Genomic DNA, 57,671 nt, shown 5'->3' on the forward strand with positions numbered 1-57,671 from the left:
GGGCGCTTCGCCGAGCTGCTGACACAGCTGCCAACCGACAAGGAGGTGCCCGGCCTGCTGGAGGATATCTCCGATATCGGTCGCGGTGCCGGACTCAGCATCAACAGCATCGCGCTGCAGGCCGAACGCAAGAGCAAGTTCTATGTCGAGCTGCCGATCAACATCAATGTGGTCGGGAGTTACCACGAACTGGGTCAGTTCGTCAGCGGTGTCGCGGCGATCAAGCGCATCGTGACACTGCACGACTACAGCATTCGGCCGGGCGGAGACCGGCTGTCGATGACAATCCAGGCGAAGACGTACCGCTATGACGACACCAAGTAAGCGTATCGCGGCAATCGGCGGCGGCAGGATCGCGGCGCTGGCTTTGCTGGCGGCTGCGAGCAGCGGCTGCATCTGGGTCGATGACACTTCCGATCTGCGGATGTACGTGCAGCAGACCCAGGCCCGCCCGCCGGGCAAGATCAAGCCTCTGCCCGAGTTCAAACCCTACGAGGCCTTCGTGTATCAGGGCGCGAGCCTGCGGGATCCCTTCCAGGCGCTGATCGAACTGGCGGTGGAGGAAGAGGAAGAGGCCCCGCCGCCGTCGGACCTCAAGCCGGACACCAGCCGGCCCAAAACCTACCTGGAAAGCTTTCCGGTCGATCGGCTGCAGATGGTCGGTACCATCACAGCGCTCGATGGTGGCAACCTCTGGGCGCTGCTCAAGGACCCCAACGGCGAGGTGCACAGGGTGACCAACGGCGATTACCTGGGACTCGACTACGGGCAGGTGGAAGCCGTCTCTGAACAGGGAATCGAACTGGTGGAAATCATTGAAAATGGACGCGGCGGCTGGATGGAGCGCCCGCGCATGATCGCCTTGCCGGAAAAAGAATGATCAAAGGACAGCTCGCGATATGAATACTTACAGCAACTGCAGGGAACACTCCCGTTCATGGAGTCTTGGGTGGCAGCTGATGCTGATGCTGGTCGTAGCATGCTGTCTTGTCACGGTGCAGGCGCAGGCGCAGAACGCGATGCTGAAGGACTCCTCCTTCGTCGCGCTGCCGGGCCACAAGCTCGAGGTGCGGCTGGATTTCGATATGCCGCCGCCGTCGCCGCGCGCCTACTCCATCGACAGTCCGCCGCGCCTGGTGCTGGATCTGTTCGGGGCCAGCAACGATATCGGTCGCCGGCAGCTCGATATCCGTACTGGGGCGGTGGAGAGCCTGAGTCTGGCCGAAACCGAAGGGCGGCTGCGTGTCGTTGCCAATCTCAATGAAATGGTTGGCTACGACGCCTACGCCGAGGGCAACTCGCTGTTCCTGGTCTTCGGCGGCGCGCCGGGCCTGCCGGCGGTCTCCTCCTCTGCACCGGCCAGGGCCGCGCCTGCTCCTGCGCCTGCGGCGCCGGCTCCTGCCGCCGCAAGTACATACGGAACCGGCATGCCGGCCATCCAGGGCACCCGGGTGCAGGGGATCGACTTCGAGCGCCTCGATGGCGGTCACGGTCGGGTGCTGATCAGCATGTCCGATGACAAGGCCGGTCTCGATATCGTCGAGGAAGGCAACAATGTCGTCGTTAACCTGCAGGGCGCAACGCTCTCCGGCTCGCTGAATCAGCGCGTCGATGTTCAGGACTTCGCCACTCCGGTGATGTTCATCGACTCGATGAGCAGCGGCCGCAACACCACCATACTGGTCAAGCCGGGTGCGGCTCCCTACGACTACATGGCCTACCAGACCGGCAATCAGCTGGTGCTGGACTTCAAGCCGATCACCTACGCCGAAGAAGAGCGACGCAAGCAGGACCGCTTCCCCTACACCGGCGAGAAAATCGACCTCAACTTCCAGGATGTCGAAATCCGTTCGGTACTGCAGATCATCGCCGAGGTCGCGGAGATGAACCTGGTGGTTGGCGATGAGGTCGGCGGCAACATCACCCTGCGCCTGAAAAACGTGCCCTGGGATCAGGCGCTCGATCTGGTGCTCAAGACCAACGGGCTGGCCAAGCGCGAAGTGGGCAACGTGATGCTGATCGGTTCCGCCCAGACTATCGCCGAACGTGAGCGCGCCGAACTCGAAGCGCAGAAACAGGTGAAGGAGCTGGCACCGCTGCTGACCGAGTTCATCCAGGTGGACTTCCGCAAGGCCAGTGAAATGAAGGGCCGGGTCGAAGAGGCCAAGCTGGTTTCGGAGCGCGGCTTCATCATGGCCGACGATGAAACCAATGTGCTGATGGTGCGCGAAACCGCCGCTCAGATCGAGGAAATCCGTGATACACTGCGGCGTTTCGACGTAGAAGTGGCTCAGGTCCTGATTGAGGCGCGTATCGTGTCGGCGTCGGCGGACTTCCAGAAGGATCTCGGTATCCGCTGGGGCATGGCCGGTATCGACGAGCGCAAGAACAGCTCCTTCGTGATCGATGGCGGCTCGCCGAGCAACACGCCGCAGTTTGTGCAAGGTTTTCCGGATACCGGCAACTCGAACCTGATGGTCGACCTGGGTGTAACGCCGCAGTCGTCCTTCGTGTTCAGCTACATCCGTGACAACTTCCTGCTGTCGGCCGAACTGTCGGCGCTGCAGACCGAAGGCAAGGCGGAGATCGTGTCGCAGCCGAAGGTGATCACCACCAACGGCAAGCCGGGTCTGATCGAGTCCGGCGTGCAGATCCCGTACCAGACTGTGGAAGATGGCGAGGTCAATATCGAGTTCGAGGATGCGACCCTGAAGCTGGAGGTGACGCCCCAGCTGAACCCGGGCGACCGCATCACCCTGGACCTGGACATCACCCAGGACTCGGTGGGCGCGGTACTGCCCAACGGTGAGGTCAGCATCAACACGAACCAGCTGCAGACCACGGTCAACGTGGCGGATGGCGATACGGTGGTGCTGGGCGGGGTGTTCCGCAATGAGTCGGTCAACAACCTCAGCAAGACACCGTTCTTTGGCGATATTCCGGTAATCAAGAACTTCTTCCGGAAGCGCGAGACCTCGAATACCAAGACGGAGCTGCTGATCTTCATTACGCCGAAACTGATCAGGGAGTCACTGGCGGTTCAGTAATCGGGGTTTGGCACAATTTGAACATCTTTCTTATTGGCCCTATGGGAGCTGGAAAAAGCACCATAGGGCGTCTTCTTTCTCAGGAACTGCATCTGGAGTTTGTCGACAGCGACCGGGAGATCGAATCCCGGGCCGGCGCCAATATCCCCTGGATCTTCGACGTCGAGGGCGAATCCGGCTTCCGGGACCGGGAGCAGAACGTGATCGCCGAGCTTTCCGCGCGCAACAACATCGTGATGGCGACGGGTGGCGGCGCTGTCATTCGGGAAGCCAACCGCAAGGCTCTCCAGAGTAACGGGCTGGTCGTCTACCTTCATACCACAGTCGATCAGCAGCTGGAGCGCACCTCCCGCGACAAGAACCGGCCCTTGCTGCAGACCGAAAACCCCGGCGAAATCCTGCAACAGTTGATGAGTCAGCGCGACCCGCTGTATCGTCAGACCTGCGATATCGTTCTGCACACCGATCGTCGCCACCCCCGGGCAGTGGTAACGGAAATCGTGCGTCAGCTGACACGACGAGGGCTCATCAACTGAGCGCCGGGCCGGTCGCCGGCAGTTTATTTTAAAGAGGAGCAAAGGTCCGATGCGGACGCTGAATGTCGAGCTGGGCGATCGTGCCTACCCCATCCACATTGGTGACGGCCTGTTGCGGCAGTCGCTGCTGCAGCCCTGCATCCGTGGCCGCCAGGTCTGTATCGTCACCAACGAAACGGTGGCCCCGCTGTACCTGGATGCTGTGGAAAGCTGTCTGCACGGCTTCGAGGTGGAGAGGGTGGTGCTGCCGGACGGCGAGCAGTTCAAGACCCTGGATACCGTCAACCGTATTTTCGACCGTCTGCTCGAAACACGGCAAAACCGCACTACGACCCTGATCGCGCTCGGGGGCGGGGTTATCGGTGACATGACCGGCTTTGCCGCTGCCTGCTATCAGCGCGGTGTCGACTTCATCCAGGTGCCGACGACGCTGTTGTCCCAGGTCGACTCTTCGGTGGGTGGCAAGACCGGTGTCAATCATCCCCTGGGCAAGAACATGATCGGTGCCTTCTATCAGCCCCGCTGCGTGCTGGCCGATACCGGGGTGCTAAAGACGCTGCCGCCGCGGGAACTTTCCGCCGGCATCGCCGAGGTGATCAAGTACGGTCTGATCTATGACAGCGACTTCTTCGACTGGCTCGAAGCTCATATCGACAGCCTCGTTGCCGGTGATGATGAAGCTCTGAGCCGGGCCATCTACCGTTCCTGCGAGATCAAGGCCGAGGTCGTGGCGCAGGACGAGAAGGAGTCCGGTATCCGCGCGCTGCTGAATCTCGGGCATACCTTCGGGCACGCGATCGAGGCCCATCAGGGCTACGGTCGCTGGTTGCACGGCGAAGCCGTGGCGGCCGGCACCCTGCTGGCGGCGGATCTGTCCCGCCGCCTGGGCTGGCTTACCGACGAGCAGATGGCTCGCATCGAGGCCATTCACCGCGCGGCGAAACTGCCGGTGCTGCCGCCGCCGGAGATGACGGTCGAGGACTTCCGCTCCCTGATGGCGGTCGACAAAAAGGTGCTGGATGGCCGGATCAGGCTGGTGCTGCTTCGCGGCATCGGCTCGGCGCTGGTGACCTCCGACTTCCCCGCCGAGCTCCTGGACGAAACCCTCGAGACGCGCCTGGGTCTGGCGCGGGCGGGCTAAGCCGATGGGGGCACAGCAGCCGGCGGTGCAGGACGCAACCTCCCGTTCGCCCTTCGTGGCGGATGCCCGGGCGGGCTATTTCGAGCCGCCGTCCCGGCTGCAGTTGCTGGAAAAACTCCAGCATCTCATTCGCTATTCCGATTTTCTGCTGCTGATCGAGGGCGGCAAGGGCAGCGGCAAGAGTACGTTGCTGAAGCAGCTGCGTCTCGAGGGCGAGGGCCGCTGCGCGCGCCTGGCGCTGACGGCCCGTACCGACAGCGCCGAGCTGCTGCGGCAGATCGCCGGGGCATCGGGTCTCGAGCCCGTCGAGGAGGACAGCGCCCGGCTTGAACAACTGCACGCAGAATCCCGCCTGCTGGAGGATACCGGGCAGCGCTGGCTGGTGCTGATCGACGACGCCGACCGTCTGAGCGACGAAGCTCTGCAGCTGCTGATCAATTTTCAGTGCTCCGCATCGCGCACGCTGCGCCTGGTGCTGGCGGCGCCGCGGCTGTCGCCGCGGCTGGATAGCCTGGGTCTGGATGATGTGCTCGATGGCCACAGGCATTGCGAGACATTGCAGCCCTTTACCCGTGAAGAGGCGGAAGAGTATCTGCAGCGGCGCTACCCGGCGCTCGAGGTGCTCGACAGCCGTCGCTTCGACAAGCTGGTGGGGCAGAGCGACCGTCTTCCCGGCAGCCTCGAGGCTCTGGCTGCCAGGGCGCTGCGCCTGGACCGCACAGAACTGCCGACAAGGCGCAGGGCGCCTATGCAGGTGCCGGCGTTGCTGCCCTTCGGCGTTGCCGGGCTGGTGCTGCTGACGCTGGTATCGATGGCCGGCTGGATCTGGTGGCAGCCGCAGGCGGAGGTGGTCCCCGGCGAACGGGTCTCGGTGCCGCTGGCGATGCCGGTACTGCCGGCCACGACCACAGAGCCCGTGGCGGAAATCGAATTGCAGTCGACGCCGCAGGCGTTCGAGGCGGGCCCGCAGATCGCGGACGACCCGCTGGCGCGGGCGGTATTCGCAGCGCCTGCCGCTACCCGGGTGGTGCCGGATGTCGCGGAGGTTACCGAGCCGCCGGCTGTATTCGGGACGGACGTTGTGACGGAAACTGTTGCGCAGCCGCAGCCGCAGCCGCAGCCGCAGCCGCAGCCGCAGCCGCAGCCGCAGCCGCAGCCGCAGCCGCAGCCGCAGCCGCAGCCGCAGCGCGCGCCGGTGCCGCCCGTGGAAGCGCCGGCAGCCGAGGCGCCGGTCGCCTCGGTGCTGGATGTCGCCGCGCCTGATACGGCTGCGATGCCATTGTCATCACAGCCGCCGGCACCGGAAGTGGCTGCCGATGGCGAGGATGCACTGCTACAATGGTCCGACAAGGGGTATACCTTGCAGATGCTGGGCGCCCGTCAGGCCGCCACGGCGAACAAGTTCATCGCCGCTCAGGCCGACCCGGATGCATTCCACTATTTTTCCACCCTGTACAAGGGTGAGCCGTGGCACGTGGTGATCTATGGTCGCTACGACAGCAGGCAGGCGGCGCTGACGGCGGTCTCTCAGTTGCCGCCGGATCTGCGGGATCTCAAGCCCTGGGCGCGCAGTATTCAGAGCGTAAAGGCGGACATTCGCAAGAAAGGCCCCTGACTTCCTATAACAGCCACGTTTCAGTGGCGTCCAATATCGACGGACGGATTCGCGGCGAACCCGCAGGCCGCGTCCTGTGGGCTTTACGGTCGTGTTACCGGCGCGTCGAAAGACCACCCTGGCAGCGATTCGGTGCCGCGTATTGATGTGGGCAAAATTTGTACCATGCCGGGGGCGTGTGTAGAATGGTCGTCCCATTTTTTCAGTATAGTGCGTCTGCGGTATCGAGGTTAGTGGTAACGCATTGATATAAAAGAACATTTTTGTTGAGAGAGATTGGCTATGAGTAAAGGTCTCTATCGTCCTGGCGAGTTCAAGGATAACTGCGGCTTCGGGCTTATGGCCCAGATGCAGGGCAATCCGAGCCATGACCTGCTTGAGAAGGCCATTGAAGCCCTGGCGTGTATGACCCATCGCGGCGGTATCGCTGCCGATGGCAAGACAGGTGACGGTTGCGGCCTGCTGATGCAAAAGCCGGATTCCTTTCTGCGTGCGGTGGCGCGCGAGGAACTGGGTCTGGAGCTGGATGAGCAATATGCGGTCGGTATGGTGTTTTTGCCCCGTACCGCCGCTGAGGCTCAGGCGGCACGCGACATCCTGAACCGCGAGCTCGAAGCCGAGGGCCTCGGCGTGGCCGGTTGGCGTGTGGTGCCGACCGACGAGAGCTGCCTCGGTCCCATCGCCCGGGATACGCTGCCGCTGATCGAGCAGGTGCTGGTGAACGGCAAGGGCAAGAGCGAGCGCGAGCTGGCCATCAGCCTCTTCGTGGCGCGTCGCAAGGCCGAAATTCAGCTGGCCGATGACGAAGACTTCTACATCTGCAGCCTTTCCGACAAGGTCCTCTCTTACAAGGGGCTGACCATGCCGGTCGATCTGCCGGTGTTCTACAAGGACCTGGCTGATCCGCGTCTGGAAACCGCGGTCTGCACCTATCACCAGCGTTTCTCGACCAATACCGCGCCGCGCTGGCAGCTGGCGCAGCCGTTCCGTTTTCTTGCCCACAACGGCGAGATCAACACCATCGAAGGCAACCGCAACTGGGCCCGCGCGCGCGCGCCGAAGTTCGTCACCGAACAGTTGCCGAACCTCGAGGAACTGCAGCCGATCGTCAACACCACCGGTTCCGACTCGTCCAGCATGGACAACATGCTGGAGTTCCTGATGATCGGTGGCATGGACATCTACCGCGCCGTGCGCACCATCGTGCCGCCGGCCTGGCAGAACGTCGAAACCATGGATGCCGAGCTGCGGGCCTTCTACGAATACAACTCCATGCACATGGAAGCCTGGGACGGTCCGGCCGGCATGGTCATGACCGATGGCCGCTACGCTGTGTGCATGCTGGACCGCAACGGCCTGCGCCCGTCGCGCTGGGTGATGACCCGCGACGGCTACATCTGCACCGCTTCCGAGATCGGCGTGTTCGATTACAAGCCCGAGGATATCGTCGCTCAGGGACGTGTGGGGCCGGGCCAGATTCTGGCGATCGACACCAGCAACGGCGACGTGCTGCATACCGAGGACGTCGACAACTACCTCAAGGTGCAGCATCCCTACAAGCAGTGGCTGAAAGAGAATTCGCTGCGTCTCGAAACCACCATGAGCTTCACCGAAGAGTCGCGCTCCTTCCCGGAGATGTCCGCGGACGAAGTGAAGACGCACATGAAGATGTTCCAGGTCTCCTTCGAAGAGCGTGACCAGATCATCCGCCCGCTCGGCGAAACCGGCATGGAAGCGGTCGGCTCCATGGGCGACGACAAGCCGATGGCGGTGCTGTCTTACAATGTGCGTTCGCCCTACGACTATTTCCGTCAGCAGTTCGCCCAGGTGACCAACCCGCCCATCGACCCGCTGCGCGAAGCCATCGTGATGTCGCTGGAGACCTGCCTCGGCGCCGAGCGCAATGTCTTCGAAGATACACCCGAGCACGCCCGTCGTGTCATCCTGAGCACACCGGTGCTGTCGGCGAGCAAGTTCAACCGCATTCGCGACAACAGCGAGCCGGGCTTCGAGGTCGCGCGCCTGGATCTGAACTACGATCCGGCCATCGGTCTGGAGCAGGCCGTTCGCAATCTCTGCGACGCCGCAGAGCAGGCGGTACGTGACGGCAAGGTAGTGCTGGTGCTGTCCGATGCCGGTATCGAGCAGGGCAAGCTGCCGATTCACGCCGCCATGGCGACCGGCGCGGTCAACCATCGCCTGATCGACAGCGGTCTGCGCACCGACGCCAACCTGATCGTCGAGAGCGGTACGGCGCGTGACCCGCACCATTTCGCGGTACTGTTCGGCTTCGGTGCTACCGCGGTGTATCCGTACCTGGCGTACCGTGTGCTGAACGATCTCTGCGCCAGCGGCGAGCTGCAGATGGCGCCGCTCGATGCCCACGAGAACTATCGCAAGGGCATCAACAAGGGGCTGCTGAAGATCCTGTCGAAGATGGGTATCTCCACCATCGCTTCCTACCGTGGCGCTCAGCTGTTCGAAGCCATCGGCCTGAGCTCCGAGGTGGTCGATCTCTGCTTCAAGGGCGTCACCAGCCGCATCGAAGGTGCGCGCTTCGAGGACTTCCAGTTCGAACAGCAGCAGCTGGCGAAGGAAGCCTGGACCGCGCGCAAGCCGATCCAGCCCGGCGGCCTGCTGAAGTACAAGCACGGCGGTGAATATCACGCCTACAACCCGGACGTGGTGCGCGCCATTCACGAGGCGGTCGAGAGCGGCGACTGGAACAAGTACCAGCAGTACGCGGATCTGGTCAACAACCGCGGCATCGCCACGCTGCGCGATATGCTCGCGCTGCGTGACGACGTCAAGGCGATCCCGCTGGACGAGGTCGAGCCGGTCGAGGCGATTTTCCCGCGCTTCGACTCCGCGGCCATGTCGCTGGGTGCACTGTCGCCGGAGGCCCACGAGGCGCTGGCGGTGGCCATGAACGAGCTGGGCGGCCGCTCCAACTCCGGTGAAGGCGGCGAAGATCCGGCGCGTCACGGCACCATCAAGCGCTCCAAGATCAAGCAGGTGGCCTCGGGCCGTTTCGGCGTCACGCCGGAATACCTAATGAGCGCCGATGTCATGCAGATCAAGGTGGCCCAGGGCGCGAAGCCCGGCGAGGGCGGCCAGCTGCCGGGCGGCAAGGTCAACGAACTGATCGCGCGTCTGCGCTACTCGGTACCGGGCGTGACCCTGATCTCGCCGCCGCCGCACCACGATATCTACTCGATCGAGGACCTGGCGCAGCTGATCTTCGACCTCAAGCAGATCAACCCTGAAGGTCTGGTCTCGGTCAAGCTGGTGTCCCGTCCGGGCGTCGGCACCATTGCCTGCGGTGTTGCCAAGGCATACGCCGACCTGATCACCATCTCCGGTTACGACGGCGGCACCGCGGCATCGCCGATGGCGTCGATCCACTATGCCGGTTCTCCGTGGGAGCTGGGCCTGTCCGACGCGCACCAGTCGCTGCGCGGCAACCAGCTGCGCGGCAAGATCCGTCTGCAGACCGATGGCGGTCTCAAGACCGGTCTCGATGTGGTCAAGGCCGCGATGCTGGGCGCCGAGAGCTTCGGCTTCGGCACCATGCCGATGGTGGCGCTGGGCTGCAAGTACCTGCGTATCTGCCACCTCAACAACTGCGCCACCGGCGTCGCGACCCAGAACGACAAGCTGCGTCAGGACCACTTCCGCGGCACTGTCGAAATGGTCAAGAACTACTTCCGCTTCGTCGCCGAGGAAACCCGTCAGTGGATGGCCCAGCTGGGTATCCGCTCGCTGGAGGAACTGGTCGGCCGCGTCGATCTGCTGACCGTGGTGGAAGGCGAAACGCCGCGCCAGCGGGCGCTGGATCTGAGCCCGATCATCAGCGACGGCGGCGTGCCGGCGGAATATCCGCACACCGTTCAGGAGCACCGCAACGAGCCGTTCGACAAGGGCGAGCTGAACAGCGCCATGCTGGAACTGGCGGAAGAGGCCATCGATGCCAAGCGCGGCGGTGACTGGGAGCTGGCCATCTGCAACTGCGACCGTTCGGTCGGTGCCCGTACCTCCGGCGCCATCGCCAAGCGTTACGGCAACGCAGGCATGGCCGAAGAGCCGGTGACCTTCCGCTTCCGCGGCCACGCCGGTCAGTCGTTCGGCGTCTGGAATGCCGGCGGCCAGAACCTGATCCTCGAAGGCGATGCCAACGACTATGTCGGCAAGGGCATGGCTGGCGGCAAGCTGGTGCTGTACCCGTTCAAGGAAGTGACCTTCAGGTCGAACGAAACCTCGATCATGGGCAACACCTGCCTGTACGGCGCCACCGGCGGCAAGCTGTTCGCAGCGGGCCGTGCGGGCGAGCGCTTCGCGGTACGCAACTCCGGCGTCCACGCGGTCGTCGAAGGGGCGGGCGATCACTGCTGCGAATACATGACCGGCGGTCTGGTCACGGTGCTCGGTTCCACCGGTTACAACTTCGGTGCCGGTATGACCGGGGGCTTCGCCTACGTGCTGGATCTGGAAAACAACTTCGTCGACAAGTACAACCATGAACTGGTCGAGATCCATCGTATCCACACCGAGCAGATGGAAGCGTACAAGAACCACCTGCGTTCGGTGATCATCGAGTTTGTCAGGGAAACCGGCAGCGCCTGGGGCCAGGAGATCGTGGATAACTTCTACGACTTCATCGGACGGTTCTGGCTGGTCAAGCCCAAGGCCGCGAGCCTGAACGCACTGCTGGACAATATCCGCCAGCGTCCGGAATAAGTACCGATCAAGCTTAGATGAAGTTAACGAGTGCCCGCCGCGAGGCGGGCGCCCAAAATGAGGTGGGGACTATGTCCAATCGTCCGAACAACCATTTTCAGTTCCTCGATGTGGAACGCGAAGGACCGAGCAAGATCCATGCTGAGGTCCGCAAGCGCGAATTCGCCGAGATCTACGAGCCGTTCAAGCAGGAAGAGGCGGCCGACCAGTCGCATCGCTGCCTGGAGTGCGGCAACCCATACTGTTCCTGGAAGTGCCCGGTGCACAACCATATTCCGAACTGGCTCAAGCTGGTTTCCGAGGGCAACATCCTCGAGGCGGCCGAACTCAGCCACCAGACCAACTCGCTGCCGGAAGTCTGCGGCCGCGTCTGCCCGCAGGACCGTCTGTGCGAGGGGGCCTGTACCCTCAATGACGGTTTCGGAGCGGTGACCATCGGTTCGGTGGAGAAGTACATCACCGACACCGCTTTCGCCATGGGCTGGCGTCCGGACATGTCCAACGTGATCCGCACCGACAAGAAGGTCGCGGTCATCGGCGCAGGCCCCGCGGGCCTTGGCTGTGCCGATATCCTGGTGCGCAACGGCGTCACCCCGGTGGTGTTCGACCGTCACCCGGAAATCGGCGGTCTGCTGACCTTCGGTATCCCGGAGTTCAAGCTGGAGAAGGACGTGGTCAAGCTGCGTCGCCGCATCTTCGAGGAGATGGGTGTCGAATTCCGTCTCAACACCGAGATCGGCAAGGATATCTCGATGCAGCAGCTGCTGGACGAGTACGACGCCGTTTTCCTCGGTATGGGCACCTATACCTACATGAAGGGCGGTTTCCCGGGCGAGGACCTCGACGGCGTGTTCGATGCGCTGCCGTTCCTGATCTCGAACGTCAATCACTGCATGGGCTTCGAGAAGGATGCGTCGGAATACATCGACATGAGCGGCAAGCGCGTCGTCGTGCTCGGCGGCGGCGACACCGCGATGGACTGCAACCGCACCTCCATTCGCCAGGGTGCGACCAGCGTCACCTGCGCCTACCGCCGCGACGAGGCCAACATGCCCGGTTCGCGCAAGGAAGTGGAAAATGCCCGTGAAGAGGGCGTGCAGTTCATGTTCAACCGTCAGCCGGTCGAAATCGTTGGCGAAAACGGCAAGGTCGTCGGCGTCAAGCTGGTGACTACCCGCATGGGCGAGCCGGACGAGAACGGCCGTCGTCGCGCTGAAGTGGTGCCAGGCTCCGAAGAAGTGCTGGACGCCGACGCGGTACTGGTCGCCTTCGGCTTCCGTCCGAGTCCGGCGCCCTGGTTCACCGAACACGGTATCGAGCTGCACCAGGACGGTCGCATCCAGACCGAGGAAGCTCCGCGCGAGCAGGGCCGTTTCCCGTACCAGACCAGCAATGCCAAGGTCTTCGCCGGCGGCGATATGGTGCGCGGTTCCGACCTGGTGGTCACGGCTATCGCCGAAGGTCGCGCCGCGGCCGAAGGCATCCTCGACTATCTCGAGGTGTAAGCGACCACTGCCGTCGTCTCAAGGCCGCCTTCGAGCGGCCTTGTTCGTTTTCGAAGGCACGGATTGGAGGGTGGGTCTAGCGATGCATTGGCACTAGCGTGATGTTATCTGCTTGGTTTGCGCATCGCGTAACCCGCAATATCGATCGTATTGCAGATCGATTGGCTTCAGTCGTCACGGATCAGAAAATGCACTTGTAGGAGCTCGCTCCGCGAGCGAACCGAAGATTGGCAGCGTGCTGCAAGGCTGTTCGCCCACAGAGTGGGCTCCTACGTTCGCTGCGTGGGAGCTGCGCCCTGCGGCGAAGGAGTTTTGAGTTAACAGTTGACAGCTAACAGCCGGCAATAACAGTGATTCACGCCTCACGCCTCACGCCTCACGCCTCACGCCTCACGCCTCACGCCTCCCCTTGCATTGGCTTCTGCAATGCAAGGATTTCCGCCATCCCTGGCGGTCACGCCCTTACGATAGCCAATAACTAACACCACTATACATTCAATATATTTCTCGCTAAAAACGATAACGCCTATCATTTGCATAAATGCAAGCGCAGACATGAGGAGGCGGCCATGTTGAAAACACTGAGTTTCGCACTGATGCACTTCAGCATCGCCTTCGCCGTCGCCTGGTTGCTGACCGGCGATATCCTGATCGGCGGTACCCTCGCGCTGGTGGAACCGGCGGTCAACAGCGTGGCGTATTTCTTCCACGAGAAACTGTGGAGCCGCAAGCGCGTGGCGCAGGCTCCGGATGCAGTGGTTCGGGTCTGACGTAGGGTGCCGGTGAGCAACGAGAACCGCACCGTGTCAAAACCGGTGCGGTTCACTACGTTCACCGGCACCCTACGCCTGACGCCTGACGCCTGACGCCTGACGCCTGACGCCTTTCCGTACATCCTGTACCTAAACCCCGCTCCAGTCGTTTTAGGCTCCGCTGCGTTCTGAAGCACGCCGCTCCTCGGCTTTGGCATCCTGCGTCGCTCTACCTCCTGCGTCCCTGCAGTCGTGCGCATGAAGGCCATGGATGGCCTGAAGCCAGTTATTGCAGCAGCAAATAACTGCCCATGCGCCCGCGGGATGACCGCCAGGGATGGCGGAAACGCCATTTTTGCAGGAGCAAAAAATGGTGACCGTACATCCTGTACATAAACCCCGCTCCAGCACATCCTGTGCTCGCGGGATAAATACGTCCATGTATAAAAAAACAGCCCCGGATGGGGCTGCAAAGGTTGAGAGACAGTCTGTGCCCGGTCCGGTCGGACGGGCGGGATGCGGATGTCAGAGCTTGCTGCGGTAGCTGTCGAAGCGGGCCTGTACGGTGGCGGGCGGGGCCGCAGTCGCCAGGGACGCGATGACGATGGCGATGGTCGCGAAGATCACGCCGGGCACGATTTCGTAGAGGTCGTAGATGCCGCCGGAGACCTGCTTCCACAGCACGACGGTGATGCCGCCGACCAGGATGCCGGCCAGGGCGCCGTTACGGTTCATGCGCTTCCAGTACAGCGCCAGGATCAGGGTCGGGCCGAAGGCGGCGCCGAAGCCGGCCCAGGCGTAGGAGACCAGGCCCAGGACCGTACTGTCGGGATTCATTGCCAGCATCAGTGCGACAATCGAGAGGCCGATGACGGCAATCCGTCCGACCATGACGATTTCCTTCTGCGAGGCGTCTTTGCGCAGCAGCTGACGGTAGAAGTCCTCGGCCAGCGCAGATGAGGATACCAGCAGCTGGGAGTCGGCGGTGCTCATGATAGCGGCGAGAATGGCCGCCAGCAGGATACCGGCGACGATCGGGTTGAACAGGGCGTTGACCAGAACCATGAAGATGGTTTCGCCATCGCCGAGGGAGCCGCCCAGCTTGCTGTCGACATAGATGATGCCGGCCAGGCCCACGAGGAAGGCGCCGGCCATCGACAGGCCAGACCAGATCACCGCGATACGGCGCGCCGTCGGCACGTCATTGTTGCCGCGGATGCCCTTGAAACGCGCCAGAATGTGCGGCTGGCCGAAGTAGCCGAGCCCCCATGCCGCCAGTGAGACGATGGCGATCCAGGTCAGCGGTTGTCCGTTGACATCGCGCCAGATGGTCAGCAGCTCGGGGTTCTTGGCTTCCAGGGCACCGAACAGTTCGCCGATCCCGCCATCGACCTGCATCGCGATGATGGGCACGATGACCAGCGCTGCGGCCATCAGCAGGCCCTGTACCAGGTCCGTCCAGGACACCGCCAGAAAGCCGCCGAACAGGGTGTAGGACACGACCGCCAGGGTGCCGACGATTACGGCTATGCTGTAGTCCAGCCCGAACACGGTCTCGAACAGTTTGCCGCCGGCAACGAGGCCTGAGCTGGTGTAGAACAGGAAAAACAGCAGGATGAAAAAGGCCGAGATCACCTGCAGCAGCTTGCTGGCGTCTTCGAAGCGGTTGGCGAAGAACTCGGGCAGGGTCAGCGAGTTGTCGGCCTCGTAGCTGTAGGTGCGCAGTCGCTTGGCGACCAGCAGCCAGTTGAGCCAGGTGCCGAGCAACAAGCCGCCGCCGAGCCAGATCGCCTCCATGCCGGAGGCGAAGGCGTAGCCGGGCAGGCCCAGTAGCAGCCAGCCGCTCATGTCCGAGGCGCCTGCTGAAAGCGCCGCGGGCCAGGGGCCGAGAGAGCGGCCTCCGAGGAAGTAGTCGGACGAGTTCGAGGTACGCCGGTAGGCGTAGACACCGATCGCCAGCATGACGGCGAGATAGACGATAAAAGTGCCGATTATGGCTGCGGAGTTTTCGATCATAAAGTTGAGCCTCTGTGATTGAGTGCCTTAACAGGCTTTTATTATTTTGGTTTCCGGATTGGCAATGGCGGAAAGGCAGACAGCCCCGTTTCCACGGGGCCGTCGAGGACCGTCATTCGGCCTTGCCACCGAGCTCCAGCAGGGTTGCATTGCCACCTACGGCGGTGGTGTTGGTGGTACGCACGCGTTCGGTGATGAACCTTGCCAGGTAGTGCTCGCTGCCGATCGTCGGCAGCTGCCCGGTATCGGTTTCGGCGATCAGCTGTACCAGAACGCCGTCGCGCTCGCTGAGCTGACGGTTGAGCGCGCGTGCGTTGGCATCGCTGCCGACGAGGGCGAAGGCGGCGATGGACGGGCAGGTCGCGAGTTCTGTCAGGCTGCGGTCCTCGATCAGCTGCACTACCGCCGCCGGGCAGCTGCCGGCGACCAGCAGGCGCACCAGGTAGCGACAGAAGCCGGTATGGGAGGCGGCGGGCGCCAGCAATACCACGTTGCCGCTGATCAGCGCCGCGATCAGCTGACCCAGGATCGCCACTTCAGTGGCGCTCTCTTCGGACGCGGCGATCACCAGGCCGCGACCGGAGGTGAACAGCACGTTTGACTCTCCGGTCGGCCCCGGCAGTTCCAGCTCGTCGCCTAGCAGGCGCAGGGCCTGATCGATCTGCCAGCGCGCGATGCGCGCCTGGTCGTCACTCAACTGGCTGGCGAAATGCCGCAGCAGCGGGGCGCGACCGTCAACGCCAAGAGCGTTCCAGCCTTCCCAGGCATCGAGCGCGGCCTGGACGGGAATGTCGAATGTGTTCGCTTGGGACATGGTATACCTCCGGTCAGATCGTCACTTCATGGGCAAAGCGCGGCAGGTAACGCGGGCCGCCGGCTTTCGGTCCGGTGCCGGACAGGCCCTGGCCGCCGAACGGCTGAACGCCCACTACCGCACCGACCTGGTCGCGGTTGATATAGGTGTTGCCGACCCGCACGCGGCGGGCGATATGGCGGGTGGTCTCCTCGTTGCGGCTGTGGACGCCCAGGGTCAGGCCATAGCCGGTGGCGTTGATGGCATCGATGACCTTGTCCAGTTCGGATGCCTTGTAGCGCACCAGGTGCAGGATGGGGCCGAACTGTTCGCGCTCGAGCTGGGCGATGGAGTCGATCTCGAACGCCGTCGGTGCCACGAAGGTCCCCTCGGAGGCGTCGGGCGGCAGCGGTGTCTGGGCCACGAGGCGGGCACTGCGTTTCATCTTTTCGATATGGTTCAGCAGGCCCTGCTGGGCTTCGCGATCGATCACCGGACCGACGTCGGTGCTGTGCAGACTGGGATCGCCGACCACCTGCTCCTGCATGGCACCGCGCAGCATTTCGACGATGCGATCGGCGACGTCTTCCTGGACGTAGAGCACGCGTAACGCCGAGCAGCGCTGTCCGGCGGAGGCGAAGGCCGAGCGCAGGACGTCGCGCACGACCTGTTCCGGCAGTGAAGTGGAGTCGATGATCATGGCGTTCTGGCCGCCGGTTTCAGCGATCAGCGGCACTATGCCGCTGTCGCGATGGGCCAGTGCGCGGTTGATCAGTTGCGCAGTCTCGGTGGAGCCGGTGAAGGCGACGCCCGCGATCCGGCTGTCGGCGGTCAGCGGTGCGCCGACGGTGGCGCCGTCGCCCGGCAGCAGGGCCAGCGCATTGGCCGGAATACCGGCTTGCAGCGCCAGCTGCACTGCGCGCCAGGCGATCAGACTGGTCTGTTCGGCGGGCTTGGCGATAACGCTGTTGCCGGCGACCAGGGCGGCGCTCACCTGTCCGAGGAAGATCGCCAGCGGGAAGTTCCAGGGACTGATGCAGGCGAAAACGCCGCGGCCTTCCAGACGGTAGCGGCGCTCGGCGCCGTCGAAGCCGGTGCAGAGCTGCACCTGGCCCAGGTTTTCGCAGGCCTGGATGGCGTAGTAACGACAGAAGTCCACAGCTTCACGGACCTCGTCGATGCTGTCCTGAATGGTCTTGCCGGCCTCGAGATGGCAGAGCGCAACCAGCTCCTCGAGGTTTTCCTCCAGCAGGTCCGCCAGGCGCTGCAGGCAGGCGGCGCGTTCTTGCACCGGCGTGGCGTTCCAGCCGGCAAAACCCTCGCCGACCAGGTCCAGCGCTTCGGACACTTCCTCGCGACCGGCCCAGTGCACGCTGCCGGCCCTGATGCTGCGGTTCTGGGGGGCGAGCACGTCGCGGGCGTCGCCGCACCGGCGCTGCCGGCCGCCGATGATGGGGCCGCCGTGCCACTGCTGCTGCATGAAGCCTTCGACAGCGGCATGGAACGGCTGCCACTCGCACTCGATCTCGGTATTGGGAGCGAGAGAGTTGCGGCGCTCGGCGCCGTATATCGCTTCGGGCAGCGGAATATGCGGATTGGACAGCGAGGCGCGGCTCTTCAGGGTCTCGACCGGGTGGTGCACCAGGTCGGCGATAGGGTGACGGGCGTCGACCAGGCGGTGCACGAAGGAACTGTTGGCGCCGTTCTCGAGCAGTCGGCGCACCAGGTACGGCAGCAGGTCCTTGTGGCTGCCGACCGGGGCGTAGATGCGTACGTTCACCGACTGATGCTTCAGCACGGTGTTGTAGAGGGCGTCGCCCATGCCGTGAAGGCGCTGGAACTCGAAACCACTGTGCTGCGCCATCGCCATCACCGCCGCGACGGTGTGGGCGTTGTGGCTGGCGAACTGCGGATAGATCTTGCCGCGCACCGGCTGGCTCAGCAGGAAACGGGCGCAGGCCAGATAGGAGGTGTCGGTTGCCTCCTTGCGGGTGTAGACCGGGTAGCCCCGAAACCCGTGTTGCTGACACAGCTTGATCTCGGCATCCCAGTAGGCGCCCTTGACCAGCCGCACCGGAATGCGGTCGCCCTGCTCGCCGGCCAGTGCCGCGAGCCAGGCCAGTACCGGCAGTGCGCGCTTGGAGTACGCCTGCACCACCAGGCCGAAGTTGCCCCAGCCCTGGCAGGCCGGATCGCGGTAGAGCGCTTCGAACAGTTCCAGCGACAGTTCCAGGCGGTCCGCTTCCTCGGCGTCGACGGTGATACCGACGTCCAGCGCGCGGGCTTTTTCGATCAGCTGCAGCACCCGGTCGCGCAGCTCGGTCAGCACGCGGGCCTTCTGGCCCACTTCGTAGCGCGGGTGCAGCGCGGACAGCTTGATCGAGATGGTGGGCCTGGGGGCCTTGCCGCTGCCGTAGTTGTCCCTGCCGACGGATTCGATGGCGCTCAGGTAGTCGTTGAAGTACTTGTCGGCGTCGCGTGATGTCAACGCGGCTTCGCCCAGCATGTCGAAGGAATAGGTATAGCCGAGGTCGCGGTACTTGCGGCCGCGCTTGAGCGCCTCGCCGATGTTGCGTCCGAGCACGAACTGGTGACCCATGATCTTCATGGCCTGATACATGGCCTTACGGATCACCGGTTCGGAAAACTTGTTGACCAGTCGGTTGATGACGTTGGACGGGGTGCCATCGTCCTTTTCGTCCATGGCGACCACTTTGCCGGTCAGCAGCAGGCCCCAGGTCGAGGCGTTGACGAACAGGGAGTCGGAATTCTTCAGGTGGGTCTTCCAGTCGGCGACGCTGAGCTTGTCGCGGATCAGGGCGTCGGCGGTGTCGGCGTCCGGTATGCGCATCAGCGCCTCGGCCAGGCACATCAGCAGAATGCCTTCGCGGGTATCGAGACTGTACTCCAGCAGCAGCGCGTCGATCATGTGAATGGCGCCGTCGTCGGCGCGTACCTGCTCGATCAGCGTGGTGGCGCTGCGGGTGCTGGTCTTGAGCTCTTCGCTGCCGGGTTCGGCCAGCGGCAGCAGTTCACGCAGCCAACGGTCTTCGTCGATGCTGTAAAGCGGCGATATCTCCGTCCAGATCTCCGCCGGTTTGCGGGAGACGAAGTCCGGGTTTAGCACATCAGTAGCTTTGAACATGTTCAGCGTACCTCTGGATTGAAGGACTTGTCCGTGATGCAGACAGCTTAGTGCATGGCTGAATCACGGACGCCGAAGGCGCTGTTGCCGGCCCCGGCAGCGGCTTGTCTGGATCTTGTCTGGATCGTCCCGATCCGGAAGAAGGTCGTGCGGTGCTGGTGGCCGGATTTGCGCAATCCCCGAAGGGGGTGGCGCCGGTCGTATGCGATGGGGGGACACTTTAGTGACAGTTGTGCTGTCGGTCTTGCGGATAAATCCGGAGTTTTTGTCGAATACTCCGGTCAGGGGCGGGGGGGGGGGGCTCAGCGGCGGTCGGCGTCCAGCGCGGACTGCTGGCGAAAACGCGCCGGGGTGATGTCGAACCGACGGCGGAAGGCGTGGGTGAAGGCGCTCTGGTTGGCGAAGCCGCAGTGGTCGATGACCCGGGCGACGGGGTATCCCTGCTCCAGCAGCGCGCGGGCGCAGGTCAGGCGCTTCTCCAGCAGGTACTGGTGCGGCGTCACGCCGGTCTGGCGCTTGAACAGGTCGTGGAACTGACTGCTGCTGAGGCAGGCGACGCCGGCCAGGTGCGCGACGCTGATCTTGCGCTGCAGATTCAGCTCGATGAACTCGTCGATCAGCGTCATGTCCAGCAGTCCCGGCCTGCGGGCCGGAGTCTTGCGTGACAGGTGGTTTCCCAGCGAGCACAGCAGCAGATTGCTGCAGGAACGGGCCAGCATGGAGTCATCGGGAAACTGGCGGATCTCGCGGCTCACGGCGTTGGCGAGCACCTGCAGGTGGCTGTCCATACTGAAATAGCTGGCCTGGTCGAAGAGGCGGTCAAGACGTTCTCGTTCATCGCGCGAGGCCGCCATGCCGCTGGTCAGGTTGAGCACCAGGATGCTGTTGCGGCCGATACCGCAGAAGGCATGGGCGGTGGAGGCGGGCACCAGGCAGCCATTGCCGGGGCCGACGCGTTGCCCCAGCCCCTCGAGTTCGAAGGCGGTATCACCCTCCAGGCCCAGCACCAGCTGGTGGTGGCTGTGGTCGTGGGTGCTGGCGCTGTCGGGCAGTGTAAGGATATCGGCAGTCTTGAGCATGCAGTCGGGTCGGGTGGGCTCGAGGTGGCCAGGGCTGGTCAACAAACACACTATTATACCGGTGACCCGCCGGCCGACAACTCCCGGACGCGCCGCCGGGGGAGGCGCAATTATGCCGGGAAACGGCTAAAATGGCGCCGAACTTTTCTATGGCTAGGCGATGGCTGACTGATGGCAGAACTGAAGAACGATCGTTTTTTGCGTGCGCTGCTGCGCGAACCGGTGGATGTGACTCCCGTCTGGATGATGCGTCAGGCGGGGCGCTATCTGCCGGAGTACCGTGAAACCCGTGCCCAGGCCGGTGACTTCCTGAGCCTGTGCAAGAACCGGGAGCTGGCTTGCGAAGTCACGCTGCAACCGCTGGAGCGGTTCGAACTGGACGCGGCCATCCTGTTTTCCGATATCCTCACCATCCCCGACGCCATGGGGCTCGGACTCTATTTCGAGACCGGCGAAGGCCCGCGTTTTCGCAAGATCATCCGCACCGAAGCCGATGTCGCCGCGCTACCGGTACCGGACGCTGCCAGCGACCTCGACTATGTGATGGCGGCGGTGAAGGAAATCCGCGGTGCGCTTGCCGGCAGGGTGCCGCTGATCGGTTTCTCGGGCAGCCCCTGGACGCTGGCGACCTATATGGTCGAAGGCGGTTCCAGCAAGGACTTCCGTCATATCAAGCAGATGATGTACGCCACCCCCGAGGTGATGCATGCGCTGCTCGACAAGCTGGCGCAGTCGGTCACGGGCTATCTCAACGAGCAGATCCGGGCCGGCGCCCAGGCGGTCCAGATCTTCGACACCTGGGGCGGCGTGCTGAGCGGGCCCATGTACCGCGAGTTCTCGCTCAAATACATGGCGCAGATCTGCAGCGGCCTGATTCGCGAGCATGAGGGCCGGCGCGTGCCGGTGATCCTGTTCACCAAAAACGGCGGCCAGTGGCTCGAGGCTATCGCCGACGCCGGCGCCGACGCTCTGGGACTCGACTGGACCACCGATATCGGTGATGCCCGCCGCCGCGTCGGCGACCGTGTCGCCCTGCAGGGCAACATGGACCCGTCGGTGCTGTACGCACCGCCGGCCCGTATCCGGGCCGAAGTCGAGACAATCCTGGCGGGATTCGGCGAGGGCAACGGTCACGTTTTCAATCTCGGACACGGCATTCACCAGTTTGCCGACCCGGAGCATGCGAGGGTCTTTGTCGACGCGGTGCACGAACTGAGTGCGCGGTATCATTCGCATAAGGCGTAAGGCGCAAGGCGTGCAGAGAGCTGGCACGCTTAACGCCTCACCACTCACCAATCAGTGATCAGCGGTTAGGAAGATGAAGAAACTACAGAAACTGTTCGAACAGAACCAGGCCTGGTCGGAGCGCATCTCCCGGCTCAATCCGGAGTTCTTTCCGACGCTGGCCAAGCAGCAGGCGCCCGAGTACCTCTGGATCGGCTGCTCCGACAGCCGCGTGCCGGCCAACGAAATCATCGGCCTGCTGCCCGGTGACGTCTTCGTGCATCGCAACGTCTCGAACCTGGTAACCCACACCGACATGAACTGCCTGTCCGTGCTGCAGTACGCGGTGCGGGTGCTGAAGGTCAAGCACGTGATGGTCGTGGGTCACTATGGCTGCGGCGGTGTCAAGGCATCGCTGGGGCCGACCCACCTGGGTCTGATCGACAACTGGCTGCGTCACGTCAAGGACGTCTATATCGAGCATCGCGAAATGCTGTCGCAGTGGGAGGACAACGAGGAGTTCATGCTGGATCGCCTGTGCGAGCTCAATGTCATCGAGCAGGCGGTCAATGTTTGCAACACCACCATGGTGCAGGAGGCCTGGAGCAGCGGTCAGGAGCTGGCCATCCACGGCTGGATCTACGGCCTCGATAACGGCAAGCTGCGCGATCTCAACTTCTGCGTTTGCAGTGCCGACGAAATCGACGAGCAGTACCGCCTGGCGGTCGAAACCATCGCCGCCAAGCAGCCCTGAGTCTTGGGCACCACCCCTGACGTTCGCCAGGGGTGGTGAGGGCCCGCCGGGGTCCTCAGTCCAGCCTTTGCGCCAGCGCCTGTTCGAGGTCGGCGATCAGGTCGTCGACATGCTCGATGCCGACGGAAAGGCGCACCGTTTCCGGTAACACGCCGGCCGCCTTGAGTTCCGCCTCGTTGAGCTGCCGGTGGGTGGTTTCCGCCGGTATCGACGCCAGCGAGCGGCAGTCGCCGATATTCACCAGCCTGACGAAGATGTTCAGTGCGTCGTAGAAGCGCCGGGTCGCCTCGCGACCGCCGTGCAGGCCGAAGCTGAGGATACCCGAGGCGCGTCCCTGCATGTATTTGCGCGCCAGTGCATGATCGCGATGACTTTCCAGGCCCGCGTAGCTGACCCAGCTCACCGCCTCATGCTTGTCCAGATACTGCGCCACTTTCAGGGCGTTGTCGCAGATCCGCTCCATCCGCAGCGCCAGGGTTTCCATGCCCTGGAGCAGCAAAAAGGCATTCATCGGCGACAGCGCCGCGCCCATATTGCGCAGCGGCACCACGCGGCAGCGGCCAATGAAGGCGGCGGGTCCGAAGGCTTCGGTGTAGACCACGCCGTGGTAGGACACGTCGGGCTCGTTGAGCAGCGGGAAGCGGTCCTTGTGGTCCGCCCAGGGGAAGTTGCCGCTGTCGATGACGATGCCGCCGATGCTGTTGCCGTGACCGCCGATGTATTTGGTCGCTGACTGCACGACTATGTCGGCGCCCTGCTCGATCGGCCGCCACAGCACCGGGCTCGGTACCGTGTTGTCGACGATCAGCGGGATGCCGTGGCGGTGGGCCAGTTCCGCGAGCCGTTCAATGTCGGCGATGCTGCCGGAGGGGTTACCGACGCTTTCGCAGTACAGCGCCCGCGTGCGGTCGTCTATGCGCGCCTCCATGGCGGCGAAGTCGTTTTTGTCGACGAAGCGCACCTCGATGCCCTGGCGGGGAAGGGTATGGGCGAAGAGGTTGTAGGTACCGCCGTACAATTCGCTGGTGGAAACGATATTGTCGCCGGTCTGGGCCAGGGTCTGGATCGCATAGGTGATGGCCGCCATGCCCGATGCCACCGCCAGCGCGGCGATGCCGCCTTCCAGCTCGGCCGCGCGTTTTTCCAGTACGTCGGTGGTGGGGTTCATGATGCGGGTGTAGATATTGCCCTGCACCTTGAGGTCGAAAAGGTCGGCGCCGTGCTGGGCGTCGTCGAAAGCATAGGAGGTGGTCTGATAAATCGGCACGGCGACGGCTTTGGTCGTCGGGTCGGGCTGATAGCCGCCATGTACCGCGATGGTCTCCAGTTTCATGCCTTGCGTCCTTGTTTGAGTTGTGTGGTGGCAGATATTCGATTCTAACCGCCCGGCAGCTAAAGGAAAGCGGCACGGGCCGCTTCGGCGGATTTGCGGTCGTCTGTCGAACCTGATGCTGATTGGCTGCGGCCAGGCCCGTCGGACTGCTAGAATGGCCCGCTGAACCGCCGATGCAGAGGATCCTCCCATGGCCAAGGCCAAGACCGCCTATGTGTGCAACGACTGTGGCGCCGATTACAGCAAGTGGCAGGGCCAGTGCAGCGCCTGCGGTTGCTGGAACTCGCTGACCGAGGTGCGGCTGGCGGCGGCCTCCGGAGGCGGGGCGCGCTCGGCGCGTTTCGACGGCTATGCCGGCGCCGCTGCAGGCGCCACGGGCAAGGTGGTCAGCCTGGCCGAGGTGGAGCTTGGTGAGATGCCGCGCTTTTCCACCGGCACCGCGGAGCTGGACCGGGTGCTCGGCGGCGGTCTGGTGCCGGGCTCGGCGATCCTCATCGGCGGCCATCCCGGTGCCGGCAAGAGCACCCTGCTGCTGCAGGTGATGTGTCACCTGGCTGCCGGGAAGCCGGCGCTCTACGTCACCGGGGAGGAGTCGCTGCAGCAGGTGGCCATGCGCGCCCGGCGCCTCGGCCTCGATGCCGGCAGTCTGAAAATGCTGTCCGAAACCTCGGTCGAGTCGATCTGCGCCACGGCGCAGCAGCTGCAGCCGAAGCTGATGGTGATCGACTCCATTCAGGTCATGCATATCGCCGATGTCCAGTCGGCGCCGGGCTCGGTCGCCCAGGTGCGTGAAACCGCCGCCTACCTGACCCGTTTCGCCAAGCAGACCGGCACCGTGTTGCTGCTGGTCGGCCATGTCACCAAGGACGGCTCGCTTGCCGGACCCAAGGTCTTGGAGCATATGATCGATTGCTCGCTGCAGCTCGAAGGCTCGTCGGACAGCCGCTTCCGAACCCTGAGATCCCACAAGAACCGCTTCGGAGCGGTCAACGAGCTCGGTGTCTTCGCGATGCTGGAGAACGGGCTGCGGGAGGTGAAGAACCCGAGTTCCATCTTCCTCAGCCGTGCCGAGGAGCCAAGTCCGGGCAGCGTGGTGATGGTGGTCTGGGAGGGTACCCGGCCGCTGCTGGTGGAGCTGCAGGCGCTGGTGGATCAGAGCCACATGAACAACCCGCGCCGGGTCGCGGTGGGGCTCGAGCATAACCGGCTGGCGATGCTGCTGGCGGTACTGCACCGTCATGGCGGTCTGCATACCGGCGATCAGGATGTCTTCGTCAACGTCGTCGGCGGGGTCAAGGTGCTCGAAACCGGCGCCGACCTGGCGCTGCTGCTGGCGGTGGTATCGAGCTACCGCGACCGGCCGCTGGCGCAGGACCTGATGGCGTTCGGCGAAGTCGGCCTGTCCGGCGAGATCCGTCCGGTGCCCAACGGTCAGGAGCGTATCCGCGAGGCCGCCAAGCATGGCTTCAAGCGCGCCATCGTGCCCAGGGGCAACGTGCCGAAGACGCCGCCCGAGGGCATGGAGGTGATTGGCGTCAATCGCCTGTCAGAGGCCCTCGACGCGCTCTAAGCGAATGTAGGGCGCCCTGAGCGAAGCGAACGGCGCCATAGACTACGGCACGTTTCGCTGCGCTCAAGGTGCCCTACGTATCAGCATGCACCGCTCACCAGCTGATCCAGCTCCCGCTCCAGCAGCGTTTCATCACCGAGGTTGAGTTCTACCAGGCGGCGCAGGTGGCTGACGCTGTCCAGGTCCATGTCGCCGGCGAGAAACCCGTAGCGGGGCGGCTCTGTATGCGCCAGGGTAACCGGCATGCGGATAAGAATGTCGCTGGTGAGGTAGATCTGCAGCTCCGCGGTTTCGCCGGCCGCAAGGGGCAGCGGTGCCTGCGACTCGGCCAGGGCGCCGTGCAGCGAAATGTCCGCAAGTTGCAGAATCGCGCCGGTCCCCGCGGCGGTGCGCATTTCGCACTCGGCATCGAAGGGAATGCGGGTGAAGCGGCGGCGTTCGGCTGGCTTGTCCACTTGGCGGCTCCTTGTAGCAGGTCAGTGGCACGTCGTAAGTGGCGAAAGACTATTCGCCCGGAGACCGGGCTCCTACGACTCACAACATCATTCTTAACCTAAAAAGCCGGCCCTGTTAAGGCCGGCTTCGATCAAGCTGTGCAAAGGCTGACGTCGGTCAGCCGATACGCTTGTACTTGATGCGCTCGGGCTGATGCTCCTTGCCGTAGCGGCGCTTGTAGTCCGCCTGGTACTCGGTGTAGTTGCCCTCGAAGAACTCCACCTTGGATTCGCCTTCGTACGCCAGGATATGGGTACAGATGCGGTCGAGGAACCAGCGGTCGTGGGAAATGACCACGGCGCAACCCGGGAACGCCAGCAGCGCCTCTTCGAGCGCGCGCAGCGTCTCGATATCCAGGTCGTTGGTCGGTTCGTCGAGCAGCAGCACGTTGCCGCCTTCCTTCAACAGCTTGGCCATGTGCAGGCGGTTGCGTTCGCCGCCGGACAGGTCCTTGACGAATTTCTGCTGGTCCGAGCCCTTGAAGTTGAAACGGCCGCAGTAGGCACGGGACGGTGTCTGGTAGTTGCCGACGGTGATGATGTCCTGGCCGTCGGAAATCTCGGCGAAGACGGTCTTGTCGCCGTCCAGGTCGCGGTCCTGATTGACGTACGCCAGCTGCACGGTCGAGCCGATGTCGATACTGCCGGAATCGGGCTGCTCCTGACCGGCAATGATGCGGAACAGGGTCGACTTGCCGGCGCCGTTGCCGCCGATGATGCCGACGATGGCGCCCGGCGGGATCGAGAAGCTGAGGTCTTCGAACAGCACCTTGTCGCCGTAGGCCTTGGAAATGCCGTTGGCCTCGATGACCTTGTCGCCCAGGCGCGGACCCGGCGGGATGTAGATCTCCTGGGTCTCGTTGCGGGTCTGGAACTCGCGCGAGTTCATTTCCTCGAACTGCTTCAGGCGTGCCTTGGATTTGGCCTGACGGCCCTTCTGACCCTGGCGTACCCACTCGAGCTCGGATGCGACGGCCTTGTGGTGCGCCGCTTCCTGCTTGGCTTCCATCTCCAGGCGTTTTTCCTTCTGCTCGAGCCAGGAGGAGTAGTTGCCTTCGTACGGAATGCCGCGGCCGCGGTCCAGCTCCAGGATCCAGCCGGCGGCATTGTCGAGGAAGTAGCGGTCGTGGGTGATCGCCACCACGGTGCCCGGGTATTCCTGCAGAAAACGTTCGATCCAGGCCACGGACTCGGCGTCAAGGTGGTTGGTCGGCTCGTCGAGCAGCAGCATGTCGGGCTTGTCGAGCAGCAGGCGGCACAGCGCCACGCGGCGGCGTTCGCCCCCGGAGAGGTGTTTCACCTGGGCGTCCCAGGGCGGCAGACGCAGGGCATCGGCGGCGCGCTCCAGGGTGTTTTCGAGGTTGTGGCCGTCCTTCGCCTGGATCAGGTTCTCGAACTCGGCCTGCTTCTTGGCCAGCTCGTCGAAGTCGGCGTCGGGTTCGGCGTAGGCGGCATAGACGGCGTCGAGCCCGGCCAGCGCTTCCTTGACGTCGGCAACGGACTCTTCGACGATCTCGCGCACTGTCTTGCTGTCGTCGAGCTGGGGCTCCTGCGGCAGGTAGCCGACGTTGATGCCCGGCATCGGGCGGGCTTCGCCGATGTACTCCTTGTCGACGCCCGCCATGATGCGCAGCAGGCTGGATTTACCGGCGCCGTTGAGGCCCAGCACGCCGATTTTGGCGCCCGGGAAGAAGGACAGCGAGATGTCCTTGAGGATTTCACGCTTCGGCGGCACGACCTTGCCGACGCGATTCATCGAGTAAACGTATTGAGCCATTAATCAGGACCTGTCAGTTCTGGGTTGGCGGCAATTTTAGCCGATTGCGGGGAGCGATGGCCAACTTCCCCTCGTGGCCTCGTTCGCACCGGTTTATTGACCGCGATCAACTTTTGCGCCTCACCGGCGGCAGGGGCCGGACTAAACTTCAGATGAGGCCGGGGAGTTGTCCGGCACGATTCGAATCTTGTATCCATCCTGATCAGGGGAGGGTAACGATGAGCAATCTGACGCGATTCAACAGCCTTTTCAATGACTCCTTCTTCAACGATTTCTTTCGTCCGGCGGTGCGGGGCGGCGGTGAGAAGGTGCCGGCCATCGACGTGCACGAGAGCGACGGCGGCTACAAGGTCAAGGTCGACCTGCCGGGGGTGAAAAAAGAGGATATCAAGGTCAGTCTCGACAACGGCATCCTCAGCATCCGCGCCGAAACCAAATCCGAGGAGAAAGAGGAGAAGGAAGGCAAGCTGATCCGCCAGGAGCGCCACTTCGGTCAATTTCTGCGCCAGCTGTCGGTCGGCTCCGATGTCGATCCCGCAGCCATCAAGGCCCAGTTCGACAACGGCGTGCTGACCCTTGAACTGCCGAAACAGCAGAATCTGCCAGCAGACAAGCGGCACATCAGCATCGAGTAATCCGATAGTCCCGGGCGCCCCGGAGCCGGGGTGCCCGCGTGAATTTCCCTCCACTGTCTCTGAGCGACATTCAAGTGCTTCGCAGCGACCTTTTCGACTATAATGCTGCCCCTTTCCAGTGGGGGTGTCATTCGCGCGCCCCGTAGCTTTGCATCACAGGGGACAGCAATGTTTAGCAAAGAGATGACTATCGCCGAATTCGATCCGGATCTGTGGTCCGCCATGCAGGCAGAGGAACGTCGTCAGGAAGAGCATATCGAACTGATCGCGTCCGAGAACTACACCAGTCCGCGGGTAATGGAAGCCCAGGGATCCGGCCTGACCAACAAGTATGCCGAAGGCTATCCCCACAAGCGCTACTACGGTGGCTGCGAATACGTCGATATCGTCGAGGAGCTGGCGATCGAACGCGCCAAGCAGCTGTTCGGCGCGACCTACGCCAACGTTCAGCCGCACTCCGGCTCCCAGGCCAATGCGGCGGTCTACATGGCCCTGTGCAAACCGGGCGACACCGTGCTGGGCATGAGCCTGGCCCACGGCGGTCACCTGACCCACGGTGCCGCCGTTTCCTTCTCCGGCCGCATTTACAACGCGGTGCAGTACGGCCTGAACCCGGAAACCGGTGAAATCGACTACGCCGAGGTGGAACGTCTGGCGCTGGAGCACAAGCCGAAGATGATCGTCGCCGGCTTCTCCGCCTATTCACGGGTCATCGACTGGCAGCGTTTCCGCGATATCGCCGACAAGGTCGGCGCCTATCTGTTCGTCGATATGGCTCACATCGCGGGCCTGGTCGCCGCCGGCGTCTACCCGAGCCCGCTGGCAATCGCCGACGTCGTCACCACCACCACCCACAAGACCCTGGGCGGTCCGCGCGGCGGCCTGATTCTGTCGGCACGCGCCGACGAAGAGCTGCAGAAGAAGCTCAACTTCGCCGTCTTCCCGGAATCCCAGGGTGGCCCGTTGATGCACATCATCGCCGCCAAGGCCGTGTGCTTCAAGGAAGCGCTTGAGCCGGAGTGGAAGGAATATCAGGCGCAGGTGGTCCGCAACGCCCAGGCCATGGTCAAGGTGTTCCTCGACCGCGGTATCGACATCGTCTCCGGTGGCACCGACGATCACCTGTTCCTGGTCGACCTGATCAAGAAGGACGTTACCGGCAAGGATGCGGATGCGGCCCTCGGCCGTGCCAACATCACGGTCAACAAGAACGCGGTCCCCAACGATCCGCGCTCTCCGTTCGTCACCTCGGGGCTGCGTCTGGGTACCCCCGCCGTTACCCGCCGCGGCTTCAAGGAAGCGGAAGTGACGGAGCTTGCCAACTGGATCTGCGATATCCTCGACGATATCGACAACGAGCAGACCATCGAAACGGTCAAGGCCAAGGTGCTCGATATCTGCGCGCGCTTCCCGGTTTACAAGTAAATCGGTTAGAATCCCCGGGCGGCTCAGGTAGCCGCCTTTTTTATGTACAGGATGTACGGCGCCGCAGGATGCCAAAGCCGTGGAGCGGCGTGTTTCAGGCGGCACCATGTTTTTTGGTTACGCTTGGACAGGTAATGTAATGTGTAGTCCGTGTGTAGGGTGCTGGTAAGCGAAGCGCACCGCACCGTTGCCTGTGGTGCGCTTCGCTACGCTCAGCAGCACCCTACAAATCGATATACTTCATCGGCAGCATACGCATTGTATGCAGCCTCACGCTCTTTACCGGCAGGGTTTTCCTATGCATTGTCCATTCTGCGGCGCCAACGAAACCAAGGTCGTGGACTCCCGCCTGGTTGCCGAGGGCCAGCAGGTCCGGCGCAGGCGCGAATGCATCGGCTGCCACGAGCGATTCACCACCTACGAAGCCGCCGAGCTGCTGATGCCCCGCGTGATCAAGACCGACGGCATGCGCCAGCCGTTCGACGAGGACAAGCTGCGCGCCGGCGTGCAGCGGGCGCTGGAGAAGCGTCCGGTCGGTATCGAGGCGATCGAAGCGGCGATCAACCGTATCAAGCAGCGTCTGCGCGCCACCGGCGAGCGCGAGGTGCCGTCACGGCAGGTCGGCGAAACCGTTATGGCGGAGTTGCGCAAGCTCGATCAGGTGGCCTATGTGCGCTTCGCCTCCGTCTATCGCAGCTTCCAGGATGTCAACGAATTCAAGGAAGAGATCGACCGTCTCTCATCCCAGCCCGAGGAAACGCCATGACGGCCTGGACCCGTGCCGACCATGAATTCATGGCGCGCGCGTTGCGGCTGGCACGTCGCGGCCTCTATACCACCGATCCCAACCCCCGTGTCGGCTGCGTGCTGGTGCAGGGCGATGCGATCGTCGGCGAGGGTTATCACCTTCGCGCCGGCGAGGGGCATGCCGAGGTCAATGCCCTGCGCCAGGCCGGCGAACGGGCCCGCGGCTGCACCGCCTACGTCACCCTCGAGCCCTGCAGCCATCAGGGCCGCACCCCTCCCTGCGCCGACGCCCTGATCCGCGCCGGCGTCGGCCGGGTGGTCGCGGCCATGGTCGACCCCAACCCTCAGGTTGCCGGACGCGGCCTCGCGATGCTGCAGGATGCCGGCATCCCGGCCGACAGCGGACTGCTGGAAAGCGAGGCCCGGGCGCTCAATCCCGGCTTTATCAAACGTATGGAAACCGGGCTGCCGCTGGTGCGTCTGAAGCTGGCGTCCAGCCTCGACGGTCGCACCGCCATGGCCAGCGGCGAGTCGCAGTGGATCACGGGGCCGGCAGCACGAGCTGACGTGCAGCGCCTGCGCGCGCGCAGTTCGGCTATCCTGACCGGGGTGGATTCGATTCTGCTCGACGACTCGGCGCTGACGGTGCGCCCGACCGAGGCCGGGTTCGACGAGTCGCTGCAGCGGCTCGTCGGCGATCGCCAGCCGTTGCGCCTGGTGCTCGACAGCCGGCTGCGAACCCCCGCCGATGCGCGCATTCTGCGCCAGCCGGGGCGAACGGTGGTGGTGACCTGCAGCGACGACGAAGCCCGCGCGTCGGTTCTGCGCGAGGCCGGCGCAGAGGTCCTGAAACTGCCGGCGATCGACGGCCGCGTCGATCTGAAAGCGCTGCTGCGATGGCTCGGGCAGCAACAGTACAACGAGCTGCTGGTCGAGACCGGCGCCACCCTGGCCGGTGCCTTCGTCGCCGCCGGCCTGGTCGACGAACTGCGGCTGTACATGGCGACCAAGCTGCTGGGCTCCTCCGGCCGCCCCCTGCTGGCGCTGCCGTTCGATACCATGGCGCAGCAGGTACCGCTCAGACTTTCGGACCTGCGGCAGCTGGGAGAGGATCTGCGGCTGATACTGCGGCCCGGCGACGAGGAACAGAACTGATGTTTACCGGCATAGTGGAGGCGGTGGGTCGAATCGCCGCCGTGGAAATGACGCAGGGCGATATGCGCCTGCGGGTGCAGGCAGGTACCCTTGATCTGTCGGATGTGAAACTCGGCGACAGCATCGCCACCAATGGCGTCTGCCTGACGGTGACCGGACTGACCGGCGACGGCTTCTGGGCCGATGTCTCGCGCGAGACGCTGGCGCATACGCGCTTCGGGACGCTCAGCGTCGGCGAAGCGGTGAACCTGGAAAAGGCGATGATGCCGACCAGCCGCTTTGGCGGTCATATCGTCACCGGTCACGTCGATGGTATCGGCGAGGTGGTCGAACGCCGGGACGATGCCCGTTCGATCCGCCTGCGCGTGCGTGCGCCGTCGGCGCTGGCGCGCTACATCGCCGGCAAGGGCTCGGTCACCGTCGATGGCGTCAGCCTGACGGTCAATGCCGTCGACGGCGCCGAGTTCGAGTTGAACATAGTGCCGCACACCGCGGCCGAAACCGTTATCGCCGGCTACGGCGCCGGTAGCCCTGTCCACCTGGAAGTGGATATTGTGGCGCGGTATCTGGAGCGGCTGCTGCAGTTCGGCAGCCAGTCGCCGGCGGGCGAAGCGGCCGATGACGGCGGACTGACGCTCGCGAAACTGAATGAATACGGCTTTAGCAGGCGCTAACGAGAGAGCAATAGAATGCAGCTGAACAGCACCGAGGAACTGATCGAGGATATCCGTCAGGGCAAGATGGTCATCCTGATGGACGACGAGGACCGCGAGAACGAGGGCGACCTGGTGATTGCCGCCGAGATGGTGCGGGCGGAGGACATCAACTTCATGGCCACCCACGCCCGCGGCCTGATCTGTCTGACGCTGACCCGCAGCCGCTGCGAGCAGCTCAAGCTGCCGCTGATGGTGCAGAGCAACGGCGCCGCGTTTTCGACCAACTTCACTTTGTCGATCGAGGCGGCGACCGGCGTCACCACCGGTATTTCGGCCGCGGATCGCGCCCATACGGTGCGCGTGGCGGTGAAACACGACGCCAAACCCGAGGATATCGTCCAGCCCGGCCACATCTTCCCGCTGATGGCGCAGCCCGGCGGCGTGCTGAGCCGTGCCGGCCATACCGAAGCCGGTTGCGACCTGCCGCGCCTCGCCGGCCTGTTCCCGGCGTCGGTGATCGTCGAGATCATGAACGAGGACGGCACCATGGCGCGTCGTCCGGACCTCGAGAAGTTCGCCGAGAAGCACGGCCTGAAGATCGGCACCATCGCCGACCTGATCCACTACCGCACCACCAACGAGCACACGGTGGTGCGCGAGAGCGAGGGCGTGCTGCCGACCGAGTTCGGCGACTTCAATTACGTGACCTACCGCGACGAGATCCAGGGTTGCACCCATCTGGCGCTGACCCAGGGCGAGATCGTCAAGGACGAACCGACGCTGGCGCGGGTGCATATCCGCACCGAGGTGCTGCGCGATGTCGTGGGCGCCAACTCCGACGACGCCGTGAAGTGGACCATGCGCCGTGCGCTGCGCCGCGTGGCCGAGGAGGGCAAGGGCGTGGTGGTGCTGCTCGATGTGGCCGGCAAGATCGACCTCGGCGAGGCGCTCGAGGCGATGCTGAGCGGCCCCAAGCGTTCCAAGGTCAATGTCAGTGCCTCCGGCGCCTACCTGACCGTCGGTACCGGTTCGCAGATACTGCGCGACCTCGGTGTCGGCAAAATGCGGCTGCTCAGCTCGCCGATGAAGTTCAATGCGATCTCCGGTTTCGACCTGGAAATCGACGAATACATTCCCTACGAAGACTGATCGGGACTCAAGATGTCTGTAACTACTTATGAAGGTGATTTCGTTAGCGGCGCCGGCAAATACGCCATCGTCGTGGGCCGTTTCAACGCATTCGTCGTCGAGAGCCTGCTCGAAGGCGCGATCGACACCCTGAAGCGCCACGGCGTTCAGGAGTCCGACATCCGCGTGGTGCGGGTGCCGGGCGCATTCGAGATCCCGCTGGCGGTCAAGCGCGTCGCGGCGCAGAAACAGGACGACGCGATCATCGCCCTCGGCGCCGTGATCCGCGGCGGCACGCCGCACTTCGAATACGTCTCCGCCGAGAGCTCCAAGGGCGTGGCCCAGGTGTCGATGGACTACGACATTCCGGTGGCCAACGGCATCCTTACCGTCAACACCATCGAGCAGGCGATCGAACGCGCCGGTACCAAGGCCGGCAACAAGGGCGCCGAGGCGGCCCTGTCGGCGCTGGAAATGGTCAGTCTGCTGCGACAGCTCGAGGTTTAAGCGCACCATGTCCGAGGCACCGACCCCTAACAAGCGCAAGAAGCCGTCCCTGACCGAAAAGCGGCGGGCCGCGCGCAGCTATGCGCTGCAGGCGATCTACCAGTGGCAGCTCGCCGGACAGGCACTGACCGAGATCGACGCCCAGTTCCGTGTCGACAATGACATGCGCGACGTCGACGTGCAGATGTTCTCCGAACTGCTGCATGGCGTGGCGACGCGCAAGAGCGAACTGGATGCGGCCTTCGCGCCCTACCTGGACCGCGCGGTCGAGGATCTCGATCCGATCGAGCTCGCGATCCTGCGCATCGGCGCCTACGAGCTGATGCAGCGCCAGGAAGTGCCCTATCGCGTCGCCATCAACGAAAGCGTAGAGCTGGCCAAGGTGTTCGGTGCCACGGAGAGTCACCGCTACGTCAACGGCATACTCGACAAGCTGGCACAGCGCGTGCGCTACGCCGAGATCCGCGCCAGGAAAGGCTGAGCTTGGACGAGTTCTCCCTGATCGGGCGCTATTTCGCCGGTCTCTGCGAGGCCGACGACAGCATCGCGCTCGGTATCGGCGACGACTGTGCGCAGCTGCGGGTACCACCGGGACAGGACCTGGTGGTGTCGATCGATACGCTGGTCGAGGGCACCCACTTCCTGCCCGGCAGCGATCCCGGACGTCTCGCCAGCCGTCTGCTCGGCGCCGCGGTCAGCGATCTCGCGGCAATGGGCGCCGAGCCGGCCTGGTTCACGCTGGCGCTGACGCTGCCCGAGGCCGATGAAGGCTGGGTTGCGGGCTTCGCTTCGCAGCTTGGGCGCAGCGCGCGCGACTTCGGTATCCGACTGGTCGGCGGCGACACCACCCGCGGCCCCCTGACCCTGACCGTGCAGGTGCACGGCTGGGTGCCGGCCGGGCGCGGCCTGCATCGTCGCGGCGCCGCTGCCGGCGACCTGGTCTGCGTCACCGGAACGCTCGGCGACAGCCGCGGCGGTCTGGAGTGTCAGCTGCACCCCGAGAAGGGTGTCGATGCGGCACTGATGGAGCGCTTTTTCGCGCCGCAGCCGCGGCTCGACTGCGGCCGGCGTATCGCACCCTATGCCAGCGCCTGCATCGATATTTCCGATGGCCTGCTGGCGGATCTCGGGCACGTTCTCGAGGCCAGCGGCGTCGGCGCCCGTATCGAGCGGCGGCAGTTGCCGCTGTCGCCGGCGCTGCTCGCCTTCTGCGGCGAGCAGCAGGCGCGGGACTGGGCGCTGTGCGGCGGGGAGGACTTCGAACTCTGCTTCACAGTGCCGGCCGCACACTGGCCCAAACTGCAGCAGGCGCTGGCCGGTTGTGGCGTTCCGGTGACCCGTATCGGCGAAATTCTGCCCGCCGACGCAGGACTTCAGTTGCTGGATGCGGGCGCACCCTGTGCGCTGCCCGGCACCGGCTACAACCACTTTGTCTCCGCCGGCGGCGGAGCGGACAAGGAATAGCGATGCAACGGCTGGCCGCGCAGGTGCTGCGCAACCCGGTTCATTTTCTCGCCTTCGGTTTCGGCAGCGGTCTGGCGCCGAAAGCGCCGGGCACCTTCGGTACCCTGGCGGCGGTACCGCTGTACCTGCTGCTGGCGCCATTGCCGCTGCCCGGCTATGTGCTGGCGCTGGTGCTGGCGACCCTTCTCGGTATCTGGCTGTGCGATCGCACCGCCCGGGATCTCGGGGTACACGACCACCCGGGGATCGTCTGGGACGAGTTCGTCGGCTTCTGGATCACCATGCTGGCGGTGCCGCTGACCTGGTACTGGGTGCTGGCCGGTTTTCTGCTGTTCCGGCTGTTCGATATATGGAAACCCTGGCCGATCCGCGTTGCCGACCGCCGCGTCGACGGCGGCTTTGGCATCATGCTCGACGATATTCTCGCCGGCGCCTACGCCTGGCTGGTGCTGCAGCTGCTGGTACGCTTCACCTGATTCAGCCTGGTTTCACAGAGGCGCAATACGCTGGTAGCCGTTGCAGCATTTTGCGGGGAATGCGTAACCCATCCTGTGATTTCCATCCACCCTGACTCGGGAGACCCCATGAAGCGAACAACGCTGCTATTGCTGTTCTGCCTGCTTGCCGGCCGGGTGCTGGCCATCGGTGGTGACATCGAGGGCATGACGCAGCTGTCGCTCGAGCGTTGCCGCGAGCTGGTGGACGCCGGTGAAATCCTGTCGATGATGGAGCTGATGGAGCGCGTCGGAGAGCTCTCGGGCGGACAACTGCTCGACAGCATGCTGCTGCAATCCGACAATGACTATATCTACGAACTCGAGGTGGCCGGGATCGACGGCGTGGTGCGGATCTTCTACGTCGATGCCCGTAACGGCGAACTGCTGGAGTTCTGAAGCGCCGGCGCGCCGCGCATGCAGTACAGGAAGGTGTCGATGCCGCTGTTCACGGACAGGCGCGAACTGCTGGAGTTTTAACGGAGACCGCAAACCATGCGTGTGCTGCTTGTGGAGGACGACCCGGTACTGGGGCCTGAGCTGAAAACGGAGCTGGCCCGCGGTGGCTATGCGGTCGACCTGGTCGATAACGGCATCGACGCCGAGGCGGCCGGTTACGAAGATATCTACGATCTCGCGGTGCTGGATCTGGGGCTGCCGCAGCGGCCCGGGCTCGAGGTGCTGCAGAACTGGCGGCGTCGTCACAATGCCCTGCCGGTGCTGATTCTGACTGCCCGCTCCGCCTGGCAGGAGCGGGTCGACGGCTTCGAGGCCGGGGCCGATGACTACCTCTGCAAACCTTTCCATACCGAAGAACTGCTGGCGCGAATGAGCGCCCTGCTGCGCCGCGTGCACCAGCGCTCTGGCAGCGCCGGGCTCGAGGTCGAGGGGCTGCGGCTCGACGAGAAAACCCAGTCGGTCATCGCCGATGGCGGTGAGCCCGTGAACCTCACCGGCACCGAGTACCGCTTGCTGCGCTACCTGATGCACAATCCCGGCCGGGTGTTGTCGAAGCTGCAACTGGTCGAGCACCTCTATGACGATGCGGTGGAGAATGACAGCAACGTCATCGAGGCCTACGTCAAGATGCTGCGCAAGAAAATCGGTCGCGAGCGCATCGAAACCCGTCGCGGCCAGGGCTACGTATTCCGGCCGTGAAATCGATCCAGAACCGCCTTAACGGCGCCTTTGTCGTTATAACCCTGGTGCTCTGCGTCATCCTCTGGCTGTCCTACAGCTGGTTCCTGCGTCAGACCGCCTACGACTTCGTCAGCGCCAGTCTCGGCAGCGAGGCGTACGTGCTGCTCAAGTCGGTGGAGATGGACGACGATGGTGGCTGGCGTATCAATCCCCAGTACGTGGCGCCGGTCTACGAGCAGCCGATGTCCGGCCACTACTTCCAGTTCCAGGTCGGCGAAGAATCGAAATGGCACTATTCGCGTTCGCTCTGGGATGAGTCGATTCCGCTCGAGGGCGGCAAGCCCGTCGGTGACGACGGCCTGCGGCTGGTCGACAAGCACGGACGCCCCTGGCTGGTACGTAGCGAGACCTTCACCAAGGACGGCCGGGCGCTGCGCATGCTGCTGGCGGCCGACGTCAGCCATATCGAAGCCGGGCTGAGCCGGCTGCGCTGGACCATGATGGCGGTGGTGGCGTTGTTTCTCGGCGTCATGCTGCTGGCGCAGGTGCTGGTGGTGCGCAGCGGTCTGCAGTCGCTGGTGCGGGTCAGGGGGCAGCTGAACCGCCTCAAGGAGGGCGATATCCGCCAGTTGCCGGACGCCGATACCGCCGAGGTGGAGCCGCTGGTCACCGAGATCAACTACCTGGTGCAAAGCATGGAGATGCGCCTGACCCGCTCGCGCAACGCGCTCGGCAATCTGGCGCATGCCGCCAAAACACCGCTGACGGTACTCGATCGCCAGATAGAAGCCCTGGCGCAGCAGGCGCCGGACAGGGCGGGGCCGCTGCGTGAGCAGTCGCTGCAGCTGCGCGAACTGATGGAACGGGAGTTGCGCCGCGCGCGCATTGCCGGCGCGGCGTTGCCGGGGCAGCGGGTTTTCCTGCAGCAGGAGGTCGACAAGCTGCTGCGCACCCTGCGCGCGATCTACCGCGACCGCGGCCTCGCCATCGAGTCGGATATCGCCAGCGGCAGCTATTTTCCGGGCGAGCGGGACGATCTGGTGGAGCTGCTCGGCAACCTGCTCGATAACGGCTGCAAGTGGGCGCGGCGCCGGGTGAGCATCCGCGGGCGTATGGATGAACGATGCCTGGAATTGTGCGTCGAAGATGATGGGCCCGGCATCGCGCCACAGCTGCGCGAACGTCTGCTGGAACGGGGCGCGCGACTGGACGAGTCCCGTGCCGGTCATGGCCTTGGCATGAGTATTGTCGGTGAGATCGTCGGGCAGTATGGTGGCAGGCTGACGCTGGACGAGGCGGCCGGAGGCGGCCTGAGGGCCTGCGTCATGCTGCCGCGCAGGGCGGGCATCGATCTGTCGGTGCGCCCACCCACCCCTTGAACCTCCGTCAGCCAGGCTCCGCAGTGCCTGGAGGGTAACATCAACAGCCGAAAAGGCTGTACAATACGCGCCTTCGTTTGTGGAGGATTGGTTAAGTGTCAGTCAATTACGTTGCGTCGTCGAAGCTGCCCACTCCCTGGGGAACCTTCACCATGGTCGGCTTCGAGGACGAGACCAGCGGCAAGGAGCACGTGGCGCTGGTGTTTGGCGAAGTGGCGGGGGATACCCCGGTGCTGGCCCGAGTCCACTCCGAGTGTCTGACCGGCGATGCGCTGTTCAGCCTGCGTTGTGACTGCGGCTTCCAGCTGCAGGAGGCGCTCAAGCGCATCAGCGAGCACGGCAAAGGCGTGCTGCTGTACCTGCGCCAGGAAGGCAGGGGCATCGGGCTTTTGAACAAGATTCGCGCCTACCACCTGCAGGACGGCGGTGCCGATACCGTCGAGGCCAACGAACAGCTTGGCTTCGCCGCCGACATGCGCGACTACAGCATGTGCCTGCCGATGCTCGAGCATTTGGGCATCAAGCAGGTGCAGCTGATGACCAACAATCCGCGCAAGGTCAAGGCGCTGGAGCAGTATGGCGTCGCCGTGGCCGAGCGGGTGCCGCTGCAGGTTGGCAAGAACCGCCACAACGAACAGTACCTCGCCACCAAGATGGGCAAGCTGGGTCACATGATGACCGAACATCATTTCCGCGACGAAGAAGAAAGCTAACTCTCAAGCTTTACCCGTGGGAGCGGCGCCCCGCCGCGAACAACCGCTGTGGCCAAAAAAGCTTCGTCGCGGGGCGCGACTCCTGCGACGAACCCGCTGCCGCACTACCCAACCGTAGGAGCGGCGCCCCGACGCGAACAACCGCTGCGGCCAAAAAGCTTCGTCGCGGGGCGCGACTCCTGCGACGAACCCGCTGCCGCACTACCCAATCGTAGGAGCGGCGCCCCGCCGCGAAGAAGTTGGCACTGTTCCGGCCCGGTTCGCCGCGGGGAGGTGCCCGTAAGTTTGGGTACGCGACTACGGTGCAGGCGTAGGATGGGTGGAGCGATGCGGTGGCACCTGTTTTAGGAGTCCCCCGAGTTAAGGGCATCGCGTAACCCATCATGTCGTGCCTGGTTTTAGCGGGCCTGTGATTGTTGGGTCCGCTCCTGCGTCGCTTGACCCAACCTACAAAACCTTATCCCAGCTTTGCCTCGATCGCCTGTCTGATCCGATCCACGCTCAGGCCGCAGTCCTCGAGCTGCTCGTCGCGGCTGCCGTGCTCGATCCAGCGATCGGGGATACCGAGGCAAAGCAGCTCGCCGGCCAGCGTCTCCTCCATCATGAATTCCGCGACCGCGGAGCCGGCACCGCCGGCCAGGGCATGGTCCTCGAGCGTGACCAGCAGCCTGTGACTCCCGCTCAGCTCGCGAATGCGGGCCTCGTCCAGTGGCTTGACGAAACGCATGTCGACCAGCGTCAGGTCCAGCGCCTCGGCCACGGCCCGGGCCCCTGACAGCAGCGGGCCGAAGTTCAGTATCGCCGCCCTCGAACCTTCCCGCAGCGTGCGGCTTCTGCCCAGCGGCAGTGCCTGCAGCCGTTCTCCCGCGTCCAGTCCCGGGCCGCCGCCGCGCGGGTAGCGTACCGCCGCCGGTCCCGGATAGTCGTAGCCTGTCTGCAGCATCGCCCGCAACTCGGGCTCGTCGGCCGGCGTCATGACGACCAGGCCCGGCAGGGTGCGCAGCAGCGCGATGTCGAAGACGCCGGCGTGGGTGGCGCCGTCCTCGCCGACCAGGCCGGCGCGGTCCACCGCCAGCAGCACATCGAGTTCCTGGATGGCGATGTCGTGCACCAGTTGGTCGTAGCCGCGTTGCAGGAAGGTCGAGTAGATCGCCACCACCGGCTTCATGCCGCCGCAGGCGAGCCCGGCGGCCAGGGTCAGGGCATGCTGTTCGGCGATGGCGACGTCGAAGTAGCGGTCGGGAAAGCGTTCGGAGAAGGCGATCAGGTCGGAGCCTTCGCGCATCGCCGGGGTAATCCCGACCACGCGCCTGTCGTCCTCGGCCAGATCGCAGAGCCAGCGACCGAAGATATTGGCGTACTTCGGTTTCGCGGCGGGCTGTGGCGCGCTCGGACGGGGGGATTTGCCGACCGGCTCGATCTTGGTGATGGCGTGGTAGCCGACCGGGTCCGCCTCGGCCGGTGCAAAGCCCTTGCCCTTGCGGGTCACTATATGCAGGAACTGCGGTCCCGGGCTGTTGAGCACGCGCTGAAGGTTTGGCAGCAGCACGTCGAAGTCATGGCCGTCGACAGGGCCGGTGTAGGCAAATTCCAGCGCCTCGAACAGCGGCGCGGCGACCTCGCGATCGGTGCGGCTCTTGAGGTTTTTCGCCAGATAGGTCGCCAGCCCCCCTTCGTTGTGGGAGATCGACATGTCGTTGTCGTTGAGGATAACCAGCAGATTGGCGCCGGTATGGCCGGCATGGTTGAGCGCCTCGAAGGCCATTCCGGCGGTCATGGCGCCGTCCCCGATCACCGCCACCGAACGGCGGTCGAGGCCCTGCAGCCGGTCCGCCAGCGCCATACCCAGTACCGCGCTGATGGATGTGCTTGAATGGCCGGTGCCGAAGTCGTCGAAGCGGCTCTCGGCGCGCTTGGGAAACGGCGCCAGCCCGTGCTGCTGGCGCATGCCCGACATCTGCTCGCGGCGTCCGCACAGGATCTTGTGCGGATAGCACTGGTGACCGACGTCCCAGACCAGGTGATCGTCCGGGGTGTCGAGCAGGTAGTGCAGGGCGATGGTCAGCTCGACCACGCCGAGGCCGGCGCCGAAGTGGCCGCCGGTCTGACCGACGCTGTACAGCAGGAAGGCGCGTAACTGGTGCGCCAGCTCCGGCAGGCGCTCGCGGTCGAGGCGACGCAGGTCGGACGGCTGGTCGATGCTGTCGAGCAGCGGGGTCGAGGGTCGCTGCAGCGGTATCTGACGGAACATCAGTGATCCCGCGCGACGATATAGTCAGCCAGGGCGCGCAGGCTGCCGGCGTGCTCGCCGAAGGGCTCCAGTGCACGCAGCGCATCGGCGTGCAGCGCGCGCAGCCTGGCGCGGGCGCCGTCCAGGCCCAGCAGGGCCGGGAAGGTGGGTTTGTTCTGCGCCAGGTCCGATCCCTGGGGCTTGCCGAGGGTCTGGGTATCGCCCTCGATGTCGAGAATGTCGTCCTGCACCTGGAAGGCCAGACCGATGGCATCGCCGTAACGCCGGAGCGCATCGTAGCGCTCGCCGGCGCTGACGCCGGCGCTGAGAGCGCCGAGTTCGACCGCGGCGGTCAGCAGGGCACCGGTCTTGTGACGGTGCATTCGCTGCAGCTGGTCGAGTTCAAGCGGCCTGCCGACGTGCGCCAGGTCGAAGGCCTGACCGGCGACCATGCCCCGGTCGCCGGCAGCGCGGGCCAGCAGTGCAACGGCGCGCAGGCGGATGTCCGCTGCCAGGGTGCTGGCATCGCCCGCGAGCCACTCGAAGGCGATTGCCTGCAGGGCGTCTCCGGCGAGCACCGCGGTGGGTTCGTCGAAGGCGATATGGCAGGTTGGCTTGCCGCGCCGCAGGTCGTCATCGTCCATCGCCGGCAGGTCGTCGTGAACCAGCGAATAGCTGTGCACCGCTTCGATGGCGCAGGCGGGCAGGTCGGCTTCGACGTTATCACCGTCCAGCAGCTCATTGACGAGGTAGACCAGGCAGGGGCGAATGCGCTTGCCGCCGTTGAACAGGGCGTAGCGCATCGCTTGCTGCAGGCGTGGCTCGATACTGGTGTGCTGCAGGCGCGAGTCCAGCGCAGCTTCAACCCGCAGCACATAGGGCTGCAGCAGGGAACCGATAGTCAAGGCTCAGCTGTCCTCGCGTTCTTGAAAGGGGACCGTCTGCAGTTCGCCGTCCTTCTCGACAAGCTGGCGGACCTTCTGCTCCGCCTGATCGAGGATTGCCTGGCAGTCGCGCGTCAGCGCGATTCCCTGCTCGAATGCCTGCAGAGCGTCAGCCAGCGGCATATCGCCCTGTTCCATGCGGTTGACGAGTTGTTCCAGCTCGCCGAGTGAAGCCTCGAAGTCAGGGTTCTTTTTCGTACGGGGCATGGTGTCACCTGTATTGTGGGGACTTTTGGGCAGCTTTCCCCGGGGCGTCAAAAGTACTAGACGGGACCCGGCGGGTCAATCAGACCTCGGGACGTACAGAGAGTGCCGGAGCGGTCAATTCTGCTATTATCTGGAACCTCATGAATTGTGCGGTTCAGCCGATAACAGGCCTGTTCACTTTCAAGGAGAGTTGCGTGGATATCGCTACACTTGTCGGTCTACTGGGATCGCTGGGTATTATCATCGCCGCGATGGTGCTCGGCGGCGACGTCGGGATCTTCATCAACCCACCGTCGCTGCTGATCGTGGTCGGCGGCACCCTGCTGGTGGTGCTGATGAAGTACACCTTGCCGCAGTTCCTGGCCGCCGGCAAGATCGCCGCCAAGGCCTTCATCTTCAAGAGTGCGCCGCCGGAAGAAATCATCGCCGAAACCGTGGAGCTGGCCGACGTCGCGCGCAAGGGCGGGCTGCTGTCGCTGGAAGAGAAGGAAGTCAGCAGCGCCTTCATGCAGCGCGGCATCCAGTTGCTGGTGGACGGTCATGATCCCGAGGTGGTACGCATGCTGCTGCACAAGGAGCAGCGTCTGACGTCGGAGCGCCACGAATTCGGCAGCAGTATCTTCCGCGCCATGGGCGATGTGGCGCCGGCCATGGGCATGATCGGCACCCTGGTCGGTCTGGTGCAGATGCTGTCCAACATGAGCGACCCCAAGGCCATAGGCCCGGCCATGGCGGTGGCGCTGCTGACTACCCTCTATGGCGCCATGATCGCCAACATGATCGCTTTGCCGATCGCCGACAAGCTGGCGCTGCGCAAGGATCAGGAGGCGCTGAACCAGGCGCTCGTCACCGACGGTCTGCTGGCGATTCAGGCCGGGCAGAACCCGCGCGTGATCGAACAGATGCTGCGCAACTACCTGCCCGAGAAGAAGCGCTCGGTCGAAGTCGAAGCGGCGGGATAAGGATGTGGCCGTATGAGTGACGAGGAGCAGCGGGACTGCAAGTGCCCGCCGGGCCTGCCGGCGTGGATGGCGACCTTTGCCGACCTGATGTCGCTGCTGATGTGTTTCTTCGTGCTGCTGCTGTCGTTCTCCGAGATGGACGTGCTGAAGTTCAAGCAGCTGGCGGGCTCCATGCGCGAGGCCTTCGGCGTGCAGAACCAGATCAAGGTCGACGATATTCCCAAGGGCACCTCGGTTATCGCCCAGGACTTCAGCCCGGGCCGGCCGGAGCCGACACCGTTGAACGAGGTGCGGCAGATGACCGTCAACAACGACCTGAACACCCTGGACGTACGTTCGAGGGCGGGGGATCAGGATATTCAGGGCAGCCTGGAGGCGCTGCAGCGCCAGCTCGAGCAACAGGCCGAAATGGAGGCGGTCGAGTTCGCCGCCAGCCTGTCGAATGAAATCGGCGAGGGGCTGGTGGAGATCGAGACCGACGGCGCCCGCATCATTATCCGCGTCAAGGAAAAGGGCTCCTTCGATTCCGGCTCGTCCGAGCTCAAGTTCGACTCCATCCCGGTGCTCGCCAAGATCCGGGATGTGCTGCTTGGCGTTGACGGTCAGGTTTCCATCCAGGGGCATACCGACAACGTTCCCTATTCCGGTACCCGCTTCGAATCCAACTGGGACCTGTCTGCGGCCCGGGCGCTGGCGGTCGCGCACGAGCTGTTCGCCGACCCGCGCATGGACCAGTCGCGATTCGACGTCAGTGGCTTCGCAGACACCCACGCGCTGGTGCCGAACAACACACCGGAGCACCGCGCCCGCAACAGGCGTGTCGAAATCGTCATTCGCAAGGGCCGGCAGCAGGAATCGCTGGCGCCGATCCAGTCGCGCCCCGAGGGCGACAGTGAAGGGCAGGGACTGGCGCCGGAGGAGATATTCTAGCCATAAAAAAACCGCCGGATTCGGCGGTTTCTTTTGGCACTGCCTGCGGCAGTGATCTGTTACTGCGCAGCGTCCAGCATGTACTGGATGGAGGCTTTGAGCTCGTCGTCGCTGCAGTCCATGCAGGTGCCCATCGGCGGCATGGCGTTGAGGCCGCTCTTGGCGGTGGCGAGCAGCGCGTCCATACCTTTCTCGGCACGCGGCGCCCACTCTTCGGCATTGCCGAATTTCGGTGCGCCGGCGACGCCTGCTGCGTGGCAGACGCTGCACTTGGAGTTGTAGAGTTCTTCGCCACTGCGTTCGGCGTTGGCGGTCAACGGCAGCGCCAGGGCGGCGACAGCGGCAATAGTCAGTACTTTCTTCATTATAGTTCCCTTCATGCTCGTAAGTCGGCTCAGGAAGCCGCCAGGCTGAGTCGGGCAGGGCAGTTTTCCTGACGACTGCTCGGTGGTTCCTTGCGAAAGCCTCCGAAGTTTAGGACCAGATCGTCAACAAAGTAAATAATCTATTGCGCTTGAATCGCGGCTGAACGGGGATCGGTACGGAGTCGGGAGCGGGAGAAGGGCGTTTGACGGGGGAAATGGCGCTCAGTGGCGCCCCAGACCCATTGCGAAGTCGGCCTGGCCGCGCAGGACGCGGGCCTGCTGGCGTTCGAGCCGTTGCTGGTGCTGGTATTCGAGAATGGCCTGCTCGAGCTCGGCGCGCGGGGCGATCACCAGATTGCGGATATCGTCGATCGAATAGCCACTTTTGAGCAGCTGTTTAAGCTGGGTGTTGAGATCCTGATGGTTCATGTTGTTTCCTGCATTATTATTGGTCCGCTCAGACTACAGCGGGATGATTGCGAATTTGTTAAAGGAGGCTGTCGCTCGAAGTCTTGTCCGGCGACAGCCGGAGCTCAGGGGGCGGTAGGGCAGAGAGGTATTGCCTGGCACTGAGTAGAAGAGACCGGCTGCCCGTCGGATAGTTCCCGATGGCTTTGCACAATGGCCGGATTGTCCGGGGCCAGCGTCAGCGCGCAGTCGATGGCCTGACGTGCCGGGCGGTCGCAGCCGCGCGCATCCAGGCTGTAGGCCAGGTTGTTCCAGGCCTCGGCTGCATCCGGCCGGATTTTTAGCGCCCGTTGGTAGGCGGCGCCGGCACCGGTGGGCTGCCCGGCGGCCAGTTCGGCGTTGCCGGCGGCCATCTGCGCCAGGTAATCGTCCGGCCAGCGCCGGGATGCGGCCAGCAGGGTCTGGCGCGCGGCATCGGGATGAGTTTGCTCCAGGTCCAGTGCATCGCGTACCGCCGTTGCCGGTTCGATCTGCAGCGGCAGCTCATTTGGCGGCAACGCCAGCAGCGACCAGCGGCCGCTGCGCTCCCAGGTGCGCTCGAACAGGCCCAGCGGCGTCAGCAGACGCTTCTCGGTGCCGGAGCGCAGTATCAGCATCTGTTCGGCGAGGTCGTAGCCGACGGCCACCGCGTAATGCCACTGCGGCAGCAGCTCGAGACCGAGATTCTGCAGCACGATGACGGGGCGTCCGGCGGCGATTTCTGCCAGCAGGCCGTCGAGGCTGTCGGGTCCTGCGAAGGCCGGCAGACCCTGGCGCCGGGTCGCGACCTTCATTTCGATCTGCAGACTGCCGTGGCGCTCCGGGATGAACAGCTGGGGTACCAGGCTGTCGGGCGTGACGGAACGGTCCCGGTGGACGAGCACAGTCGCCAGTGCGGCAGGCCCGCACTGGTAAAGTTCCTGTGGGTAGAAAGGCACGTCCTTCAACTCGGCAAAGACGGGCAGACTGTCTGCGAGCCGGTCGATTTCGCTGACGGGCAGGCGCGAGGCGCAGCCGCCCAGCCACAGCAGGCAAAGCAAAACCGCCGCGCTGCGCGCGGCGGTTCGGAACAGCTGCATCAGCGGACGGGGTGGACGAAGTTGAATACGTTGGTGGCGCCGATAGCGTCGGTAATGATGAAGACGATGAAGATCACCAGGATGACGCCGAGTACGCCGCTACCGGCCGGCAGGTCGTCGATCTTCTGATTCAGTTCGGCGACTTCCGAGGGGGACATGTCGGCGACCCGCTGCTTGGCGTCCACCGGGTCGACCCCGAGGGCGCTGAGCTGCTCGGCGACATCTTCGCGTTCGATCAACGACAGCAGCTTGTCGCGCTCGGCATCGACGCTGACCGAGGTTTCGCTGGACAGCAGCGATGAGGTGGATACGGGAGCCGCCTGAGCCAGGGTCGGCAACAGCAGCATCATGCCCATCAGCAGGCGGGCGACGAACGAACGAAACATCTTCGAAGAGTGCATGTGCATCTCTGGTCTCCTTGGGACGGAAATATCCTTTTGGAACCTGCGAGCAGGTTCCATTTCTGTCTCTGCGGGTGCCGGTCTTGTGTGCCAACAGGCCGCAGATTCCAACGCTCAGTCTAGACCAAGGGCGTGAATACGGGATGAATCGACAGGGCTCGGGCGTATAGAATAGGCCCCTAATTTTCCGCATCGACGAGTGTACGTGTGACGAATCTGGTACTGGTAACCCTGCTCTGGGCCTTTTCCTTCAGCCTGATCGGCGAATATCTAGCCGGTCGGGTCGACAGCTATTTCGCGGTGACGACCCGTATCCTGCTGGCCGGGCTGATTTTCCTGCCCCTGACACGCTGGCGCGGTGTGCCTGCGGGGCTGCGCTGGGGGACCACCGGTGTCGGGATGCTGCAGTTCGGAATCACCTATCTCTGCCTCTACCGTTCGTTCGAATACCTGAGCGTGCCGGAGGTGCTGCTGTTCACCATTTTCACGCCGCTTTACGTGACCCTGATCGACGACGCCCTGAACCGCCGCTTCTCGGTGGCGCCACTGGCGGGTACGGCACTGGCGGTGGTCGGCGCCGCTATCATCCGTTACGACGGCCTGAGCGGTGACTTCCTGTTCGGCTTCCTGCTGCTGCAGCTGGCCAATGCGGCCTTTGCCGCCGGGCAGGTCGGCTACGCGCACTTGACGCGCCGCTACCCGACCGATCTTCCGGCCTGGCGCAGCTTCGGTTATTTCTTCGCCGGCGCGCTGGTCATCGCGCTGCCGTCGTTCCTGTTGCTGGGCAACCCGGACAAGCTACCAAGCACCGCGCTGCAGTGGGGCGTGCTCGGCTGGCTGGGCATAGTGGCGTCCGGTCTGGGTTTCTACTTCTGGAACCGCGGGGCCTGCCAGGTCGATGCCGGTACTCTCGGGATCATGAACAATGCGCTGATTCCGGCCGGTCTGATCGTCAACCTGGTGATCTGGAACCGCGATGCGGACCTGGTGCGCCTGGCCATCGGGGGCGCGGTGATCGCGCTTTCGCTCTGGGTCAATGCGCGCTGGAATCACTGGTTCGGCACAGCGCGCGCTGTTTGACAGCGCACCGGTCATGCCGCTCACGGCCTATTCGGCATTCGACTGGCTGTCATTGAATTATTTAATTCAAAATTACGATGATCTGCCGTTAAACTGATCGCCTGCGACGGCGAACCTGCGGCGATGCGTTGCCATCGACGACGACACTGCCCGGTAGCCCGGGCAGTGTCGTTCCATTGCCGGCAGCAGGCTCGCAGCCGATCGGCGTCTGTCCGATCCGGCCGCGCGCGTTCTGCAGGGGCCCCTTGCGCCTCTCCCCGATATTACCTTCCTACCCGCGGAGTAACCGGATGCCTAATCATCAGGAATTTCTGCAGCAGGCGCTGCAACTGGCCGAGGACAATCTGGCGGATGGCGGTCAGCCGTTCGGTGCCGTCATTGTACGGGATGGCGAGGTGCTCGCCACTGGCGTCAATGGCACCGTCCGCAACCAGGATCCCACCAGTCATTCCGAAATAGAGGCGATTCGTAGCGCCTGTCGATCGCTGCGCACGCCGCGCCTGGATGGCGCGGTGATCTACGCCAGCGGCTACCCCTGCGCCATGTGCATGAGCGCGATCCTCCTGACCGGAATCGACACGGTCTTTTACGCCTACGGAGAAGAGGACGGGGCCCGCCACGGGCTCGCTACGGAGCCGGTCTACCAGGTGCTGCGACGGTTGCCCGAGAGCGAGGGGCTGACATTGCGGCCGTTGCCGGTGGCGCTGCCGGATGAGCATCTCTATGCCCGCTGGCAGGCGGCTTGCGGGGCATCATGAGCGGTACCTGTGCAAACCGACCGGAGATCGCCGCAACGTCGGATGAGTTCACTCGACTGGCCGGGTGGCTGTTGCTGGTGCTGGTGGGGTTCAATCTGCGGCCTTTTCTGACCGCCCTGAGTCCGGTGTTGCCGCAGGTCCAGGCCGAGACCGGACTGGAAAACGGCACGGCGGCGGTGCTGACGACACTGCCATTCCTGCTGATGGGTGTCATGGCGCTGGCGGGTCCCGGTCTGGCGCGTCGCTACGGTGAGCAGAGGATGCTGCTGGGGGCGCTGGTACTGCTGGCGCTGGGTGCCGGCGGCCGTCTGCTGATCGGTCCGGCCGCGGCATTCGGCCTGGTGCTGACGGCGTTGCTGGCGGGCACCGGGATCGCGCTGGTGCAGGCGTTGTTGCCGGGCGTGGCCAAGCGCTGGTTCGGCGCGCGGGTGCCCCTGGCGATGGGACTCTACTCGGCGGCGCTGGTCGGCGGTGGAGCCCTGGGGGCAATGGTCGCACCGCTGGCCAGCGACATGACCGGCGACTGGCGACCGGGACTGGCGGTATGGGCGTTGCCGGCGCTGCTGGCCTGGCTGCTGTGGCTGTGGCTGGCGCCCGAGGTGGCACACGATACCGCCGTCCCTTCAGTGCGACGCTTCGTGCCGCTTCCCCGCGCCTGGCTGCTGGCAGTATTTTTCGGCCTGGGTAACAGCGGTTACTCGAGCCTGGTGGCCTGGCTGCCGGCGTTCTATCAGGCGAACGGCATGCCGGTGCAGGACAGCGGCGGCCTGCTGGCCTGGATGTCGCTGTTCCAGTCAGCCGCTGCTTTGCTGATGCCGTTGCTGCGCCGGGGGACGCCGGATCTGCGCCTTTGCTTTTATGCTTCGCTGTCGTTGCAGTGCATCGGCTTCTGCGCCTTCGCACTGGCGCCGATGTCGGCGCCTCTGCTCTGGATCGCGATCGCGGGACTCGGGCTCGGCGGTTTCTTCTCGCTGTGCCTCACGCTCTGCCTCGAGCATCTGCTGGATGCACGCGCTGCCGGCAGCCTGGCGGCATTCATGCAGGGGCTGGGCTTTGGACTCACCGCGCTGGGCCCCTGGGCCGTCGGCGCGCTGCTGGATCAGGGCGGCCGCTTCGAATTCGCCTGGGGCTGCCATGCATGCCTGACACTGGTGTTGCTGCTGCTGTCGCGTCGCTTCGATCCTGCGGGCTACGCCCGGGCGTTGGAGCCCGGGCGCAAGACGACCTTCGCCTGAGCGGCCGGGGTCTCAGGCAACGCGTCTGTTCGACAGCCAGACGTACTGATAGGGCATCAGGGTCACCTGGGCGACGCGATTCTCGAACGCCTGTCCGCTGACCAGGTCGATCCATTCGTCGGTCAGGATCAGGTTCAGCTCCGAGAGGTTGAAGGTCTGGGGCTGGTCACTGATGTTGAAGATGGCGAAGATGCTCTGACGCCGGTCGATGCTCTGGCGCCAGAACGAGAACAGCTGCTCGCCGGTGTGCAGGGTGTACATGGTGGCGTTGGGGTGGAAGGCCGGCTGCTCTCGGCGCAGGTTGAGCAGCTTGCGCATCGCCTCGAACACCTGGCGGTGGTGAGTATCGCCGGCAAGTGCCGCCTCGAGGTCGTCTGCCTGCCAGATATGACGGTTGATGGAGCGGAAGCTGCCGGTGTGTTCGACCCGCGCCTCGTCGTTCTCGGTCGCGAACAGGCTGTGGATATAGTATGCCGGTACGCCTTCCAGCGCCGCCATGATGGCGGCGCCGCACATGAAGCGGGCGAACTGCCACTGGTCGGGTCCGTGGCTGGCGGTGCCGCGCATCGAATCCCACAGGCTGATGTTGATTTCATAGGGCTTGGATTCGCCATCGGCGGTGGTGCGCGAGCTGATCCGTCCGCCGAAACGCTGCATCGTCGACAGCAGCGTGTCCAGCTCCCAGTCGCTCAGCAGCCCTTCGGCCGGGCGCAGGCCGATGCCGTCATGGGAGGCGATGAAATTGAGGTAGGCGGTGCCGTACTGTGCCGGCGGCATCGTCATCAGCCAGTTTTTCAGGTGCAGGCAGGAGCCGGTGACGAGGGTGTTGATCAACAGCGGCGGCAACGAGAAGTTGTAGATCAGATGCGCCTCGTTGGCGTTGCCGAAGTAGGTCAGGTTCTCGCGGTTGGGGATATTGGTTTCGGTGATGATCACCGCATCGGGCGAATGGTGCTCGATCAGCAGTCGCAAAAGCCGGATGACCTCGTGGGTTTCCGGCAGGTTGATGCAGGGCGTGCCCGGGATTTTCCACAGGAAGGCGACGGCGTCGAGACGGAACCAGCGGATGCCCTTGTCGAGATAGAGCCGGATGATGCGCAGGAACTCCAGCAGCACCTTGGGGTTGCGGAAATCGAGGTCGACCTGGTCATGGCTGAAGGTGCACCAGACGTGGCGCTCGCCGTCGGGCGTCTGCACCTCCCGCAGCAGCGGCGAGGTGCGGGGTCGCACCACGGCGCTCAGATCCATGTCCGGCGAGGCTTCGGCGAAGTAACCGGCGCCGGGCTCGAGGCCGGCCTTGTAGTTTTCGAACCAGAGGCTGCGGCTGGAGCAGTGGTTGATCACCAGGTCGCCCATGATCTTGAAGTGCCGGCTGATATTGGTGATGTCGTCCCACTGCCCCAGCGACGGGTTGACCGTGGTGTAGTCCATGACGCTGAAGCCGTCGTCCGAGCTGTAGGGGAAAAACGGCAGGATATGCACGGTCGAGATGCAATCGCGCAGATGGGCGTCGAGGAAGCCATACAGACTTCGCAACGGCGCTTCCCGTTCCGAGCGCAGGCTGTCGCCGTAGCTGATCAGCATAACGTCGCTCTGGTCCCAGAGGTTGCGATGCGGCGCTGGCGTTGGTGCGTCCTTCGACAGCCCGAAGTGCGCCAGGCATTCCTGGGCGAACTCGACGGCGTCGAGGTCCGGATAGAGCGGTTGCAGGTGCCCGGCGAGGCGCTGTTCCAGTGGCGTCAGTGTGCTGCGCTCCATTTCGTCGATCTCCAGATACATGGGATTAGCTGTATTCCGCCATGTCCGCCTCGACGGCGTCGAGCAGCAGCTGCTGCACGTCCGGATAGGCGCTGATGACCCGGTTCCAGCTGGAAATAAAGGGCGTTTCCATGGGGTGTTCGAGAAAATGCAGGCCGGCGTTCATGATATTGCGGGCGAACAGCTCGACCGCCTGCTCTTCCTGGTGTACGTCCAGCGTCAGACCGTTGATTTCGGCGTCGTTGCGGTAGGTTTCGACGAAATCCAGCGCAATGCGGAAATAGGTCGCCTTGACGGTGCGGAAGGTCTCCTGGTTGAAGACGATGCCATTGGTCGCCAACTTGCGGAAAATGGCCTTGGTAATGTCGATCGACATCTTGGACAGCCCGGTCTGGTCGTTGTCTAGCGACAGGTCCTGGTGCTTGTGGTCGTAGACGTCGGCGATATCGACCTGACACAGGCGGTTGTTGGAGTAGTTGCGCTTCATCTCGCTGAGCACGCCGATTTCCAGTCCCCAGTCGCTGGGAATGCGGATGTCGCTCATGACGTCGCGGCGGAAGGAAAACTCGCCGGCCAGCGGATAGCGGTAGCTGTCGAGATATTCCAGGTAGTCGAGCGGGCCGAACACCTTTTTCAGCGCCCGCAGCAGCGGCGTGACCAGCAGCCGGCTGACGCGGCCGTTGATCCTGCCCTCGGCAATGCGGGCGTAGAAGCCCTTGCAGAACTCGTAGTTGAAGTTGGGATTGGCCACCGGGTAGATCAGCCGCGCCAGCATTTCGCGGTCGTAAGTGACGATGTCGCAGTCGTGCATGGCGATCGACTCGGCGCGCCCCGATGCCAGCGCATAGCCCATGCAGAACCAGACGTTGCGTCCCTTGCCGGGCTGGTCCGGCGACAACTCCTCGCGCTTGAGCAGTCGGTCGATCTCTCGCAGTCGGGGGCCGTCGTTCCACAGTACCCGGTGCGGCTGCGGCAGCGCGGAGAAAAACTCCAGCGCGTGCCGGTACTGGGCCTCGTTGGCCCGGTCGAGGCCGATGATGATCTCCGACAGGTAAGGCACCTGCTTGAGATGCTCGAGAATATTCGGCATCGCCTCGGTTTCGAGTTCCGAGTAGAGACACGGCAGGATCAGGGCCATCGGGCGTACTTTGGAAAAGGCGAGCAGTTCCTTTTCCAAAGCTTCCAGAGGTCGGTGGGAAAGATTGTGCAGCGTGGTAATGATGCCGTTCTGGTAAAAGTCGCCCATGTTCGGTCCTTTTTATCGTTTGCGCAAAATATTCGGAGCTTGCGTCCCGTCGCCGGTTGGCGGCGGCGGTTACAGGTCCAGCTCTCGCAGCGTCTGTTCGACGGCGTCGTACCAGCCTTCGGGCCCTTGGCGTTCGGTGGTGCGTACGTCATTGCGCCCCGGCACCTCCGGCGGCTCGTGAGCCGGCGAGCGTACCCGTACCGCGATATCGGCCTGCTGCAGCATGCCGACGTCGTTCTCGCCGTCACCCAGCGCCATGACAAGCACTTTCTCGTCCCACAGCGACTGATACTGCCGCGCGATCCAGCGCATTGCCCCGGCCTTGTCGCAGTGACCCATCACATGCACGAAACGGCCGCCGCGCTGTAGTTGCAGCTCGCTTTCGGCAAGCGCCCCGGCGAAACGCGTCAGCGCCTCGTCGCTGTCTTCCCAGATCAGCGGTTCGGTGAACTGACGCTGCAGCGCCAGGGTGGCGGCGGCCGGATCCAGGCCTGTGCAGTCGACCAGCGCCTCGACGTCGAGGTCGGCGAAGCCGCGGAAACGGTACTCGCCGGACAGCTGGCGCAGCCGTTCAAGAATGTCGCTGCGCTCGGGCCCGAAGCACTGGTAGCGATAGCCACCCATCCGTTCGAGCGGCGTCATCGCCCTGCCCAGCGCGGTATCGGCCGGAACGCACACCGCGGCGCCGTTCTCGACAATAAAGGGATCGCTGTGGCCGAGTCGGCGCCGCAAAGGCTCCAGCTCGGCGAAGGTCTTGCTGGTATTGAGAATGCACGGCACCTGCAGCGTCTGAAGTCGCTGCAGCATCGGCTCGGCGGCATCGAAGCTGTAGTCGTGGTGGTCGAGCAGGGTGCCGTCGAGATCGGTGGAAATCAGCAATCGGGTCATGGGTACCTCGCCGTAGTGGTCGGCGTCTTACCTGGTTTAAGCAATTCAGGTGCCATGGTGCCTAAATATCGGACTTTACTTGTGCGAGCCGCTGGTCCCCGCCGCTGCCCGGCGATGATGCACTCCCATGGTGCGATGGTTTTCCCCGTTGTGCACCGGTATGGGGCTTGTGCGTGGCGGCGTCAGGCAAACAACTGTTTGGATTTTGACCGGCCTTTGGCTAGTCTTCGAGGGCCGGCAGCGAGCGCCGTCGCGCGGCTGTACGGCTTCCAGGACAACATCCGCCAGGAGGCGCCCGATGAATGTTCCCGAACAGCGCGACCACAGTTGTGCCAGCATGCAACGCAGCCTGCTGGCCGGTTACCCGGACTGCCCTGACGCCACCAGCACCCTCTTTCTGAATCATCTGGTCAACCGCAACGCCGACGACAGCGAAAGCCATACCCTGGTCGGTGTGCATATCCGCCTGGCGCCGGGTGACGACAACGGACTCTGGACGCAGCTGCACGTGGAGCGTGCGCAGACGCTGGACCCCAGGGCGCCGCGGGTGGCGACATCGCGGCTGCTGATCTGCTGCGACACCCTCGAAGTCTGCGACGAGCTCTCGCTGCCGGAAGCGGAGGTGGTGATCCATGCCAGGCGACTGATCTGGAAGGGCGAGCGGGCGGCGATCAATACCTCGCCGCTGGACTGGGCGCTGGACAGGGCGCCCAAAGCCGTCGGCGGCAAAGCTGGCGAGAACGGCGCCGATGGCCGCCATGCCGGCGATCTGCGGATCTTCGTCCGGGAGCTGGAACCGGCCGCTGATACCCGGCCGCGACTGCTGGCGCGGGGCGGCGCCGGGCAACAGCCGGGCGAGGGCCTGCCCGGCAGTCAGGGCAAGGACCTGCCGGGCTATACCTCGGTCCCGTTCAAGATCGTCGATTCCAAGATCTCCACCAGCAAGGCGACGCTGAAGTTCAAGCCGGCGGCGGTGTATATCGACTACGCCTGGCATTTTACGGCCATCAAGGTCGCCAGTGGCAAGATCGGTATCGACGAATTTCCCGGCAACGGCACCGCGGCGCTGCCGCCCGGTGCGCCCGGGGCGGGGGGGAATGGCGGGCGCCTGTACACCAGCCTGCCGGCACTGGCGCCGCTGCTGCTGAACGATGGTGGCGCGGCGGGCAGCGCGGACCGCAGACGCTATCCCGGCGGCCGTGCCGGCCGGCCGGTCCAGGCGGCGAAGTACCGGGTCAAGCTGTGGGAAAACCTGCTCGGCACCGACAATGCCTCCAACGAAATCAAGAAAACCGCGAGCAATACCAGCAAGGCCGGTGCGAACGCGGCCTACGACGGCAATGACAAGCCCGACGGATCGACGCCCGCAACGCAGCTATTGGACGAGCCCTGCGCCTGGCTGCATCCGCTGGGGGTGCAGAAAACCCTGGAATACGCCCGCGACCTTTACCTTGCCGGCCGCCATCCGCAGGTCGAGAGGCTGTTGCAGCCGTACGAAGCGTCGCTGGCGGGCGAGGCGCCGTCGCTGGACGCCTGGGGCGAGGGCAGCCAGGCGCTGTGGCGCAGTCTGCAGAGCGAGGTGGCGTCGATGCTGCAGCGCCTGCGCGGTCAGCTGGACTACTTCGGCCATGCCGCGGGCTTTACGCCGTTGTTTTCGCTGCAGGGAACGGTGCAGCTGTATCGCGAGGAGACGCGTCGTGCACTGCGCACCCTGCTCCTCGCCGGCTGGGTGCAGCGTCGCGCCGACGAGGCCGGCGCGACGGTAAAGGCGCTGGGCGAGAGTATCGACAGCCTCAATGACGAGAGCCGCCAGGCGGCGCAGCAGGTGCTGAACGCAGAAGCGGAGATCGACGACCTCGGTGGCCGCATATCGGTGCTGGAAGCCGAGCTTGCGACTCTCGGCAACCGGCTCCAGACGCTGCGGAACCGTCTGCTGACCGAGGCGCAGGGCGAACTGGACCGCCAGGCGCAGATCCGCGCCGCGATTCATGTCGCCGCGGCGATCTGTCAGGTGGTGCCCGTGGGTCAGCCGGCGCTGGGCACCGTCGGCTCGCTGGCCGGGGTCGCAGCGGGCCTGGTGGGGGACGATGGCAGCGGCGTACCCGATACCCTCTCGCAGATGGGCGAGGTACTGAGCAAGTCCCGGGAGGCGGCGAAGAAGTCCAAGGGCAGCGGCGCTCAGGCCGCACAGGACAAGGGCGACACCGGCCAGGATGGAGCGGCGGCAAGCCAGCGCGCATCGGCCTGGGCGCAGGTTGGCGATGGCCTGGGGCCGGCGTTGTCCGAGGTGTCGCAGGGGATAAGGGCGCTGCAGGTGCCGGCATCCGAGGTCGAGGCGAAACTGCAGGAACTGCAGTCGGAGAGCGAGGCCTGGCAGGACCTGGTGCGGGATATCCGTGCCCTCAACGAACGCAAGGTGGCGTTGTTCGACAGTCTTGCCAGCGCTTTCCAGACGCTGGGCGCGGGCTACGGTCGAATTACCGGAAATGCCGCGGCGGTGGTCAGTCTGCAGCAGTCGCGCGCCGCCACCGCCGCCCGGCTCGATGCCGAGGCCACCGCCGTGGTGCAGCAGATGGCGCAGCGGGCGAGACTGACGCTGCTGCACTACCTGTACCTGATGGTCCGGGCCTACGAAACCACGGTGCTCAAGCCGATTCGCGTCGACTGGAAGCTGACCGAGGTGGCGGACCGTATAGACGAACTGGTACGGGACGATGACGATGCCGCGGCGCTGCTGGCGCGCGCCGAGGTGCTGGAGCCGCTGTACCGGCAGAACCTCGATCGGGTGCGTCAGCAGCTGCTGGAGGATTTCAGCTTCCAGGAACGCGAGCTGCCGCTGAAGCTCGGGCTCAGCGACAGCCAGACGCCGCAGGCGATCGCGGAACTGAACAGCCGCGGCGAGACGCGGCTGGATCCGCTGGCGCTGGGGCTGGTGGTGCCGGACTATCAGCAGGCTCGCATTGCCGGGGTCGAGCTCAAGGCGCTGGAGCTCGACCCGGACGGGCCGCCGCTGCCGGAGGGGCACAATCTGATCGTTTCGCTGCAGCCGTCCCGGCAGGGAACTCTGCGCCGCGGCGAAGCGCTTTACGCCGTCCACAGCGAGCAGCCGCCGGTCTGGAGCTGGACCCAGCTGAGCGGCGGAGAGCTGCGGCCGGCACGGCCGAGTCAGGGGACGGAGGATATGCTCGAGCTGGTGCTGGGCGACGGCGCGGCGTCGATTCGCCAGAAGGTCGCCCAGGCGCCGGTCTGGTCGGCGCTGCAGGTGCGGGTGCGTTTCTCGCCGGGCTTTGCGGCGGGGCAGTGGCCGCGAATCCGCCGGCTCTATTTCGAGTTGAACTGTGCCGTGACGCCGGCGCCGGAACACCAGTGCGTTTTGCGGGTGCTGCCCCATGGCAACAGCGGCGGCGCCCTGGTGCAATGCACGCCGGACCTGGCCGGGCGCGGCGCCGGCCTCGACCAGCTGGTGCGGATTTACTCACGCGGAGCGGCGGTCAGGCTGGAGGTGCCGGAACTGGACGATTTCGCCCGTTTCGACGGCTGGGACCTGGTGGGGCGTGGTGTCGACCGTGTCGGCGAGCACAGCGCTGCGGTCGAACTCGGTCTCGATGATCACGTACTGGCGGTCTGTCACTGGCAGCCGCCGCTGGGCGAGGCTCCGGCTGTGGTGCTGTCCGAGATGCTGACGTCCGAGGACCTCGGGGAACTCGCCACCGCGGGCGGGGCGGCCATCGGGCCCTTGCTGCAGGCACCGCGGCCGCTGGCCGACGACCGGCTCAGAATCGCCCCCGCCGATGATGCGGCGGTGATCGGCTGGCTGCCATCGCTGGACGACGCAGAGCTGCTGGAACAGCAGGACGACGGCTGGCAGCAACTGAATTACCGCGGTATCACCGGCTGGGTCCGGCTTTTCTAGCGGGCTGCCGCACTCTAACCTGAGAGCCGGTGCCAGGGGCAATAAAGTAGGATGGGTGGAGCCGCATTGGCACACTGTTAACGCATCCAGTGAGGTTGACGCGGCGCAACCCATCAATGAGTCGGTTTGACCATACGCCCATCGGGAAGTTCGTTCGGGCATCGCGGCAAACCGGGAACATGGTGGGTTACGCCGCCGGGACGGTGCTCCGCACTGATAGGGCGTCGCTATGGCGGCTTCAGCCATCCGACGCTGATCCGAACTAGA

General features: G+C 64.3%; 49 protein-coding genes. 32 read left to right on the forward strand and 17 right to left on the reverse strand.

What is annotated here, in order from left to right:
• The 9 genes from IEX85_RS23950 to IEX85_RS05015 form a co-directional block, all read left to right on the forward strand.
• A partial coding sequence (locus IEX85_RS23950; protein ID WP_229721796.1) for a type IV pilus inner membrane component PilO occupies positions 1-324 on the forward strand: 324 nt, incomplete at its 5' end.
• On the forward strand, positions 308-880 hold the full coding sequence (locus IEX85_RS04980; protein WP_188858961.1) for a pilus assembly protein PilP: 573 nt from the start codon (positions 308-310) through the stop codon (positions 878-880). The genes IEX85_RS23950 and IEX85_RS04980, both read left to right, overlap by 17 nt.
• Before the next feature lie 19 nt (positions 881-899).
• Positions 900-3,047 (forward strand): type IV pilus secretin PilQ, encoded by a 2,148-nt coding sequence (locus IEX85_RS04985; protein ID WP_229721797.1) that lies wholly within the window; start codon positions 900-902, stop codon positions 3,045-3,047.
• A 17-nt stretch (positions 3,048-3,064) separates the two neighbouring features.
• Positions 3,065-3,583 carry a shikimate kinase AroK gene (gene aroK / locus IEX85_RS04990; protein ID WP_373290895.1) on the forward strand — a complete coding sequence of 173 codons (519 nt, stop codon included), beginning with the start codon at positions 3,065-3,067 and terminating at the stop codon, positions 3,581-3,583.
• A 49-nt stretch (positions 3,584-3,632) separates the two neighbouring features.
• Positions 3,633-4,724, forward strand: a complete 1,092-nt coding sequence (aroB, locus tag IEX85_RS04995) for a 3-dehydroquinate synthase (RefSeq protein WP_188858965.1) — start codon at positions 3,633-3,635, stop codon at positions 4,722-4,724.
• A gap of 4 nt (positions 4,725-4,728) precedes the next feature.
• Entirely contained in the window at positions 4,729-6,339 is a 1,611-nt protein-coding gene (locus IEX85_RS05000; protein WP_188858967.1) for an SPOR domain-containing protein, read from the forward strand.
• A 282-nt stretch (positions 6,340-6,621) separates the two neighbouring features.
• On the forward strand, positions 6,622-11,076 hold the full coding sequence (gltB, locus tag IEX85_RS05005) for a glutamate synthase large subunit (RefSeq protein ID WP_188858969.1): 4,455 nt from the start codon (positions 6,622-6,624) through the stop codon (positions 11,074-11,076).
• A gap of 71 nt (positions 11,077-11,147) precedes the next feature.
• Positions 11,148-12,581 (forward strand): glutamate synthase small subunit GltD family protein, encoded by a 1,434-nt coding sequence (locus IEX85_RS05010; RefSeq protein WP_188858971.1) that lies wholly within the window; start codon positions 11,148-11,150, stop codon positions 12,579-12,581.
• A 569-nt stretch (positions 12,582-13,150) separates the two neighbouring features.
• Complete coding sequence (locus IEX85_RS05015; protein WP_188858973.1) at positions 13,151-13,351, forward strand: DUF2061 domain-containing protein; 201 nt, start codon at positions 13,151-13,153, stop codon at positions 13,349-13,351.
• 507 nt (positions 13,352-13,858) lie between these two features.
• On the opposite strand, the gene putP is transcribed toward IEX85_RS05015, so the two are convergent.
• The 4 genes from putP to IEX85_RS05035 all read right to left on the reverse strand — a co-directional run bounded on the left by putP (position 13,859) and on the right by IEX85_RS05035 (position 20,366).
• A complete protein-coding gene (gene putP / locus IEX85_RS05020) occupies positions 13,859-15,349 on the reverse strand; it encodes a sodium/proline symporter PutP (RefSeq protein ID WP_188858974.1) in 1,491 nt (496 codons plus the stop codon).
• Positions 15,350-15,461: 112 nt separating this feature from the next.
• Positions 15,462-16,163, reverse strand: coding sequence for an aldehyde dehydrogenase family protein (locus IEX85_RS05025; protein WP_188858976.1), 702 nt, complete (start codon positions 16,161-16,163; stop codon positions 15,462-15,464).
• A 13-nt stretch (positions 16,164-16,176) separates the two neighbouring features.
• Positions 16,177-19,287: a bifunctional proline dehydrogenase/L-glutamate gamma-semialdehyde dehydrogenase PutA gene (gene putA / locus IEX85_RS05030; RefSeq protein WP_188858979.1), complete on the reverse strand. Its 3,111-nt coding sequence runs from the start codon at positions 19,285-19,287 to the stop codon at positions 16,177-16,179.
• Between the two features lie 302 nt (positions 19,288-19,589).
• Positions 19,590-20,366: an AraC family transcriptional regulator gene (locus IEX85_RS05035; protein ID WP_188858981.1), complete on the reverse strand. Its 777-nt coding sequence runs from the start codon at positions 20,364-20,366 to the stop codon at positions 19,590-19,592.
• A gap of 171 nt (positions 20,367-20,537) precedes the next feature.
• Here IEX85_RS05035 and hemE point away from each other — a divergent pair, with 171 nt between their 5' ends.
• Both hemE and can read left to right on the forward strand, forming a co-directional pair.
• A complete protein-coding gene (hemE, locus tag IEX85_RS05040; protein WP_188858983.1) occupies positions 20,538-21,611 on the forward strand; it encodes a uroporphyrinogen decarboxylase in 1,074 nt (357 codons plus the stop codon).
• Between the two features lie 73 nt (positions 21,612-21,684).
• A complete protein-coding gene (gene can / locus IEX85_RS05045) occupies positions 21,685-22,344 on the forward strand; it encodes a carbonate dehydratase (RefSeq protein WP_188858985.1) in 660 nt (219 codons plus the stop codon).
• Positions 22,345-22,399: 55 nt separating this feature from the next.
• Here the strand turns inward: can and IEX85_RS05050 are convergent, their stop codons facing one another.
• Positions 22,400-23,677 carry an O-acetylhomoserine aminocarboxypropyltransferase/cysteine synthase family protein gene (locus IEX85_RS05050; protein WP_188858987.1) on the reverse strand — a complete coding sequence of 426 codons (1,278 nt, stop codon included), beginning with the start codon at positions 23,675-23,677 and terminating at the stop codon, positions 22,400-22,402.
• 190 nt (positions 23,678-23,867) lie between these two features.
• On the opposite strand from IEX85_RS05050, the gene radA reads away from it, so the two are divergent.
• Positions 23,868-25,247: a DNA repair protein RadA gene (radA, locus tag IEX85_RS05055; RefSeq protein ID WP_188858989.1), complete on the forward strand. Its 1,380-nt coding sequence runs from the start codon at positions 23,868-23,870 to the stop codon at positions 25,245-25,247.
• 80 nt (positions 25,248-25,327) lie between these two features.
• Here radA and IEX85_RS05060 read toward each other — a convergent pair whose 3' ends face one another.
• Both IEX85_RS05060 and ettA read right to left on the reverse strand, forming a co-directional pair.
• Complete coding sequence (locus IEX85_RS05060; protein WP_188858991.1) at positions 25,328-25,702, reverse strand: PilZ domain-containing protein; 375 nt, start codon at positions 25,700-25,702, stop codon at positions 25,328-25,330.
• A gap of 157 nt (positions 25,703-25,859) precedes the next feature.
• A complete protein-coding gene (gene ettA / locus IEX85_RS05065; protein ID WP_188858993.1) occupies positions 25,860-27,518 on the reverse strand; it encodes an energy-dependent translational throttle protein EttA in 1,659 nt (552 codons plus the stop codon).
• 218 nt (positions 27,519-27,736) lie between these two features.
• On the opposite strand from ettA, the gene IEX85_RS05070 reads away from it, so the two are divergent.
• From IEX85_RS05070 to ribA, 14 genes are all read left to right on the forward strand, one after another.
• A complete protein-coding gene (locus IEX85_RS05070) occupies positions 27,737-28,153 on the forward strand; it encodes an Hsp20/alpha crystallin family protein (RefSeq protein WP_188858995.1) in 417 nt (138 codons plus the stop codon).
• A 168-nt stretch (positions 28,154-28,321) separates the two neighbouring features.
• Positions 28,322-29,578: a serine hydroxymethyltransferase gene (gene glyA, locus IEX85_RS05075; protein ID WP_188858997.1), complete on the forward strand. Its 1,257-nt coding sequence runs from the start codon at positions 28,322-28,324 to the stop codon at positions 29,576-29,578.
• Between the two features lie 298 nt (positions 29,579-29,876).
• On the forward strand, positions 29,877-30,344 hold the full coding sequence (gene nrdR / locus IEX85_RS05080) for a transcriptional regulator NrdR (RefSeq protein ID WP_188858999.1): 468 nt from the start codon (positions 29,877-29,879) through the stop codon (positions 30,342-30,344).
• A complete protein-coding gene (gene ribD, locus IEX85_RS05085; protein ID WP_188859001.1) occupies positions 30,341-31,480 on the forward strand; it encodes a bifunctional diaminohydroxyphosphoribosylaminopyrimidine deaminase/5-amino-6-(5-phosphoribosylamino)uracil reductase RibD in 1,140 nt (379 codons plus the stop codon). Before nrdR ends, ribD begins: the two co-directional genes overlap by 4 nt.
• On the forward strand, positions 31,480-32,154 hold the full coding sequence (locus tag IEX85_RS05090; protein ID WP_188859003.1) for a riboflavin synthase: 675 nt from the start codon (positions 31,480-31,482) through the stop codon (positions 32,152-32,154). Before ribD ends, IEX85_RS05090 begins: the two co-directional genes overlap by 1 nt.
• A gap of 15 nt (positions 32,155-32,169) precedes the next feature.
• The gene (gene ribBA / locus IEX85_RS05095; RefSeq protein WP_188859005.1) at positions 32,170-33,285 is read left to right on the forward strand and encodes a bifunctional 3,4-dihydroxy-2-butanone-4-phosphate synthase/GTP cyclohydrolase II; all 1,116 of its coding nucleotides are present in this window, start codon (positions 32,170-32,172) and stop codon (positions 33,283-33,285) included.
• Positions 33,286-33,297: 12 nt separating this feature from the next.
• Positions 33,298-33,771 carry a 6,7-dimethyl-8-ribityllumazine synthase gene (ribH, locus tag IEX85_RS05100; RefSeq protein ID WP_188859007.1) on the forward strand — a complete coding sequence of 158 codons (474 nt, stop codon included), beginning with the start codon at positions 33,298-33,300 and terminating at the stop codon, positions 33,769-33,771.
• A 7-nt stretch (positions 33,772-33,778) separates the two neighbouring features.
• Positions 33,779-34,252: a transcription antitermination factor NusB gene (gene nusB / locus IEX85_RS05105; RefSeq protein WP_188859008.1), complete on the forward strand. Its 474-nt coding sequence runs from the start codon at positions 33,779-33,781 to the stop codon at positions 34,250-34,252.
• A gap of 2 nt (positions 34,253-34,254) precedes the next feature.
• Positions 34,255-35,235, forward strand: a complete 981-nt coding sequence (gene thiL, locus IEX85_RS05110; RefSeq protein WP_229721798.1) for a thiamine-phosphate kinase — start codon at positions 34,255-34,257, stop codon at positions 35,233-35,235.
• A 2-nt stretch (positions 35,236-35,237) separates the two neighbouring features.
• Positions 35,238-35,711, forward strand: a complete 474-nt coding sequence (locus IEX85_RS05115) for a phosphatidylglycerophosphatase A family protein (RefSeq protein ID WP_188859010.1) — start codon at positions 35,238-35,240, stop codon at positions 35,709-35,711.
• A 108-nt stretch (positions 35,712-35,819) separates the two neighbouring features.
• The gene (locus IEX85_RS05120) at positions 35,820-36,128 is read left to right on the forward strand and encodes a PepSY domain-containing protein (protein ID WP_188859011.1); all 309 of its coding nucleotides are present in this window, start codon (positions 35,820-35,822) and stop codon (positions 36,126-36,128) included.
• A gap of 96 nt (positions 36,129-36,224) precedes the next feature.
• A complete protein-coding gene (locus IEX85_RS05125) occupies positions 36,225-36,887 on the forward strand; it encodes a response regulator transcription factor (protein ID WP_188859013.1) in 663 nt (220 codons plus the stop codon).
• A complete protein-coding gene (locus tag IEX85_RS05130; RefSeq protein WP_188859016.1) occupies positions 36,884-38,248 on the forward strand; it encodes an ATP-binding protein in 1,365 nt (454 codons plus the stop codon). Before IEX85_RS05125 ends, IEX85_RS05130 begins: the two co-directional genes overlap by 4 nt.
• Positions 38,249-38,343: 95 nt before the next feature.
• Entirely contained in the window at positions 38,344-38,961 is a 618-nt protein-coding gene (gene ribA, locus IEX85_RS05135; RefSeq protein ID WP_188859018.1) for a GTP cyclohydrolase II, read from the forward strand.
• A gap of 457 nt (positions 38,962-39,418) precedes the next feature.
• Here ribA and dxs read toward each other — a convergent pair whose 3' ends face one another.
• From dxs to IEX85_RS05150, 3 genes are read right to left on the reverse strand one after another with little or no spacing between them, the layout of a single operon-like run.
• Positions 39,419-41,212, reverse strand: coding sequence for a 1-deoxy-D-xylulose-5-phosphate synthase (dxs, locus tag IEX85_RS05140; RefSeq protein WP_188859020.1), 1,794 nt, complete (start codon positions 41,210-41,212; stop codon positions 39,419-39,421).
• Positions 41,212-42,096, reverse strand: a complete 885-nt coding sequence (locus tag IEX85_RS05145) for a polyprenyl synthetase family protein (RefSeq protein WP_188859023.1) — start codon at positions 42,094-42,096, stop codon at positions 41,212-41,214. The genes dxs and IEX85_RS05145 overlap by 1 nt, the downstream gene beginning before the upstream one ends.
• Positions 42,097-42,099: 3 nt before the next feature.
• Positions 42,100-42,342 carry an exodeoxyribonuclease VII small subunit gene (locus IEX85_RS05150; protein ID WP_188859025.1) on the reverse strand — a complete coding sequence of 81 codons (243 nt, stop codon included), beginning with the start codon at positions 42,340-42,342 and terminating at the stop codon, positions 42,100-42,102.
• Between the two features lie 194 nt (positions 42,343-42,536).
• On the opposite strand from IEX85_RS05150, the gene pomA reads away from it, so the two are divergent.
• Positions 42,537-43,304, forward strand: coding sequence for a flagellar motor protein PomA (gene pomA, locus IEX85_RS05155; RefSeq protein ID WP_188859027.1), 768 nt, complete (start codon positions 42,537-42,539; stop codon positions 43,302-43,304).
• A gap of 12 nt (positions 43,305-43,316) precedes the next feature.
• A complete protein-coding gene (locus IEX85_RS05160; RefSeq protein WP_188859029.1) occupies positions 43,317-44,234 on the forward strand; it encodes a flagellar motor protein MotB in 918 nt (305 codons plus the stop codon).
• Between the two features lie 59 nt (positions 44,235-44,293).
• Here the strand turns inward: IEX85_RS05160 and IEX85_RS05165 are convergent, their stop codons facing one another.
• From IEX85_RS05165 to IEX85_RS05180, 4 genes are all read right to left on the reverse strand, one after another.
• Positions 44,294-44,599, reverse strand: a complete 306-nt coding sequence (locus tag IEX85_RS05165) for a c-type cytochrome (protein WP_188859031.1) — start codon at positions 44,597-44,599, stop codon at positions 44,294-44,296.
• 222 nt (positions 44,600-44,821) lie between these two features.
• The gene (locus IEX85_RS05170) at positions 44,822-45,028 is read right to left on the reverse strand and encodes a hypothetical protein (RefSeq protein ID WP_188859033.1); all 207 of its coding nucleotides are present in this window, start codon (positions 45,026-45,028) and stop codon (positions 44,822-44,824) included.
• Positions 45,029-45,132: 104 nt separating this feature from the next.
• Positions 45,133-46,125, reverse strand: a complete 993-nt coding sequence (locus tag IEX85_RS05175) for a PA2778 family cysteine peptidase (RefSeq protein ID WP_188859035.1) — start codon at positions 46,123-46,125, stop codon at positions 45,133-45,135.
• Entirely contained in the window at positions 46,125-46,532 is a 408-nt protein-coding gene (locus IEX85_RS05180; protein ID WP_188859037.1) for a DUF6627 family protein, read from the reverse strand. The genes IEX85_RS05175 and IEX85_RS05180 overlap by 1 nt, the downstream gene beginning before the upstream one ends.
• A 201-nt stretch (positions 46,533-46,733) precedes the next feature.
• Here IEX85_RS05180 and IEX85_RS05185 point away from each other — a divergent pair, with 201 nt between their 5' ends.
• From IEX85_RS05185 to IEX85_RS05195, 3 genes are all read left to right on the forward strand, one after another.
• Positions 46,734-47,606, forward strand: coding sequence for a carboxylate/amino acid/amine transporter (locus IEX85_RS05185; protein WP_188859039.1), 873 nt, complete (start codon positions 46,734-46,736; stop codon positions 47,604-47,606).
• 290 nt (positions 47,607-47,896) lie between these two features.
• Positions 47,897-48,364, forward strand: coding sequence for a nucleoside deaminase (locus tag IEX85_RS05190; RefSeq protein ID WP_188859041.1), 468 nt, complete (start codon positions 47,897-47,899; stop codon positions 48,362-48,364).
• Entirely contained in the window at positions 48,361-49,599 is a 1,239-nt protein-coding gene (locus IEX85_RS05195; protein WP_188859043.1) for a cyanate transporter, read from the forward strand. Before IEX85_RS05190 ends, IEX85_RS05195 begins: the two co-directional genes overlap by 4 nt.
• 12 nt (positions 49,600-49,611) lie before the next feature.
• Here IEX85_RS05195 and IEX85_RS05200 read toward each other — a convergent pair whose 3' ends face one another.
• The 3 genes from IEX85_RS05200 to IEX85_RS05210 all read right to left on the reverse strand — a co-directional run bounded on the left by IEX85_RS05200 (position 49,612) and on the right by IEX85_RS05210 (position 53,491).
• The gene (locus IEX85_RS05200; protein WP_188859433.1) at positions 49,612-51,357 is read right to left on the reverse strand and encodes an alpha-amylase family glycosyl hydrolase; all 1,746 of its coding nucleotides are present in this window, start codon (positions 51,355-51,357) and stop codon (positions 49,612-49,614) included.
• Positions 51,358-51,382: 25 nt separating this feature from the next.
• The gene (locus IEX85_RS05205) at positions 51,383-52,603 is read right to left on the reverse strand and encodes a glycosyltransferase family protein (RefSeq protein WP_188859045.1); all 1,221 of its coding nucleotides are present in this window, start codon (positions 52,601-52,603) and stop codon (positions 51,383-51,385) included.
• 69 nt (positions 52,604-52,672) lie between these two features.
• The gene (locus tag IEX85_RS05210) at positions 52,673-53,491 is read right to left on the reverse strand and encodes an HAD-IIB family hydrolase (RefSeq protein WP_188859047.1); all 819 of its coding nucleotides are present in this window, start codon (positions 53,489-53,491) and stop codon (positions 52,673-52,675) included.
• Positions 53,492-53,789: 298 nt separating this feature from the next.
• Between IEX85_RS05210 and IEX85_RS05215 the strand changes: the two genes are divergently transcribed.
• Positions 53,790-57,404 carry an SH3 domain-containing protein gene (locus IEX85_RS05215; protein WP_188859049.1) on the forward strand — a complete coding sequence of 1,205 codons (3,615 nt, stop codon included), beginning with the start codon at positions 53,790-53,792 and terminating at the stop codon, positions 57,402-57,404.
• The last annotated feature ends 267 nt before the right edge of the window (positions 57,405-57,671 follow it).

The organism is Marinobacterium nitratireducens (assembly GCF_014645375.1).
In the GTDB taxonomy this organism is placed as follows: Bacteria; Pseudomonadota; Gammaproteobacteria; order Pseudomonadales; family Balneatricaceae; genus Marinobacterium_A; species Marinobacterium_A nitratireducens.

Excerpts from the sequence above, each read along its gene's own strand:
- putP (WP_188858974.1), bottom strand. The coding sequence starts at position 15,349 with ATGATCGAAAACTCCGCAGCCATAATCGGCACTTTTATCGTCTATCTC.
- IEX85_RS05015 (WP_188858973.1), top strand. The coding sequence starts at position 13,151 with ATGTTGAAAACACTGAGTTTCGCACTGATGCACTTCAGCATCGCCTTC.
- IEX85_RS05200 (WP_188859433.1), bottom strand. The coding sequence starts at position 51,357 with ATGGAGCGCAGCACACTGACGCCACTGGAACAGCGCCTCGCCGGGCAC.
- dxs (WP_188859020.1), bottom strand. The coding sequence starts at position 41,212 with ATGTTCCGTCAGATACCGCTGCAGCGACCCTCGACCCCGCTGCTCGAC.
- putA (WP_188858979.1), bottom strand. The coding sequence starts at position 19,287 with ATGTTCAAAGCTACTGATGTGCTAAACCCGGACTTCGTCTCCCGCAAA.
- IEX85_RS04980 (WP_188858961.1), top strand. The coding sequence starts at position 308 with ATGACGACACCAAGTAAGCGTATCGCGGCAATCGGCGGCGGCAGGATC.
- hemE (WP_188858983.1), top strand. The coding sequence starts at position 20,538 with ATGGCAGAACTGAAGAACGATCGTTTTTTGCGTGCGCTGCTGCGCGAA.
- ribH (WP_188859007.1), top strand. The coding sequence starts at position 33,298 with ATGTCTGTAACTACTTATGAAGGTGATTTCGTTAGCGGCGCCGGCAAA.
- IEX85_RS05050 (WP_188858987.1), bottom strand. The coding sequence starts at position 23,677 with ATGAAACTGGAGACCATCGCGGTACATGGCGGCTATCAGCCCGACCCG.
- ettA (WP_188858993.1), bottom strand. The coding sequence starts at position 27,518 with ATGGCTCAATACGTTTACTCGATGAATCGCGTCGGCAAGGTCGTGCCG.
- IEX85_RS05160 (WP_188859029.1), top strand. The coding sequence starts at position 43,317 with ATGAGTGACGAGGAGCAGCGGGACTGCAAGTGCCCGCCGGGCCTGCCG.
- IEX85_RS05215 (WP_188859049.1), top strand. The coding sequence starts at position 53,790 with ATGAATGTTCCCGAACAGCGCGACCACAGTTGTGCCAGCATGCAACGC.
- gltB (WP_188858969.1), top strand. The coding sequence starts at position 6,622 with ATGAGTAAAGGTCTCTATCGTCCTGGCGAGTTCAAGGATAACTGCGGC.
- IEX85_RS05090 (WP_188859003.1), top strand. The coding sequence starts at position 31,480 with ATGTTTACCGGCATAGTGGAGGCGGTGGGTCGAATCGCCGCCGTGGAA.
- IEX85_RS05025 (WP_188858976.1), bottom strand. The coding sequence starts at position 16,163 with ATGTCCCAAGCGAACACATTCGACATTCCCGTCCAGGCCGCGCTCGAT.
- IEX85_RS05035 (WP_188858981.1), bottom strand. The coding sequence starts at position 20,366 with ATGCTCAAGACTGCCGATATCCTTACACTGCCCGACAGCGCCAGCACC.
- nusB (WP_188859008.1), top strand. The coding sequence starts at position 33,779 with ATGTCCGAGGCACCGACCCCTAACAAGCGCAAGAAGCCGTCCCTGACC.
- IEX85_RS05165 (WP_188859031.1), bottom strand. The coding sequence starts at position 44,599 with ATGAAGAAAGTACTGACTATTGCCGCTGTCGCCGCCCTGGCGCTGCCG.
- IEX85_RS05195 (WP_188859043.1), top strand. The coding sequence starts at position 48,361 with ATGAGCGGTACCTGTGCAAACCGACCGGAGATCGCCGCAACGTCGGAT.
- IEX85_RS05150 (WP_188859025.1), bottom strand. The coding sequence starts at position 42,342 with ATGCCCCGTACGAAAAAGAACCCTGACTTCGAGGCTTCACTCGGCGAG.
- IEX85_RS05120 (WP_188859011.1), top strand. The coding sequence starts at position 35,820 with ATGAAGCGAACAACGCTGCTATTGCTGTTCTGCCTGCTTGCCGGCCGG.
- glyA (WP_188858997.1), top strand. The coding sequence starts at position 28,322 with ATGTTTAGCAAAGAGATGACTATCGCCGAATTCGATCCGGATCTGTGG.
- IEX85_RS05210 (WP_188859047.1), bottom strand. The coding sequence starts at position 53,491 with ATGACCCGATTGCTGATTTCCACCGATCTCGACGGCACCCTGCTCGAC.
- ribBA (WP_188859005.1), top strand. The coding sequence starts at position 32,170 with ATGCAGCTGAACAGCACCGAGGAACTGATCGAGGATATCCGTCAGGGC.
- IEX85_RS05125 (WP_188859013.1), top strand. The coding sequence starts at position 36,225 with ATGCGTGTGCTGCTTGTGGAGGACGACCCGGTACTGGGGCCTGAGCTG.
- IEX85_RS05010 (WP_188858971.1), top strand. The coding sequence starts at position 11,148 with ATGTCCAATCGTCCGAACAACCATTTTCAGTTCCTCGATGTGGAACGC.
- IEX85_RS05115 (WP_188859010.1), top strand. The coding sequence starts at position 35,238 with ATGCAACGGCTGGCCGCGCAGGTGCTGCGCAACCCGGTTCATTTTCTC.
- IEX85_RS04985 (WP_229721797.1), top strand. The coding sequence starts at position 900 with ATGAATACTTACAGCAACTGCAGGGAACACTCCCGTTCATGGAGTCTT.
- can (WP_188858985.1), top strand. The coding sequence starts at position 21,685 with ATGAAGAAACTACAGAAACTGTTCGAACAGAACCAGGCCTGGTCGGAG.
- IEX85_RS05070 (WP_188858995.1), top strand. The coding sequence starts at position 27,737 with ATGAGCAATCTGACGCGATTCAACAGCCTTTTCAATGACTCCTTCTTC.
- IEX85_RS05190 (WP_188859041.1), top strand. The coding sequence starts at position 47,897 with ATGCCTAATCATCAGGAATTTCTGCAGCAGGCGCTGCAACTGGCCGAG.
- radA (WP_188858989.1), top strand. The coding sequence starts at position 23,868 with ATGGCCAAGGCCAAGACCGCCTATGTGTGCAACGACTGTGGCGCCGAT.
- aroB (WP_188858965.1), top strand. The coding sequence starts at position 3,633 with ATGCGGACGCTGAATGTCGAGCTGGGCGATCGTGCCTACCCCATCCAC.
- IEX85_RS05205 (WP_188859045.1), bottom strand. The coding sequence starts at position 52,603 with ATGGGCGACTTTTACCAGAACGGCATCATTACCACGCTGCACAATCTT.
- IEX85_RS05180 (WP_188859037.1), bottom strand. The coding sequence starts at position 46,532 with ATGCACATGCACTCTTCGAAGATGTTTCGTTCGTTCGTCGCCCGCCTG.
- ribD (WP_188859001.1), top strand. The coding sequence starts at position 30,341 with ATGACGGCCTGGACCCGTGCCGACCATGAATTCATGGCGCGCGCGTTG.
- nrdR (WP_188858999.1), top strand. The coding sequence starts at position 29,877 with ATGCATTGTCCATTCTGCGGCGCCAACGAAACCAAGGTCGTGGACTCC.
- IEX85_RS05000 (WP_188858967.1), top strand. The coding sequence starts at position 4,729 with ATGGGGGCACAGCAGCCGGCGGTGCAGGACGCAACCTCCCGTTCGCCC.
- IEX85_RS05170 (WP_188859033.1), bottom strand. The coding sequence starts at position 45,028 with ATGAACCATCAGGATCTCAACACCCAGCTTAAACAGCTGCTCAAAAGT.
- IEX85_RS05175 (WP_188859035.1), bottom strand. The coding sequence starts at position 46,125 with ATGCAGCTGTTCCGAACCGCCGCGCGCAGCGCGGCGGTTTTGCTTTGC.